Consider the following 57,671-nt stretch of genomic DNA (forward strand, 5'->3'; position numbering starts at 1 on the left):
AAAGCAAATCACTTCCTTTTTCCTCACTCGTACAACGGCACTCTTTCTCGTCTAATTCTGATAAAATGAGCTGATGATACATCATAAAGGATGGTTGCCACGGTCCATATAATGTAGGAACTCGAAATACACTATATTTTAAATTCCCTTTTTTCAATCCTTCTTCTACTTTCAAAAATAGGCGCTTATTTTCGGATTCACCTGTACTACTTACTTCAATAGAAGAAATTAAATTTAACTTCACTTTTTGTTCTTCACACATTCTTATAATTCGCTTTAAATATTGTAATATGACTCTTTCATTCCGAAATCCACATTGCTGATTTGGCTCATATAAGCAAAAGTAGACAGTATCGAATCTCTCTTCCTCTACCGATCTCCATCCATCTTCATCTCTTATCGAATAATACGTAAATAACGCATTTCGCCCAATTAACAATAACTTCTCTTCATTAATTTTGGTCATACTATCGAATTCATCAAAATCAAGACCATACACTTCTACTTCTTCTGCGATCATTTTATTCACAAGGTGATAACCTACAAACGTAAGTGCACCTATTATCAGCACGCGTTCCATACCACCAACCCTTTCCCTTTGAAACAAATAGCTCCTCATTTATGTATATGGGAGCTTCACAATTCTTCTTCATATTTTTTAAAGAAATCGGTCGTTTGCCTAACCATTTTATATTTCACATCTTGCAGATGGAATAAGACAGAAGTATCACATTGATTTAATTGCCTCATTTTCTCATATCTCCGCAACTGCTGTTTTCTTCCTCTTTTTTCTTGTGTTGATACGAAAATTTTAACAGGTACACAAGATGGAAGAAGCGTAAATGATTTCTTATTTATTTTTAAATCTAATTCTTCTTCTTTGGAATCATACGCCAAACTTAATTCCTTCACGAGTCTCTTGTAAAAAAACTTATGCTCTTTCTCAAAACCCACATATTCTGGTAAATCTAAACACGGATTTAACATAACAACAGAACGAATACATTCAGGATATTTGTTCATCATTTCAAGTGCCACAAGCGCTCCCATACCATCTGCCATAATGTGCATCTTCGCATTTAACGTCTCTTTTCTCAAAACAACATCATATAAACGTTTTGCCAGACGAACAGATTGATCGTTCCCCCAATGTCTTCCGTATAAATTAGAGGAAAAGACCGTGTAGCCTTGCTCAATAAGACCATGTAAGAAATAAGATTTACCCGCATGTTGTGTCCATAAACTTGTACCATTCTCAATAAAGTAGTTATAATCACCGAGGAGCATAACAGAAAATCCATTTGGCTTCTCCGGTAAATAAATGACACATGGTTCTTTTTCTAAGTAAAAAAAACGTTCCGTAATACTCATTTTTCCCCCGCCTTATTTTCTAAACATATAAAACCACTCTTTTATAATGTATGAACGGAATGCAAATTTGCGTTGAAAAATCTACAAATATTTTTCTATATTCTTTTTTCAATTGTGTTACAATAAGGACAGATTGAACGAATAGAGGTGTAAAATATGCGTTTCATTTGGGCATTAATTTGGTCGTTCTTACTTGTACATATGATGAGCTACGTAATTGGCTCTATGACTGGCGGTACATACGACTTTAACCAAGCGTCTATTTTCTCAGTTGTTCTTGCTGTATTAGTACTCGCAATTTCAGCTGCAATTCCAAACGAGCCAGTAGAACAACACTAAAAAAAGAGTCCGGATTTTATCCGAACTCTTTTTTATTTTCATTTCACATGAACGACTAATTCGTTATTTTCTACATCAACAACTACGTGACTATTGTCTGTAATTGTTCCTGCAATTAATTCTCTTGCTAATTTCGTTTCCACTTGACGTTGTACGTATCGTTTTAATGGACGAGCTCCGTACATTGGATCGAAACCAGCTTCTACAACAAATTCTTTTGCTGCATCTGTTAATTCTACTGTAATGTGACGGTCAGCTAGACGGCCTTGTAGTTCTTTTACAATTTTATCAACAATGCCTTTAATTTCATTCGTTGTAAGAGGTTTGAATAAAATAATTTCATCAACACGGTTTAAAAATTCAGGGCGGAAATGTCCTCTTAATTGCCCCATTACAAGGTCTCTTGATTCCTCTTTGATCGAACCATCTTCTTCTAATCCCTCTAGTAAATGAGCAGATCCAATATTTGAAGTCATAATAATAACTGTGTTTTTAAAGTCTACTGTTCTTCCTTGTGAATCTGTAATGCGTCCATCATCTAACATTTGTAATAAAATGTTGAATACTTCTGGATGTGCTTTTTCGATTTCGTCTAACAAAATAACTGAATACGGTTTACGTCTTACCGCTTCTGTTAATTGACCGCCCTCTTCATATCCTACATATCCAGGAGGCGCACCAATTAAGCGTGACACAGCGTGTTTCTCCATATACTCAGACATGTCAATACGAATCATTTGCTCTTCACTATCGAATAAAGACTGCGCTAACGTTTTTGCAAGTTCTGTTTTACCAACACCCGTAGGGCCTAAGAAAATGAAGGAACCAATTGGACGATTCGGGTCTTTAATACCAGCGCGCGCACGAAGAACCGCGTCTGATACTAAGCTTACTGCTTCCTCTTGTCCGATGACACGCTCTGATAAGATTTGCTCTAAGCGTAGTAATTTCTCACGCTCGCCTTCAACAAGTTTAGCAACAGGAATACCAGTCCAGCGTGAAACAATATCTGCAATTTCTTCTTCACTTACTTCCTCACGTAATAAACGATTTTCTTGTTTATTATGCGCGCCCATTTCTTCCGCTTCTTTTAATTCTTTTTCGATTGCAGGAATTTTCCCGTGACGAAGTTCGGCTGCTTTATTTAAATCGTAATTACCTTCTGCTTCCTCTAATTCACGGCGCAGACGTTCTAAATGTTCACGTAAGTCACGAACTTTGTGAATGTCTTCTTTTTCTTTCTCCCATTTCGCTCTCATACCACTTGCAACTTCTTTTAAATCCGATAATTCACGTTGCAATGTTTTTAGACGCTCTTGGCTACCACGATCCGTTTCTTTTCCAAGAGCCGCTTCTTCAATTTCCAACTGCATAATACGACGCGTTACTTCATCTAATTCTGTCGGCATAGAATCGATTTCTGTACGAATTGTTGCGCACGCTTCATCAACAAGGTCAATCGCTTTATCCGGTAAGAAGCGATCTGAAATATATCGATCTGATAAAACTGACGCTGCTACAATCGCACGGTCATGAATATTTACACCGTGATAAATTTCAAAGCGTTCTTTTAATCCACGTAATATGGAAATCGTATCTTCAACAGTTGGTTCTTCTGCTAATACTTGTTGGAAACGTCTTTCTAGTGCTGGATCTTTTTCAATATATTTACGATATTCATCTAATGTTGTCGCCCCGATACAATGCAGTTCACCACGAGCAAGCATCGGTTTTAACATATTTCCTGCATCCATCGCACCTTCTGTTTTACCAGCTCCAACGATTGTATGAAGTTCATCAATGAATAATAAAATGCGGCCTTCACTCTTTTTAATTTCATTTAATACAGCTTGCAGACGCTCTTCGAACTCACCACGGAATTTCGCACCTGCTACGAGCGCACTCATATCTAATGCAAAAATCGTTCTATCTTTCAATCCTTCAGGTACATCCTTTTTCACAATACGCTGTGCTAATCCTTCAACGATTGCTGTTTTACCAACACCTGGCTCACCAATTAAAACAGGATTGTTTTTCGTTTTACGTGAAAGAATGCGGATAACGCGTCGAATTTCACTATCTCGGCCGATAACAGGATCAATTTTCCCGGCTCTCACTTCTGCCACTAAATCACGGCCATATTTTTCTAACGCTTCATAAGTTACTTCTGGATTTTGACTAGTCACTCTTTGATTCCCCCGAACTGTCATTAAAGACTGTAATAAGTTATCTTTCGTAATATGCAATCTTGCAAATAATTGATTTATATCGCCTTTTTCTTCGGAAAAAGCAAGCAATACATGTTCGACTGAAATGTAATCATCCTGTAGTTTTTCTGCTTCTTTCCCTGCTCTTACAAGCAATTGTTGCAGAGCGCTCGTTACATACAATTTTCCAACCTCTGCACCGCTCCCTGTTACAGAAGGTTTCTTTTTAATTAAGCTTTCAGCGCTTTGCTTTAATGCTTCTATATCAACATTCATTTTTTGAAATATACGTACTGCTAATCCATCTTGCTCTTCTAATAATGCAAGTAATAGATGAACAGTATCCACCTCTTGGTGATGATGAGATACCGCTAAAGATTGGGCACTCATAATCGCCTCTTGTGTTTTTGTTGTCATTTGATTTAAGTCCATCTTTACAGCCCTCCAAAAGTTTGACTTTCTTTGACCTTTGATTTGATTATACGCCAACTTACTTTTTTATACAATAATTTTGCCTATGTATTTTCAAACTTATTATTGGAAAAAGAAAAAGGAAGCATTCATTATATTGTTTTAAAAATACGGTAAATGAAATTATAATGTGTAACGACAAAAAAGCCGCAATAACGATTGCGGCTTCTGTTACGGTTTTCTTTTATATGTCCACTGACGGTTATGATTCGTATTATCTGGAAATTTTTCACCGGCAGTTAATTGTACCATTTGCGGATTTTTCACCATACTTCCCGTTTCACCAATTTCTACATAAATACCATCATTCGGCGCTTTTTGTCCAGAACGAAACCTGCGATTTTGTCCCATTTTCATTCTCCTTCCATGACGTCTTTGCCTCATTAGTATATCCATTTTAAAAGAAAGTTTTTCTGTCATGTTTAGGAAACAGTACTACATCTCGTCCTTGTACATATATATGAATGATACAAGCGTAAGCAGGGATTTCTTTCCTACTTGTAGAAAAAAAAGAAACCAACCTACTCTAGGCTAGTTTCAAAGGAGAGTCAAACATATACGAGAAGATTACATGTTCATTATATGCCTCATCACACGAGCAATGTAACCCTTTTCACAATTTGTACATAATGAAAGAAACATTGTTTGAACTTTCTAAAAAGATGTTGACTTTTCTTAATTTCCAACGATAAATAGTAGACACCGCAGCACTTTGAGACGTAAGATGGATATATAGTGAAATTTCCATCTATGGTGATTTCACCGAGTCTAACCTCTTATTTCTGCATATTAAAAACGGAAATACAGATAGATACAAAAAAATTATTATAAGAGGTGAAATTATGAACAAACAACATTTAATCGCATTAGACTTAGACGGTACTTTATTAACAGACAACAAAATAATTTCCACTCGAACGAAACATACAATTGCAAAAGCAAAGGAACAGGGACATATTGTTGTTATTTCAACAGGACGTCCATTCCGTGCTAGTTATGATTACTATAAAGAACTTGCTCTTAACACACCTATCGTAAACTTTAACGGTGCTTACGTACATCATCCTCTTGATTCAAGCTGGGGAACACATCACTCTCCTCTTGAGCTAGCAACAGCGCAAGAAATTGTACGAGCTTGCTTTGATTTCGGCGTAAAAAATATATACGCGGAAGTAATGGACGATGTGTATGTTCGTGAAATTGATGAAGATAAAAAACATATTTTCGAATTCGGCTCTCCTAAGATTTTTACGGGAGACTTATTAAATATTTTAAACGATCATCCAACTTGCTTATTAATTGATGCACATGACGAGCATTCCACTGCAATTCGTCAACATTTAACGGATATGCACGCGGAAGTAATCGATCATAGAAAATGGGGCGCACCTTGGCCGATTATTGAGATTGTGAAAAGCGGATTAAATAAAGCGGTTGGATTACAAAAAATTTCTAGTCATTACAACATTCCACAAGAGCGAATTATCGCTTTCGGTGACGAAGATAATGATTTTGAAATGATTGAATTTGCTGGTCACGGCATCGCAATGGGGAATGCCATCCCTGAATTAAAATCACTCGCAAACCATACGACGTTAACGAACGAAGAAGATGGTATTGCTTTATATTTAGAAGAGGTTCTTGGGTTGTAATCTAAAAATTCCCTACTTATAGTTTCCTGCCAAATGTCCATACTATAAGTAGACGCAAGAGACATCGCGTCGATTGTTTTCAGCTAAATAAAGGGGGTTTTTCGAATGGGTAAAAAGAACAAATCAAAGCGTTTTATCCAACAAGGAGCCGATGCTGTTATGAAGCATGATGCAAGATTCCCGTACAGAGGTACATTAGCTGAGGCAGAAAAGGCAAGAAGTAACTCTTCTTTTGGAGGGGTTTAAATGGGGAACTTACTATTCCAACAAGCTAGAGATGCTGTTGAAAATGCCGTATCTTGTTCAAGCGGTACTGAGCAACAAGATCTCGTATATAGAGCAAAAAATGCTTTGCAATCCGCTTACGCAAACTCTTCAACTGCTGAAAAAGTTCAGCTCCGTGAAATGCAAGAGCAATTGCAAAACATTACGAATATACATTAAAAAAGAGGACCAACTTCGGTCCTCTTTAATCTTTCCGAAACAATCCGAACACCCCAACTGTTTGCAGTATATTTGTAAATGCACCTGGGTCCACTTGTTTAATAATCCTCTCCAATTCGTATAACTCGTAACGGGTAATAACCATCATTAACATTTCTTTATTTTCATTCGTATAAGCACCTGTTGCTGGTATCGTTGTAATTCCTCTTACTAATCGCGAGTGAATCGCCTTTCTTACGTCCGCCCCATTCTTCGTAACAATTAATGCTGTAATCTTTACATGACGAGTATGAATTGCATCAATAATTCTCGTTGATACATATAAAGTCACTAACGTATATAACGCTTTTTCCCATCCATATACATAGCCAGCAGCGATAATGATAATTGCATTAAAAAAGAAAAAGTATGTACCGACAGGCTTATCTTTTATTTTTGATAAAATCATGGCGATAATATCTAATCCACCTGTAGAAGCACCCCACTTTAAAGCAATCCCTACTCCAATTGCCGAAATAATCCCGCCAAAAATCGCATTTAATATGATATCATTCGAAACCGCTCTAACAGGGATGATTTCTAGAAACAAAGTCATAAATATAACACAAAGAAAACTAAAAAAGGTGAAGGCCTTTCCAACCTTTTTCCACGCTAAAATAACGACAGGAATATTAAATAAGCTAAACAATACTCCCGTAGATATGTGAATCGATAAAAAATCACCTAATATTTGTGATAATAATTGAGACAATCCAGCAAAGCCACTCGCATACACTTTCGCTGGCGTTAAAAATAAATTCATCCCAATCGCGTTTAATAAACCTGCGATGATTACAACGATTAACTTCTTTATAAGTTCAGTATAATTCAACTTCAAATCCATTTCGAATCCACCTTTACCCTTCATAAATGCACCGCTATACATAGTCTTTACGAAAAAGGAAATGATAAACGTACAACGTTTAGAAATGGAGTTGATACATATGCCACATACGAGTGATAACGACAAAAAAGCACGCGATAATAATGCAAAACGCACACAAAAAAATGAGCAAGAGCAAAAAAATATTCAGCAAGGTAAACGTGCATACTCTAAAAAGACCAATCACCTTTGATTCCATCGTACATCAACAATTATGTTGATGTACTTTTTTACATTTTAAAGGAAAAAAACATTAAAAATTCACTTCATGTTCACTTCTATATTCTACAATAGCGATAACATATTCGGATGAGGTGTTGGCATGAGAGGGAAACATATTTTCATTATTACTGCACTAATAAGTATATTGATGCTATCTGCTTGCGGACAAAAAAACGGATCAGCTACAGTCGCCACAGCAACAGACTCGACTGTTACGAAGGACGACTTCGAAAAACAATTGAAAGATCGTTACGGAAAAGACATGCTATACGAAATGATGGCACAAGACGTCATCACAAAAAAATATAAAGTACCTGATGAAGAGGTAAATAAAGAAGTAGAAAAAGTAAAAAAACAATATGGAGATCAATTCAAAAAAGTATTAGAAAATAATGGTTTAAAAGATGAAGAGGATTTTAAAAATCAAATTAAGTTCAAACTTGCTATGAATGAAGCGATTAAGAAAAGCATTACAGAGAAAGACGTAAAAGACCACTATAAGCCAGAAATTAAAGCGAGTCACATTTTAGTAAGTGACGAAAATGAAGCGAAAGAAATAAAGAGTAAACTAGATGCTGGTGCTTCATTTGAAGAATTAGCAAAACAAGAATCACAAGATCTACTATCAAAAGATAAAGGCGGAGACCTTGGATACTTCAATTCAGGTACAATGGCTCCTGAATTCGAAACGGCTGCCTACAAACTAAATGTTGGACAAATTAGCAATCCCGTAAAATCATCAAACGGTTATCACGTTATTAAATTAACTGATAAAAAAGATTTAAAACCTTACGATGAAGTAAAAAACTCTATTCGCAAAAACTTAGAGGAAGAACGTACTGCTGATCCTGTATTCAGCAAAAAATTGTTACAAGAGGAATTAAAAAAGGCAAATATTAAAATAAATGATAGTGATTTGAAAGATACATTTACTCTTGTTTCTCCGCAAGGAAATTAAAAAAGCACACCCTTATCTTTTTAGATAAGGGTGTGCTTTTTAATCTTCTATCTTATTTCTTAAAGTAAGTCCAACCTTCTTCTTGGTAAACCTTTTCTTCTTTCATCAACTTACCAAGTGCACGCTTAAATGCAGCTTTACTCATGTTAAAGCGTTCTTTAATATCTTCTGGATGGCTCTTATCCCAAAACGGCATTGCTCCGCCTCGTTCTTCCATATATGCATAAATTACTGCAGCATCGTCTTCCATTCCTTCTTCTTTACGAGGAAGAAGTGACATGTTAATTGTACCATCATCTTTCACGTCAATAATACGGCCCGTTACACGCTCACCGATGCGGACTTGTTCTTTTCTTTCTGTATGGTGTAAGAAAGCACGGAAATGCTCATCAGTTAGTATGAATGAACCAACTTGAAGCGAACGATATACACGTCCATTTACGTTTTTATTACGCATAGATGGCGTTGCATCTACGATAATTTCTTGCATATCACTGTCTCTTGCCGGAAGAGCAATTAAACGATCACGATTCGTTAATTTTAACGTACAATATAATTCGTCGCCTACTTCTGGCCATACCGGCATATAAATTGGGAACTCATCAGCTGGAATTAGTATATCTTTTGACACACCAATATCAACAAACACACCTAAACTAGGAATAACTTCTACAACCTTTACCCAGTTCCAATCATACGTTGTAATAATCGGTTCCTTCATTGTTGCTGAAATACGATTTTGGTGATCAAGGTATAAAAATACATCAATCGTATCGCCTTCTTCAATTTCTCCAGCTACTTCGTTTTTATGTAGGAAAATTTCTTCTTCTTCATTCCCAACCATATATCCGATTTCCGTTTCGCGTAAAACAGTTACCTGTTCAATCGATCCTATTTGCAAATACATATTTTTTAATTCCCTTCTATATATATAAAATTATCTTTTTTATCATTCCAAACAAAAGTTAATTATAACATGATTTTTCCTGTATTTGTCCAACTGCCCAAAATTCACTATAATAAAATGAGGTTCCATGAATATAAGTACGAAAACACTTAAGTCTAGACTCGTTTTCAGCTATACTTTAGTATGTACAGTACATAACAAGATTAGAAATTTATTTGGAGGTGCTAACTATGGCAAAAGATAGTTCTTTTGACATCGTTTCGAAAGTAGAATTACCTGAAGTAACAAACGCAATTAATATCGCATTAAAAGAAATCCAAAACCGATATGACTTTAAAGGAAGTAAAAGTGATATTAAATTAGAAAAAGAAGTACTAGTTTTAACTTCTGACGACGAGTTCAAATTAGACCAAGTAAAAGACGTTCTTATCTCTAAACTTGTAAAACGTAACGTTCCAATTAAGAACTTAGATTACGGAAAAGTTGAAGCTGCAACTGGCAACACTGTTCGCCAACGCGCAACACTTCAACAAGGTATCGATAAAGATAACGCGAAAAAAATTAACAATATCATTAAAGAAATGAAATTAAAAGTAAAAACACAAGTACAAGATGATCAAGTACGTGTTACAGCAAAAAGCCGTGATGACTTACAAGCAGTAATCGCAGCTGTTCGTAGCGCTGATTTACCAATCGACGTACAGTTCATTAACTACCGCTAAAAAGAAAACTCCTCTTAATTAGAGGAGTTTTCTTTTTTGTCTTGTAGAGACAATATTACGAGAACAAACTATAGAAAAAGGGTATGTGTGGTAAAAATCGCTAAGTAAATTGAAAATAAGGAAAAGACACCTTAAGACGTTTTCCCTTCGATTTGAATTACTTTTCTTAGTAACTACATCCTAGACCAAAGTCATCTTAAAAATCGCTGTAACTCATAATTCCTCTCCACGCCAAAACGTAACAATTTATGAGTATAAGAATATTTCCCAACCTTTAATGTAATGTAAAATTAATAAGGAACTTAAAAAATGTTAATTAAAAAAGAGTTAGAAGTGGTTATTATGAAGAAATTAATACTATGGTTTTTATTGGCCACATTCTCCCTAAATACTGTAGGATGTTCTAATAATGCGAATTCACTAACGGATAAGTCTAACTGTATCAACAAAGCTTGGTACAAAAAAACTATGTCATGTAATCATTTAAAAAAACATTAAATAGTTAATGATAAAGGTCATAAAAAAAAGACACTTCAAAGTACCTTCCTCCGACTTGAACCAATAATATTCGGATGGATTTAAAAAGAAGCATACATCGTTAATAAAGATGCAGACTTCAAAATAAAAAGTACACTAAGTAAACTCTTATTCAAAAATTTATATTAAACACTAATATTTTAGAAGAAAGTTTATAAGTTTAGAACCTACAGGGATTTTCCCTGTAGGTTTTATTATATTTCAAGTGATTTCCAAATGAATTATGAGTGACTTTTTTCAGTTTGGTTTTCAAAATATTTTTCTTTAACCATTTTTATCAGATTTTCTTTTTCTGTTAGTTCAAATATAAATAATGCTTTTTTCATGTTATTTGCAACATCTTCTTCATTAGGTTGTTTAAGTTTCAATAAATTCCAAGCTTTTCCATAGTATAATTCACCTAGTAAATATAAAGTATTTAGATTAATAGCTAGTTTGATACCCATATCATTGTATTTTACTGCCTCTTCATGTTGATTTGCATGACCTAAAATTTTTGCTAAATTAAAAATAATTTTCAATTTAATTTCTTTATCTCTAGGAAAATCTAACTTATTAAAATTAGTTAAACACCTTCTTAATATATTAATACTTTTTTCATATTCTTTATTTTCCCCATGGAATATAGCAATTGTCTGCATAATATCTATTTCTCTTTCTGATAAAAAATCTGAATTAGTTACAGTTAATTTTAATGCATTATTTAAAAAATCTAAAGCAGTTTTTATTGATTTATCCACCATAAATATAGCAATCGCTTCATGCCATATTAAAAATTGTTTATCTTCTGTTGATTGGAAGTTATTTTCGTTTTTCTCTTTTTTCACTATTTCATAAAGTTCTTTGTATTGTTTTTGCTTTAAGCAATCTTTTATTACGCATTTTACATTTTCTACATATTTTAGTTTTTTGTTTTGAGTTAATGCAAATATATTATTTGGGTCAATACCAAGTCTTTCTGATAATTGATATAACAATATACTAGATGGATAAATCACACCTTTTTCTATTTTGCTAATTTGACTTTGCGAACATATTCCATGACATAATTCGGATTGTGATATATTTTTTTTAATTCTAAGCTCTTTAATGGTAATACCCAAATCGTAAAACTCCATTTTCCCACCTACTATTTAGCACTGTATTAGTATAAGAGTATTCTCTAACTTTTAATGTAATGTAAAATTAATATAGTTGCAATTATTGATTTTTCAAAGATTCTTCCCTATCGGTGCTAACACAAAAAACAGGTTAGGAAGAAAATCCTCTTCCTAACCTGGCCCTCCTCTCACTAGGGACGTTTTCATTCTCACATCGTTTCTCTTAAGAAATTTCATATCAACAGAATAAACACTATCGCGCCACCGAACAAACTTACATATACAATAAGAAGACATGAACATAGAGCCAGCAACTTCTCATCTTATCTACGCTTCCTTTTAACTGCAATTAAAAACGCAATAAATAATACATTCACCCCAACGATTAAGGAGATAAATAACCAATTCACACCTGTTTCTCCGTTAACTTTATACACGTTTGATTCTTCACGCTTTAAAACGAGATAAAATTTCCCGTTTTCCTCTCTTATAATTTCATCCTGCAACAATCCTCTTAACTCTTGTTTTTCACCAATCGTACTTGCAGGTAAGGAGACTTTTTGTGTTTCTTTCGTATTATTAATTGCTACTAAAGTTACTTCATTTTTATATTTTCGTTTTAGTATGCTCATACCGCTCTTATCATACAGTAGCTCAAACGTACCGCGTCGTAAAGACGGTCTCACCTGTCTAAGTTCACCTAGTTTTGTTATGTGCTGCATAAATTTTTCGTCTGACTTAAAATCCATTAATCGTCTATTATCGGGTACACTTCCTCCATCTAATGCAATTTCAGTTCCGTAATAAAAATTCGGAATTCCAGGTGATGTTAACAAATAAGTAAGCGCCAGTTTTAAACGTGATGGCGGATAATACATATTTTCTTTTGCAATACGCGCATATCTTTTTGTTTCTTGATTATCTAAGAACGTAACAAATTCTCCTTCTTTTTTACTCACATCGTATAACGATTTCACCGATACATCTGCTTTAGAAAACGATTCTACTATTTTTTCGTTGTATTCGCTATCCTCCTTTGTCATAATACGAAAATCTTTCTTTATCACTTGCATATCTTTTTGCGCGTTATCCCAAAAGGAACGCGGCTTTTTTTCACTATGTATAACATAACTTCCGTCTAAATCAACTTCTTTTATCCACCATTTCATTGCGTCAATTACCTGTTGTTCGTTTTCTCCAAGCGGAAATTGAAATACAACTTTCATTCCTTTTGCATGAACTTCTTTTACAAGTTCTTTCACATCATTGTCTGTCCCGAAATGTTCATTTACCTTTTTAAAATTTCGCACGTCTAATCCATCGTACTTTCCACTTTCAAAAAGTGGCGAAAGCATAACGGTAGTAAAACCCATTTCTTTTATGTAATCCAACCTTTTTATAATTCCTCTTATATCCCCTCCTTGATACCCTTCTAATTTACCAACTTCTAACTGTTTGTCATTTTTCGGTTCTCCATTATTGAAGCGATCAATCATAATGGAGTATATAACTTCATCTCGCCACTCTCTTTTTTCGTCTGCAAAAGTATGTATTGGTACAAACAAAACAACAGCTAAGCAAAAACAAATGAATAGTTTCCTAGTCCGTATTTTTCCCACACGCATCCCCCAAGCTTTTTAATTGTAAGAATATTATACCAATTATCCGAATGAAACGCATATGTCGATTTTAATCCTCACAAAATAATTCATGTTAGATTTTATGACATCATGCATATAATTTTCTGAATTTTTAGTTGATTTTTAGTTTAATTTCGAATATGATATGAAACATAACAAATAGATGTTATTTTTTCTAACATTACAGGAGGAGAGATCATGGATATGGGAGATACAGTTTTTATGTTTGTGACGACAGTAATGGTCATGTTGATGACACCAGGATTGGCACTTTTTTATGGAGGTATGGTTCGCAGCAAAAATGTACTCAGCACAACGATGCATAGTTATAGCGCAATGGCTATCGTTTCGATTCAATGGATTGTTATCGGCTATTCTTTATCATTCGGACCAGATTGGCACGGGCTTATCGGTACACTTGATTGGTTCGGTCTAAACGGAGTTACCTACGCACCAAATCCAGACTACTCATCTACTATTCCTCACAATTTATTCATGATGTTTCAACTCATGTTCGCCATTTTAACTCCAGCTTTAATTTCAGGTGCATTCGCTGAAAGAATGCGATTTTCTGCCTTTCTTATTTTTATCCTTCTATGGACAACGATCGTTTACAATCCTGTCGCTCATTGGGTATGGGGCGTCGGCGGGTGGCTAAGGGAACTTGGTGCACTAGACTTCGCTGGCGGAAACGTCGTTCACATCACTTCCGGAGTTGCTGGTCTTGTATTAGCTATTTTCCTTGGAAAACGAAAAAACATAAATGGTTCTTCTCCTCACCATTTGCCATTTACAATGTTAGGCGCAGGCTTATTATGGTTTGGCTGGTTCGGTTTTAACGTCGGCAGCGCATTATCCTTAAACGACGTAGCTTTAACTGCATTTATTAATACAAATATAGCCGCTGCTGCCTCCGCTCTAACTTGGATGCTTTCTGAATGGTTCTTCCAATCAAAACCGACTGCGATGGGAGCTGCTTGCGGAGTTGTTTCTGGTCTAGTCGCTATTACACCAGCTTGCGGGTTCGTTACACCTTTCTCCGCTCTTCTTATCGGAGCAATTGGTGGTATATTATGCTTTGGCGCCGTTTTCTTCTTAAAAACAAAATTCGGGTATGACGATACACTTGATGCCTTTGGATGCCACGGTATCGGAGGAACTTGGGGCGGTATTGCAACAGGACTATTTGCAACTACTACCGTAAACGGGGATGGTGCGAACGGATTGTTTTACGGAAACGCCGCTTTACTGTTTAAACAACTTATAGCGATTGGCGCAACATATGCATTCACCATCATCATGACGTATGCCATTATTAAAGCGATTAACTTCTTCCTCCCTGTTCGCGTCGATGAACATGAAGAACACATGGGTCTTGATATTTCAATGCACGGCGAGAAGGCTTATGAACATGCAGAGCGAGCAAACTAAAAAAGAGACGCAATCTATTGATAGTAGATTGCATCTCTTTTTTGCGTACTAGGCAACATACCCCACCTAGTATAAATGTAAATATATCATCGGTTTTTTGGATATATCAACGATTTTTCAAATATATCGATTGTTTCTTTCAATATATCAACGGTTCGACACAACATATCGATTTACAAACAAATTCCGACATAATTTACAAGCAAAATACCCCACATAACGTTATAGAAAAAAGACGACCGAAACCCGGTCGTCTTTTCCTATTTATTTCGGAGCATTTCCTACATATTGCGTAATATCAACATTTAACGCCTGCGCTAAGCGCATACCGTATTCTTGATCTGCACGGAAGAAGTTACAAACAGCTAATAATTTTGTGCGTTCATTTACGTCTTTTAGATCATTTGTTAAGTTCGCAATTAAGTTATCTTGCTCTTCTTTAGAGAATGAACGGTAACGCTCACCTGCTTGTTTAAAGTCATTTGGTTTCTCGATTTTTTCACGAGATACATAGCCTTCTACTTTCATAGTTGAATCGCGGTAAGCTTTGTCTTCAACCGGATTCTCTGCATGACGGCTCGGTTCGTAGTTGATTGTAGATGGGTTTTGATTTACTTGCATCGCACCATCACGTTGTTGATTATGAACAGCTGCGTATGGGCAGTTTACAGGAATTTGTAAGTAATTTGCACCAAGACGATAACGCTGTGTATCTGGGTAAGAGAATAAACGACCTTGTAATAATTTATCTTCCGATGGCTCAATACCATTTACAGTTGCACTTGGAGAGAACGCTACTTGTTCTACTTCTGCAAAGAAATTTTTCGGATTACGATTTAACGTCATCGTCCCTACTTCCATTAATGGGAAGCGATCTTCTGGCCATACTTTCGTTGGATCTAATGGATCAAAGTCTAAAGAGTCCATTTCATCTAATTGCATAACTTGTACGTGTAAATCCCATTTCGGGTGATTTCCTTTTTCGATTGCGTCGAACAAGTCACGAGTTGCATGATTGAAGTCTTTCCCTTGTACTTCTTGCACTTCTTTCGCATTTAAGTTACGTACACCTTGCTGTGGTTTCCAGTGGTATTTAATATAAACAATTTTACCTTCTTCATTAATCCATTTAAATGAATGGACGCCGAAACCTTCCATTTCACGATAACTTGCTGGTGTACCGTAATCAGAAAATACCCATGTCATCATGTGTGTAGATTCTGGAGTTAACGTCATGAAATCCCAGTAACGATCTGGCGTTTGAATATTCGTATCAGGTGCTGGTTTTAAAGAATGTACCATATCAGGGAATTTAATTGCATCACGAATGAAGAAAACCGGTAAATGATTACCTACGATATCGTAGTTTCCTTCTTCTGTATAAAATTTAACAGCGAACCCACGTGGGTCACGTGCTGTTTCAGGAGAACCTTGACCATGAATAACCGTTGAAAAACGAACAAATACAGGCGTTTCAGTTCCTTCATTTTGTAAAAATGCCGCTTTCGTATATTGCTTCATACTATTTTTCGTTACGAATACACCGTGAGCACCTGCACCACGTGCATGCACAACACGCTCCGGAATACGTTCACGATCAAAGTGCGCAAGTTTTTCTACTAAATGATAGTCTTCTAATAATACTGGTCCACGACGACCAGCTGTACGAGAATTTTGGTTATCTCCAACTGGAGCACCTTGGTTTGTTGTTAAGCGATTATTTGGATTCATCTAGGGGGATCCTCCTCTTTCTTTCATAGTAATTATTATTTATTTAAAATTATTATAAACTAATTATTATTCAAAACTAAACCTTTGTCAACTATTTCCTTCACTTTTTTTGAAACAATTCCAGCCAAACAGTCGATAAATACAGATTGTGCATTCGGCATACTTGGTCTAAAATATTTGGCATTTAATTCATCAGTTACAACTTTACATTCATAATCGTTGTCATATAAAACTTCTAAATGCTCCGCTACAAAACCAACTGGGCAATATACGAAAGATTCGTACCCATGCTCTGCATATAAATCTTTCGTTAAATCTTGCACATCTGGACCAATCCATGGATCAGGAGTATTCCCAGCACTTTGCCAACCGATTGTATAGTTTTGAATATTTGCAGCTTCTGCAATTAAATCTGCTGTATACTTTAGTTGTTCTACATATGGGTCTCCTGCTGCAATAATCTTTTCTGGCAAACTATGCGCTGAGAAAATTACGACTGCTTTCTCTTTATCATCAATTTCTGTAAACGTTTCTTTTATTTGGTCTGCCCAATACGAAATAAATTTCGGTTCATCATACCATTGTTCAATTGGTTCAATAACAGGACCACCGATTTCTTTTGAAAGACGAATAGCACGATTATTATACGCTTTAATGCTAAATGTAGAATAGTGCGGTGCTAATACGATACTAATCGCCTGCTCAATTCCATCTCGCTTCATTTCCTCTACAGCATCTTCTATAAATGGCGCAGTATGTTTTAAACCTAAGTAACAAGTAAATTCATACTCTGTAAATATGTTATTCATTGAATCTGTTAATTTATGCGCCTGCTCTTTCGTAATTTTTGCAAGCGGCGAAATTCCACCAATCGCTTTATAGCGCTCAATTAAATCTTCAAGCGCTTCCTCTGACGGCTTACGCCCGTGACGGATATGTGTATAATATGCCTCTACATCGTCTAATGATTCCGGTGTTCCATACGCCATTACGAGTAAACCTATTTTTTTCTTTGTCATCTATATAACACCTCAATTTTATAAATGAGAATCCTTTTCAGAACGTTTGTTTCCAATTATAACAAGCAATAATAAGTACGTCAAAATAATAATTCTAATTAAGTATTATTTATAAGGTGATTTTGAATTTTATATGACAATTTCTTTAATAAAAAGCGACTTACATAATTGTAAGCCGCTTTTCCCTTATTCCTTAATATTTACCCCATATTCTTTAAACCAAACGTGAATTTGTGCTAAATGAGCTAAAAGCTGTGGCCCAGTCATCAATTGACCAAACCATGGTGTTTGAAATGCACTGCCACCAGACTGAATTAATCCGTTCAACTGCCCTTTATCAAACAATTCGTGTAAAATTGAACCTTTATCCGTTAATAGATTTTGAAGCCATACTGTTACTGCTTTTGTATAGTGTGGATTGTGCGTTTTCGGATAAGGACTCTTCTTTCTATATAAGATGTCATGTGGAAGTACATCTTCTAACGCTTTACGTAATAGACCTTTTTCGCGGTTTTTATACATTTTCATTTCCCAAGGAATATTCCACGCATATTCGACAAGGCGATGATCTGCAAATGGAACACGTACTTCTAAACTTGCCCCCATACTCATGCGGTCTTTTCTGTCTAATAATGTTGTCATAAACCATACCATATTTAAATAAAATAATTGGCGTCTTTTTGCTTCTAGCGGACTTTCTCCCTCTAAAATAGGAACTTCTTGAATCGACTCTTCATAGCGCCTTTGTACATATTGTTGTAAATTTAATTTATTTCTCCATTCTTTCTTTAGCAGTTGTTCACGTGCTTCTGTAGAGCGCATCCACGGAAAGGCACTCGATTGTAAATCATCTTCTCTATAAAACCACGGATATCCACCAAATATTTCATCTGCACATTCCCCAGATAAACCGACGACAAAATCTTGTTTAATTTCACGACAAAACCATAATAATGACGAATCGATATCTGCCATACCAGGCAAATCACGAACGAGTACTGCTTCAGTTAAATACTCTGCTAATTTTTCATTCGAAATGACGCAGCGATGATGGGTTGTTTGAAATGTCTCAGTCATTAAATTAATAAACGGAGCATCTGAATTTGGCTGGAACGCATTCGCTTTAAAGTATTTGTCATTATCTTCGTAATCAATAGAATACGTGTGTAATTGCCCTTTTCCTGATCTCTCGTATTCTTTCGCTGCGATAGCTGTAATAGCGCTCGAATCTACACCACCTGATAAAAAAGTACATAGTGGTACATCAGAAACAAGCTGTCTTGTAATGGCATCTTGTAATAAAAAGCGCGTTTTCTCTACTGTTTCTTCAAAAGAGTCTTCATGTTTTTTACTTTCTACATTCCAATATCTCCATATACATAAACCGTTCTTTGAAAATGTCATCGCATGACCTGGACGTAATTCTTTTATACCAGCATAAATACCATGGCCAGGCGTTCTTGACGGTCCGAGGCCGAATATTTCGGATAACCCTTCTAACGTTACTTCCGCCTTCACATCTGGATGAGCCAGTATCGCTTTTAACTCTGAACCAAATAGTAATCGCCCACTATCATATTTATAAAATAGCGGTTTTACACCTAGTCGATCTCGCGCAATAAATACTTGTTCTTTCTGTTCATCCCATACAGCAAACGCATATATACCGTTTAAATGATCGACACATTCTTCTTTCCATTCAATATAAGAAGCTAATAATACTTCTGTATCAGAATGACCTTTAAACGTATACCCTCTTCTTAATAATTCCTTTCGAATGTCTTCTGTGTTATAAAGTTCACCGTTATAGCAAATGGCGTAATTCGTTTCATCTTTTAAACAAGTCATCGGTTGTTTCCCGCCCTCAGGGTCCACAACGATTAAACGTTTATGCCCAAATGCGACATTGCCTTTAATCCAAACTTTATTATCATCCGGACCACGTTTCGCTAACGTCTCAGCCATCTTCGTAACGACATCTCTTTCTCCTTCTAATGAGCGTTTATAATCCACCCATCCTGTAATCCCGCACATATAAATCATCCTTCCATCTTATTTCTTTTCTTGAACGTGCAGTAATCCCCACCCTAAGAGTGCGGATCAAAAAATGGAAAACTTGACGATAACCTACTATCCACATATGGAATAGCATTCTCACTCAGTAAAACGTGTTTTATTGTATGCCCACCTATGTCTAGATGTGTCTAGTTATAAAGAATGCACGAACTGTCTATAACAGGAATAACTACTTTTTATAAAGGAGAAATCATGTATGATACAACGTAACCATATTTTATATAACCAGCCCCGCGCTCATACAGTCGGTAATGTAGAATATATAAACAATGAATGGGTATTCTTTGATGATGAAAATGATGAAGCATTTTTATTAGAAGATATTGCCGAAGATGGTTTTGAGATTTTATATAACAACAACTGGCTACCAGCTCGTTTCTATGAACAAGATATATTACAAATCGCCAACGAACAGCACCACCTGCAAAACGGGGAAATGATACGTATTCGAAAAAAATTACTTCTTAGCTATAATGAATGGCTCGAGGAATTACCTGACTCTGTCTTCACATTATTAACCGAATCATTGCAATCACTTCACTACTCTTTATATGATTGCATGTATTGTCATAATTATTTATCTTTCTTACCGAAAGAGGAGTCACGCGAAGGAGTAAATATTCTTTTGTTTGATAACGAAGAGATGATCTGTACACTACAGCATCATTTCGTCCGTCACACTACATCCAATAAAAACATGTTCCGTTTTACGAAAGTAAATGGAGAAGAGTTACATATCGATGCGACATAAAAAGTAAAAACCACCTTAGCTCCCAAGTCTTTGAGATTATAAGGTGGTTTTATTTTCTTTATTAGAATACTTGCCAACCAATCGGTAATTTCAGTCCAAGGTAAAATACTGCTACTAATGCAACAATAAATAGCCCCCAAACTGCCCCTGTTGCTTTGTTCTTGCTCATTTTCACAAGAACCATTTCCATTCCACCGATAACTAAAATACCAGCTATCATTTTTAAACCATACCACATGTGCATGTTACTTGTTGCAGTCTTCATAATCCCCATGTACAACATGAAACCTGTCACAATAATGATAATGTACATAAGACGAAGCCCCATATGTACACCTTTACCTTTTCTTCCTGCTGAATAAAGTGAATACGCAACGAAGAATAAAATTAAACCTAATGCCCATGCTGTAATATGCATATGTACCATCGTATCCCTTACCTCCTCTTTTCACACTTTTTCACTCTATATGATAACATGTTCATTTATTTTCAGGAAATGTTTCGCTTTTTTACATTTAAATGCTATAATATTTAGAGTATTTACAAACTTCTTGTAATAACAAAAGGGGGAACAATCATGATTCAAACTAAGGATATTATCGAACTTACAGACACATATGGAGCAAATAACTATCACCCACTTCCAATCGTTATTTCTAAAGCAGAAGGTGTTTGGGTAGAAGATCCTGAAGGAAACCGCTATATGGACTTATTAAGTGCATATTCTGCAGTAAACCAAGGTCATCGTCACCCGAAAATTATTAACGCTTTAATTGAACAAGCTAATCGTGTTACGTTAACTTCTCGTGCTTTCCATAGCGATCAATTAGGTCCTTGGTACGAAAAAGTTGCGAAACTAACTAATAAAGAAATGGTACTTCCAATGAATACAGGTGCTGAAGCTGTTGAAACTGCAATTAAAACAGTTCGTCGCTGGGCTTATGATGTGAAGAAAGTAGAAGCAAACCGTGCTGAAATCATCGTTTGTGAAGATAACTTCCACGGACGTACAATGGGTTCTGTTTCTATGTCTTCAAATGAAGAGTACAAGCGTGGATTCGGTCCAATGCTTCCTGGCATCGTTGTAATTCCTTACGGTGATTTAGAAGCATTAAAAGCCGCAATTACACCAAACACAGCAGCATTCATTTTAGAGCCAATTCAAGGTGAAGCAGGAATTAACATCCCACCAGCTGGTTACTTAAAAGAAGCTCTTGAAGTATGTAAAAAAGAAAACGTTTTATTCGTAGCAGATGAAATCCAAACAGGCTTAGGCCGTACTGGTAAAGTATTCGCTTGTGACTGGGACGATGTAACTCCTGACATGTACATACTTGGTAAAGCCCTTGGTGGCGGTGTGTTCCCGATCTCTTGCGTTGCAGCAAACCGCGACATTTTAGGTGTATTTGAGCCAGGTTCTCATGGTTCTACATTCGGCGGTAACCCACTTGCATGTGCTGTTTCTATCGCAGCTCTTGAAGTGTTAGAAGAAGAAAAATTAACAGAGCGTTCTCTTCAATTAGGAGAAAAATTAGTTGGGCAATTAAAAGAAATTGATAACCCAATGATCACTGAAGTTCGCGGTAAAGGTTTATTCATCGGTATCGAATTAAACGAGCCAGCTCGCCCTTACTGTGAACAACTAAAAGCAGCTGGTCTACTATGTAAAGAAACACACGAAAACGTAATTCGTATCGCACCACCTCTAGTAATCTCTGAAGAAGATTTAGAGTGGGCATTCCAAAAAATTAAAGCTGTATTATCGTAATAATAGAGAGGTTGCCCAACATGTTGGGACAACCTCTTTCTTTTTAGATTCAATTATATTAAGCTAAAATTGTAATTTTCTGTATTTTAAATTCATAAAGGAGGTGCGATATGCTACTAAGATACGGTAAACATATTAACTATTTAGCTACAGCGTTTATTTTAGTTACATTCTTTAGTTTCCTACTTTCCACAACATGGCTTCATTACTCAACTCCTACTACACTCACACTACTGAAAGCATCATTTTGGACTGCTGTTATTCTTACTATTATTGGATTTGGACGAGAAAAAAGCGCACTTGCGGTTATATTATTTGGCATTTGTACACTTGCATTAATTGGTCTTTACACTTTTGCCGTTATCGATTATCTCTATAATCCGAGACCATAGAAAAAAGCTATCTTTATACAAGATAGCTCTTTTCTCATTTCACTACATTTCGCAAAGTACCAATTCTTTCCACTGTAATGACCACTTCATCACCAGCATGTAAAAACTTCGGTGGTGTAAAACCTTTTCCGACACCAGCCGGCGTTCCTGTTGCGATAATATCGCCTGGTTCTAAAGTCATTCCTTTGCTTATCGTTGAAATAATTTCTTCTATTGAAAAAATCATTTTATTTGTGTTGGAAGTTTGCCTTACTTCTCCATTTACTACCGTTTCAATGTGTAATGCATTCGGCGTTTCAACCACCGATTTATGAATTAAATACGGTCCCATCGGACAAAATGTATCGAAGCTTTTCCCAAGGAAAAACTGTTTATGTTTTCTTTGAATATCTCGAGCTGTTACATCATTTATAATCGTATAACCAAAAACATGCTCAAGCGCTTTTTCTTCTTTAATTTGCTTCCCTCGCTTACCAATAATGATAGCTAGTTCTCCTTCGTAATCTAGTTCGTCCGTTGCGTGAGGGTGACCATTAATTTGCTCATTTATGCCAATAACTGTTGTTGGTGCTTTCGTAAAGATCATTATATTTTCTGGAATAGACTCTACTCCGCCCATTTCTACCGCATGCTCACGATAGTTTTTTCCAACGCACAAAATATTCTTTCTTGGCCTTGGAATCGGCGCTAATATTTTCACCTCTGTTAACGGATAATACGCCGCTTCCCCGTTCTCTTTTGCCCAATTTACAATTTCACATACTTTCTCAAAGCATTCAGTCCCTCTTTCAATACACTCTAACATTGTAATAGGGATTGTAACCTTTTCCCCTTTTTGTCTTTGCGCTTCTCTTAAGTGTAATACCTTTTCTTCTTCTTCATCCACAATACCTACAAATACCTTTTCTTCTTTCTTCGCCGTTACAAAACGCAATATTTCCACTCTCCATCCTAAAACTCATACCTTTTAATTGTATTCGCATCCGCAAGAAAAAAACCTTCTCATGCACGCTAATTTTTACAATATTCTTCTCGCACTTATTCGTTACTTATTCATTATTTAGCATAAAATGTAGAAATTTTACTTTTTTTAGCGAAGGTATTTCTTTTTTATGGAGTTTTTGTATAATATGTACTACATATATACTAAAAATTTCATTTAGAGATGGAGCCGATTTCAATGTTTGAGCAAGCTATTGAAAAAAAACGTGAAAAAATGATCTATTTTGCTGAACGCTATGGAATGACTTCTCAAAGAACAGTGGATTGTAGCCAAGAACTGGACAGGCTCTTAAATGTAATTTGTCATGTACATACGGATTTACACCCTACTCAAACGTTCAACACACACACGCAATAACGCGTGTGTTTCTTTTATTTCAAAAAAACACACATTTTATTGGAAACGCCCATACAATAGTAGAAAAGAAAATTTTAAAAACGAAGGGTGTTTTGTATGCCAGCTATGGTCGGACATATTCGTATCGTCAATATTGGATCAAGTGGTATTTTTCATATTGGAGATGTATTTGCGATTAGGCCTATTAGTTACTCACGTGCTTTCGCCGGGGCCGGCTCTTTCAACGTTGGAGATAATGTTTCTGTCTACAATTATCAAAGTGCAACGACTGTCAACGATTCAGATGTAATCGATCAAGCGATAATTGGCTCAACTTAAAGGAGGCAATTGCATTGAATTTTTATGTAAACCAAAGTATCATCATCAACAGTATTAAAATTGATAGTATTACAACCTCTTCTGTGTTCCAAATTGGTACTGCCGGAAGTATTAAAGCCCTATCTAAATTTTCAAATACGGGCGGATTTACGGAGCCGCTTCGCCCATTACAGGCAAAAGGACAAATTATTTCTATCAAACCATCAACTAGTTCTTCTTAAGACATCCTTGTCATAAATATATAGCAGGAATATTTTTACCCTCCCTATTGAAAAGGAGGTTTCACAAATGAATCAAGATATATATACTTACTTACACCAACTTCAACAAGCTCTTCAAACACAACAAGCAGCCATCCTAAATTTAGAAGAACAAGTGCGCCAACTCCAAGAAGAGCTTAACGAATTAAAAAATCGCCCCTCCTCTTCTGTAGGAAAAGTGGAATACAAATTCGATCAATTAAAAGTCGAAAATTTAAATGGTACTTTAAATATTGGTTTAAACCCATTTTCAGCAAAAGGACAACAAATTGAAGATTTTCAAGTGGATACAGAAACATTGAAGGTAAACCCTGAAACCGAAACAAACCCAGACTTTTATCAAGGTATCCTCCAAGAAATGCATCGATACTTAGATGAAGAAGCATATAATCGTATTCTCCATTTTGAACAAGAAGAGAGAACACCGCTTGATGAAATGTATCGACAAATGATGGTAGATGACATAAAAAAACAGATGGAGCATCGACTCCCTTATTATTTATCACAAGCGCAATCATATGAAGGTATTTCAACAGATCCAGATTATTTACGAGATATCATTATTCAGGCAATGAAACAAGATATTGACAAAGCCTTTCTCTCCTTTATTCAGCACATACCGGGAAATTTCCGAAAGGAGTAAGTATGTATGAACCTTAACGTTGTAAACCGTGAGTTAAAAGTCGGACAGATTAAAATGAACGGTGTATCGTCGTCCGCACTCTTTTTAATTGGAGATGCAAATCTCCTCATTCTATCTTCTATTCTCGATACACCATTTGAAACAGTTACAGAGGGTCCATTTGTACCATTAGTAACAGATGTCCCTCCTACTCCAGGTTAAGGAGACTGAGAAATTATGTTGCATCATGTGTCCATTGTCCAAAATGTTTCTATTATTTCTTTAGGGATTACTGCCGTATTGCAAGTTGGAGATGCAAACCAAATGGAATTAAAAAGTAGAGCTCTTGCCGTCCACCGTGAAATTCCTTGTTATATAAAGGGAGAAGGTCGTTTTGATGCTTTTGAAATCTTTACAGATGAACACATTACAATTCCAAAACGAACGACAGATGTAAATTTAAATATTGTAAATGAATGCCCTTTTATTGAAGTTAATAACGTTGAATTACGGACACTTTTAAATTCTGGTTGCTTTCAAATTGGAAATGTTGATTATGTTTTTAATAACTCTCGTATTATGCAAATCCGCCAATATATTACAGATGAACCTTCCGCACAATAATTCATATAGTAATTAAAAAGCTTAGTAAAGTAGGTGGATGGTATGCCTTCGGTTGTAGGAAATCTCGTCGTTCAAAACAGTAACGGCTCTTTCAACTTAGGAGATTTTTATAACGTATCTCCGAAAGAAAACACGAAAGCTTATAATGGATCCGGAGCTTCTAATGTTGGATTTGTCGTGAATACTTTTAACGGTGTTAGTGCAACAAATACGTTTGATTCTGATGTGGCGGATCAAGATCAGATTGGAACAGCGTAAAAAAAGTAGGAGATATTCTCCTACTTTTTTCTTTTATCTAATTCAAATTATTAAAATGAAATTTTAATCAGCAAGAGCTTTACTGTTCACAAATAGTGGTATAAACAAGTAAGGAGTGAAGAGGCACTATTTCATTTTATTTAAATGATAATCCGCTCTCCTCCAAAGCTTGTCTAAGCTTCGGCAAAGACGCAGGTCCCATACCATGCAGTTTTAAAATTTCTTTTTCACTATATTTTGAGAGTTCTTCTACAGTTTGAATTCCATGGTGTTCTAATGCCCTTCTTGCTGGTGCTGAAAGAAGAGAGAGAAAACCTTCTTTTGGTTTTCTCTCTTTCTCACAGGTTGGGCAAGTTGGACAATCGCTACTTTTATAATACTCGTGTCCCTGTTCACAAGTTCTTAACGTTTTTTCCGTTACCATTTTCAAGCCCCTCTATTCTTCAATATTTACAACGTGATTCCCATCAAAGAAATATAAACATTTCTCTTTGACAGGATGTTGTAAGCTTTTCTCGAGTGCTTTTGCATATAACGAAAGTTGCACTTTATATCGATCTTCTAAAATTGGTTTTGCTTGTTCGAATCCGCCTGGGAATTTCCCTTCAATCGTATCTGTTTTGAAGTCGATTAACGTAATGTCATCTTCCTCTTCGATCATGCAGTCGATAACCCCTTGGACAAGAATCGTTTCTTCACTCTTCCCTTGCCAATCTTGATATGCTTCTTCTGCTGCAAGCATCATCGTAAATGGTACTTCACGCTCTACACTTTTTGCCGCTAATACCCTTTTACCTAAGTCACTGTCAAAGAATGAAATTACTTTTTCAATTGCTATTTCTTCCGCCTGCTCGAATGTTAATAATTCCTTATTTACCATTCCTGCGATTTGTTCTTGTAGCGTTTCGGCCGTAATCGGTTTCTTCAAATCTACATGCTGCATAACGGCATGGACTGCTGTTCCACGCTCTGCGTACGTTAACCCTTTTTTCTCCATAAAGCGCGGACGTGTTTTAATTGGTGCACGTAGTTTTTTAATAAAGGCGTTATCGCTACCTTCTTCAGATTGATAATTTCTCTTTATTTCTGTAACAGATTGCTTCGCACGATGAGATGTCGCATCCTCATATCCGTACTTCCACATTAATCTGTCGTACACTTCTTCTTTCCGTTCACTTTGCAGGGGAACAGCCTTTTTCTCACGAAGCGCTTCTAACAATTCTTGTTTCTCTTCTTGAACTGGCTCTGGTGCAAGAAGCGTGTTACCGTCCACAACTTCTACTTTCCAGCTAGTGTCATACCCGTAAATTTCATCCGGAATGCTTCCTTGTCCTAATTCAAGAAGCATTTCACTATCACGGTGTCTATATAATGAAGGTGCAATCCAGTCTAAATAACAAGACGCCCCAGCACGTATGTGATCTGGTAATAACCATTCACTATGTTCCCTCGCATCAAGCCATTTTTCCATTTCCTTAGTTGCATCCTTAACTGTTCCGATTAAAATTAGCTTCTCTTTCGCACGCGTTAACGCTACGTATAATACGCGCATTTCTTCTGCAATTAATTCCATTTTCATTTTACGCTTAATCGCAAGCTGTGATAATGTCGTATATTTAATTCGTTTACGCGGATCGATAAATTGTGAACCGAAACCGAAATCTTTATGCAGTAAGAAACGCTTCATTAAGTCTTGTGTATTAAAACGACGACCGAGTCCGGCTACAAATACGACCGGGAACTCTAGCCCTTTACTTTTATGAATCGTCATAATGCGAACAACGTCTTCTTGTTCACCGAGGGCTCTCGCCGTACCCATATCATCACCGCGTTCTAAAATACGTTCAATAAAACGCAAGAAGCGGAATAACCCTCTAAATGATGTTGCTTCATATTGTCTTGCACGGTCATATAGCACGCGCAAGTTTGCCTGCCTTTGCTTTCCAGCTGGTAAACCGCCAACGAAGTCGTAATAACCTGTCTCACCGTACACTTTCCAAATTAAATCAGAAAGGGATTGTTGACGGGCAAATTCACGCCATCCTTGCAGTAAATTATAAAACCACTCTAATTTATCATGAAGTTCTTGCTCTTCTTCAAGCGGTGCTCCTTTTAAGAACGAGCTCATTACTTCATAAAATGACCCTTTCTTCCCATGAGCACGAAGCGTCGCAAGGTCTTCATCATTTAGTCCCACAATCGGTGAACGAAGTACAGCTGCAAGCGGAATATCTTGCATCGGATTATCAATAACGCGGAATACGTTCATCATAATATTTACTTCTGTCGCTTCAAAATAACCAGTCGCAAGGTCAGCATATACTGGAATTCCTTGCAATTTTAACTCTTCCATAATTTGCGGCGCCCACGGCATCGAGCGGAGTAAAATAACGAAATCACGGTATTGTACAGGGCGCATACTATCCGTTTTACGATCATACACTTCATAACCTGAATCAACCATCGCTTTAATACGCTGCGCCATAAGACGAGCTTCTAGCTGTGCTTTTTCGACTTCTGCACCTTCTTCTCCATCCATTACTTCTTCTTCCGTTTGCTGAATACATAGTAATTCTGCTGCTACATCTTCACCTTCTGGATAGGTAGCACCTAGCTTTAGTTCAGCGTCAGCATCGTAGTCAATTTCCCCAACTTCTTCGCCCATAATTTGTTTAAAAATAAAGTTCGTACCTGCTAGTACTTCATGACGACTACGGAAGTTTTTCGCTAAGTCAATCTTCATTCCGCCGCCCAATCCTTCTTGTGTGAAGCGTTTATATTTTCCTAAGAATAGTCCTGGCTCGGCTAGTCGGAAACGATAAATCGACTGCTTTACGTCACCAACCATGAACAAGTTTCCTTCACTCTCAGAATCTTTCGTTACGAATTTAATAATGGATTCCTGTACAAAGTTCGTGTCTTGATATTCATCGACTAATACTTCAGCAAATTTATTACGATATTGGAGCGCCACTGCTGACGGATTCATTTCACCATTTTCACTTTGTTCACTTAAAATTTGTAAACAGAAATGCTCTAAATCTGTAAAATCGACCATTCCTTTATCTCGCTTCATCGCTTGGAAACGCTCTGTAAATACTTTTACAAGTTGAACAAGCTTTTCTAATACTGGGTGCATATCTTGAAAATCTCGTAAGAAACTTTCCGGTTTGCGGCTAAATAACTCTTCCTGTAATTTCTTCACTTCATCTTTCGCTTTATTACGAAGAGAGTCTACTTGTTTTACAACATCTTCATTGTAATCACTTTTCTTAATACGCTTTAACGTTTGCCACGATACGTTTTGCATCGCTTCATACAATCTTGTCCACGACTCACGAGCAGCTGATGATAGCGTTCCAAGTAAAGCTACATCTGCTTGCAGGGTTTCAATGCGAGGCGCTGGACCGTCAGGAAGCATTGCGAGTTCAGTTGCCTTACGAATATGCTGTTCCGCTGTTTCAAGCTGGAATTTCACATCTTCTAATAAATAAGAAGCATATACTAAATCCTCAATTGTCTTTCCTTCTACGTCATATGCTTCTACTAATTTATCAAGCCATTTTTCCGGATTTGGATGCGCTCTTGATTCTGTATGAAGCGCTAAAATCATACGTTGTAAGTCATCATCACTACGGTCACTCGTATAACGATCAACGAGTTCAAAGAATATCGTATTATCTTCGATGCCATACTCTTCTTCTAATATGTCATCTAGCACTTCTTCTTTTAACAATTCATTTTCTGTTTGATTCGCAATACGGAAACGAGGATCAACATCAAGCATGTAGTAATATCCTCTAATTACTTGTAAACAGAATGAGTGAATTGTTGAAATGGAAGCTTTATTTAATAGGCTCAGCTGCTTTCTTACGTGTTGAGAGCCTGGTTCATCAATTAATACCTTTTCTAACGCTTCCCCGATTCGGTTTTTCATCTCTTGCGCTGCTGCATTCGTAAATGTTACAACGAGCAGGCGGTCGACATCGACTGGGTTCTCTTCATTAATAATCTTTTTAATAATACGTTCAACTAATACTGCTGTTTTACCTGATCCAGCTGCAGCCGCAACTAAAATATCACGTCCGTTCGCTACAACAGCTTTCCACTGGTCATCTGTCCATTGACTACCTTCTGGTTTTTTAGGCCAATTTTCTATCATTCTCCGCCAACCTCCTCTCTTATTTTCTCCATCGCTTCGCTATCTTTCATATCTTTTAACGATCGGAACTGATTATCTTCAAGTGACTCATCAAATTGACAAACAGATTTGAAGTTACAGAACGTACATGCTGCTTTATTTCCCATTTTATAAGGAGCAATATCGATAACACCTTCTGTAATATCTTTTCCAATATTTTCAAACGTATGGTGTACATATTTTTGCAGTACGTTAAACTCTTGCTCACTTGCAATACTTGAACGCGCACTAAAGCTACCGTCTTTTTTCAGGCCAGCAGAAATAATATCTGAGCTTCCTGTTGAAAGTTTGTTATCCATTAAACGAACAACGTCAGCATCTCCTAATACGAGTCCTTTCATTTTAAATTTCTTTAAAATTTCTTTTTCAATTTCAGCTTCAGATGCGTCACCTTTCATCTCAACGATTGGGTTATGAATATGGAAATACAATACACCAGCTGGTGATGCTGCGTGGCCTTTTTTCATCCACGTCTGTGCATTCGAAGTAACAACATCTAAATACGTTAACATTTGAAGTGCTAATCCGTAATACACTTCCGTTAAATCTAACGCTTTTGAACTTGATTTATAATCAATAATACGTAAGAACGTCCCGTTTTCATCTTCTGCCTTATCAACACGGTCAATACGACCGACTACTTCCATCTTTACACCATTTGGTAATGAGAATTCCATTGGCGGAAGTGACCCTGTACCACCCATACCGAACGGCACCTCTAAATCAACTGGTACGAATCCGCTCGACTTCGCATGTTCACGAAGAATGATTGACGTGCGGAAAATAATTTGTTGTAGTTTTTGTTTTAAATAGAAATGACGATTTGAACTTAATAAAATTTGTCGTTGTAATAACGGTGCAATTTCTTCTATTACTAAAACAGAAAGATGTTCACATTCTTTTATTGATAAATCCGCCCAAGTGCGGTTTTCACGCAATAACTTGTCCGCAATTTTCTTTAATGCCGCATGGAATAATTCGCCGATATCTGGCGCATCAAGTTTGAAAATATCACGCTCTCTAAGCGACAAACCATGCTGCGCGAAATGAGCGTATGCACAACGATTAAATAGTTCCATACGAGAGACGCTTCCTTTAATTGTATCTCCGTATAAATCTCTACTTACTGCTGTACTTAGTTTCTGCGCACGATTTCGGTAAAATAAACTTGATAGCACGCGACTACTTTTTTGTTTCCATTCATCTGACGTTACGTAGAAATTATATACATCCCACCAAAAATCTAAATTCCCTTCAAATCCGTATCGTTTCCACGTTTGTAGTTGCTGCATAACGTAAGATAACGTCACTTCTGGCGTTGCTACATATGAAATTTGTTCTGAGCGTGATAAGTCGTTTACATCATTCGTAATAAACGAATCTTTCACATTAGGGAACATTCTTTTTATTTTCTTAATAAAGCTAGACGCAAGTAACGTCTTTCCTTCTTCATCTGCAAGCGGGCATGAAATGTATAACTTCTCAGATGCTCTCGTTACCATTTGATACATAACGAACTGTTCTTCTAACAAAGTTTGTCTCGTCGTTGGCGCTAATTCAATCCCTGCTGCACCAAGAACTTCTCTTTCCTCATCAGAAAGCATACCTTCATCCATAGGTGCTGCTGGAATGACACCCTCATTTACACCTATAATAAACGTTGCTCTCACATCAGATAACCTGGAGTGATCAATATTAGCAATTAACACTTGGTCTAATGACGGCGGAATGTTAGCAAATTGAAGTGCCTCAAGACCTGTCGACATAACGTCAGTAAACATAGAAAGAGGCATTTTCTCTTCCCCAAGCATCTCTACAAATGTATCAAGAAGGCTCATTACTTCTTCCCATACTTGTTCATGATCTGTCGCAAATAAGAAATCTCCACTTTCTTCTGCACGTATACGTAATTCTTCTAGTTTCTTCGGAACATCCAGTTCTTCTAAAAACAAGTAAACTGCTTCACACATTTGCATAACTGTTCCTGCACGCTTTAACCTTTTTTGCATGCGAATAACAGGTGTTCTTACAACGTCACGTAGCCTATTTATTTTCTCTTCCATTTCACGTTCACTGTCTGTAATCATCCCGTTCGTATCATCAAGAGAACGATAACGGCGATACATCCATGGATCTTCAGCAGTCCATCTCTTTCCTTGTACACCGTACGCTAAACAGTAATTTTCAAATTCATCCATTTCTTCACGCATCGCTTCTTTTCTTACGTCTAATGGATATAAAAGCTCTGTTTTCACGCAACGGAACACCGCATCATAACGCCAATTCCCACTAATAATCTCGAGTGCAGAACGAATACATTCTACCAATGGGTGGTGTGACATCGGGCGCTTTTCATCGATGAAGTGCGGGATATTGTAATCTGTAAATAACGTTCGCATCACATCGTAATAACTTTCCCCATTACGAAGAAGCACTGCAATATCTCGGTAACGATATTTTTCGTCCGCAACAAGTTTACGAATTTCACGAGCAACACCTTCTACCTCCGCTCGTAAATTCGCAGCTGTACTAATCGTTACACTCGCTTCACCGTTAAATTTTTCATTCGGACGCGCTTCATAATGAGCTTCTAAATGCGCTAATGCTGGAGAATGAAAACGCGGCTGTTCCATAAGTGGAATTGTTTTTTCAATTTCTATTTTCTCTTCACGCGCTACTTGTTTTATTTTTTCATACGTTAACGTCGTTTCATAAAATAAATCGAGTTCATTTACTGGCTGTGCTAACGTTTTTTCATCTATCGTTAACGTGATCGTAACTTTCGCTCCGCAAATCATAAGCTGTCTTACAATCTCTAACTCTTGCGGGGAGAATGAATGAAATCCATCTATATAAATTTCCGCACCATTTACATATTCAGACTGCGGAAGCTTTTCCACTAGCAATTGCAGGTAGTCTTCTGAATCTAAGTATTTTCCAATTAAAGCACGTTCAAAATCATCGTATAGTAACTGTAAATCATACACTTTATTCGCTAGTAACTTTTGTTCGGCACTGCTACTATGCGCATCTAATTGTTGCCACATTTCATATACGTTAGATGGCGTTACATTGTAACGTTTAAACTCCGCGATCATACTGCCAAGATGTTCAAAGAAACCGTTTTGCTCCGCTGCTTTTTGGAACACCGATAATCCATCTTTACGAGACTCTACAATTTTACGGAGTAACATATGTACACCAGCTTCATCAATATGAAGACGACTCGCTCCGCCAACTTCTTGCAGCACCTTCCACGCTAATCGTGAAAAACTAAAAACTTGTGCCCGAATAGAACCTCTTACATCCTCACTTCCAATTAACGCCTGCTGCGTCTGGAATGTCATCTGTTCTGGCACAAGATATAATATTGTTTTCCCTCTCGGGCGCTGTTTTAACTCTTCTTGCACTTCGCGTAAACAAAGTGTACTTTTTCCACTTCCCGCTCTACCAATCACAAATCGAAGTGACATGTAACCCCACCTTTCACTTACATAACGAACGTTAGTTTGCTACTATAATTGTATTATAGTACACGAAAAAAGACAAACTGAGTTGTTTGTCTTTTCTATACTTCTACTTCATTATATCAACCTTTTGAAAAATTCGTTTGCACCTCTTGAATTGGCCAATATCGCAAATCAACTTTACCGACGACTGTATCAGCTTTTACAAAGCCAAAGTGTCTACTATCCCAGCTCCCGAGCCGGTTATCACCTACTACAAAAATAAACCCGGGTGGCACCAGCTTTTCTTTCGTTAACTCTTCTAATGTAAAGTCGCCTGTTAGTTGCCTTCCATTTATCTCTTTCTTATACTTCTCTAGATACGGCTCATCAATAAATTGTCCATTTATATATAACTTATCATGCTTATATTCAATATGATCTCCAGGTAAACCGATAATTCGCTTTACATAGTCCTCTTTTTTATTCGCATGAAACACCACAACGTCAAATCTGTTCAAGTCCCCAACTTGATAACTCACCTTATTTACAACGAGCATATTGCCATCTTGCAATGTCGGCATCATTGACTTCCCCTCTACAACATACGTTGAAAAGAAAAACGTTCGAAAAAATACAGCTAATAATACACCAATTAAAATTGTTCGTATCCACTCTATGCCTTCTTTTTTCAAAGTTTTCTTCATCTGCTTCTCCCCTTATCCTTTAATACTGAAGCTTTCCTTTACAAAGAAGACTATTCTTAATGTAGTTCTAATTTTACTTCAATTTTCTTACCGACATACCATAGAATAAAAATACCAATCGCTACAATGACTGATTTCACCGGATTATGAATAAATGACATTAAATCATGACCGATATACGTTAAAATAAAAATCATCACAAGTTTTCCGAATGCTAACGCTAGTCCAAACTGTTTTACACTAATTCGGGATAAACCAGCGACAACATTTATTAGCGCTGACGGTGTAAACGGAAAACAAAATATAACAAAAATCGGTGCGAATCCTTTCCTTTCAATCCACCCCATTGCTTTTCGTACTCTCTCATGCTTATTTACAAACGAAAAGAAACGGCTGCGGCCAAAATGGCGGATGATGAAAAAGACAAGTAATGCACCCATTACTGATCCAATCCATGAATAAAGAAAACCGAGCCAAAAGCCAAATGCAACAGCATTCGCCAGTACAAATACAATAAGCGGTAATGCTGGAATCAACGCCTCTATCATCGGTAAACCAATACCAAGAAGTGGTCCGAACGCTTTATAACTCTCAACAATATGATCCATATTTTCTGGTGAAAAATACTCTTTGATTGTCTGAAAATCCATTCTACACTTTACCCCTTTACTCTAAATACTATCCCTACTGTATCATTGCTTATATGAAAGAGGAAATGGTAGATACGACATATGGAGATGTATTTATTAAAGTTTCCATATCTTTCATAAGAATTCCTTCATTATTTAGCTATGATAATCTATCAATATTTGACAATATATTACATATTAATAACACCCTATCCAACAATATCCTTATATCTCTTCAAAAATAGTATATTACAAATAATTTATTTAAATATAAAAAAATAGTATTTTTTACATTTTTTATTAAAATAACAACGTAAATCTGTTATACTAAATATCGCAATATATTTATTTTATGTTTTTAGGAGGAAATACTTTGAAAGACACAGTAAAATTATTAAAATGGGTTACTGGTGCCTTAGAGGCTTTACTGGGAATACCTGTACTCGGAGGAACTATTGTTGTTTCTTTACTTTGGTTACCACTTCTTTTCATGCTAGTATTACATATCGTTACTTTAGTATTGGCTAAAAAAGTTAATATGAGTGCTAACGGTAATGTGCTAGGAATTGTAACTTCTTGCCTTGCATGGATTCCGTTTGTAGGAATGATTTTGCATATTTTATCAGCTATCTTCATTATGATGGATGCTGCCCGTAAGGAAGAAACTTATTAATATTTAAATAGCAAAAAAAGCTGTCCTAGAATGCCACTTAAGGCAACATTCTAGAGGCAGCTTTTTCTATATTACACTTCTTCTTCTCTAACAACATACACTTTCTCATAAGCTGGTCTTAATGTTGATTCTTCACTTTTATCAATTTCTTTAAAACACGGATTCCCTTGTTTTTTCCTACGATCTTCATATTCAGTACGTAATTTCGCTGTACGATTTTGTTGATTTTCAAAACTAGTTTTTGATATTTCTAATTTCACAGCAAAGCCATTTATAAATCTAATAATAAGATTTCCATCTTTTAATTCTTTATTACTTTCAATATAAAAATGAGACAACCAAGCGCACTCTTTTCTAGAGTAAGAATAGGTAGGAAAAAAATAAAGTTGATCTGTAGGACTAATCGCAATTGGTGCTTTATGTGTAATATGAGTTAACTCTTTCGTTCCTTCTTTTCTGCCTAAGAAACTCGAGCCATGCTTGCGGCAACTTCTTTCTATAATATCTAGAGGTTTTTGAAATACGAAAAAAGAATCATTCATTTCAACGACTCGCGTAACAATTTTCTTTTCACTTAGAATAACAGGAAGTAAGGCCATCGTATTTTTCGTTACAACATAATTTTCGACATAGCGTTCCACTTTACTTTCCATACTCCATTATCTCCTTTTTTCCATTTATATTAGCAGCTGCATATATAATTTTAGCATCTATGAAAAGGAAATAGCTTACAAGTTCCGCTTTTTTACAATTTTTTATCATTTATCAAACATTTGTTAAATGATAAAATAACAATATATTAATTATTTAATTTTAAAGCTATAAAAAACAGCACTTATACTACCTATAAATATTTATTATCCATTCCTCATTTCACATCATTACAACAACTAACTTTGCTATAATTAAAATATAAATCCAATATATGGAGGGCCACTATGGAAGAAAAAGAAATCCAACCATCGATTCAAATGAAAAATAGCAGCGTCATTATCGTGAAAAACTCAGCTAGTATTATATTCGGTTTATTTTTCATTCTTCTATTCTTTTCCAAACCATTTCGTAAATCAAAATGTCCAGAATGTAAAAAACGTGAGAAGAAAAAATTAGAGCAAGAACAATAAAAGGCCTTCCTTTATGGAATGCCTTTTTACATTTGTAGTATCATTTTATTTATTCTTCTTCACCCTAAAAAACAACTATATTTTCTTCCAAGATTCTCTACATCTTTTTTGATTTGTATATGATCCTTATATAAAACATGAGAAATAGTATTTGTACTTGTTACTCGCTTTTAATTTTTATTAAACACTTCAAATTTGTACATCTTTATCCATCACTAACAATTCGTTAATTAGTTAACTTTATAATATAAGTTTTGTATATAATTTCATTCAAAAACACAATATATATAAGTGGTCATTTTATAATTACATTGCTTTTTATCGAATTCCAAAAAGGAGCTGTATACTATGGATAAAGAAAACCTATTAAGCCAGCAGGTTAATAGCATCCCCTCAGATGCTCTGAATACCCCTAGTAAGGAACAAGAACAACTGTTAGAAACATCATCTCAAAACGTACAAAATTCCAACAACAATGCTAACAAAAAAGATGTTACTCAAGGTCTATCTGGAAAAGATTCCCCTATTTCAATGAAGAATACAAATTTATAGTTATTTACTATCATACGCAGTAACTGCTCTTGCTGAAATAATTCTTCTACAGAAACTAATACGCATTCCAGATAATTTTTTACCCATTGTAACATAGAAAAAGAGATTTAGATATAAAAACAGGCTCTAAAAAAACTTTCTCCACAACAAAAAAAGGATGGCATTAGCCATCCTTTTTTCCATCATCAACTATAAAATTATAGTTTGATTACGTTTTTAGCTTGAGGTCCACGGTTACCTTCTTCGATTTCGAAGCTAACTTTTTGGCCTTCTTCTAGAGATTTGAAACCTTCAGTTTCGATTGCAGAGAAATGTACGAATACATCGTTTTCGCCTGGAACTTCGATGAAACCGAAGCCTTTTTCGTTGTTAAACCATTTTACTTGTCCTGTTACTGCCATGATTATTTCCTCCTAAGAAAATACAAATTTTAATTTTTTTAGTCTTCCTGTCTAAAAAAAGAATCCACACATTATCAAATACGAAACATAAACTAGTTCTCACATACTTTTTCTCGTTCGTTTCCAGCACTTGATAACATATGGATTGCTTAATTTAACTATTCAACTGACATCATCATAGCATACTTAAAATGAAATGTACAATCTTTTTTGAAAATGGAATTTCTAATTTTTAGTATTTCTTATAAAATATAATTATCTCTATTCTAAATAAGGAGGAATTTATGACCAATAAAATTCCTAGAAAAACATTAAAAAGAATCGAAGAGGATATTGAAAATAATAATCTTGGAAAAGCAAGAGACAGATTGCACGGCCTCATCTTTACATACCCAAATGAATTACATCTTCGAAAACAACTCGGAGATATTTATTATAAATTACAATATCCAGAAATGGCTGGACGTTACTGGTATCTAGAGGAGCATAAAACAGATATTATGCATGAATCATGTTTATTATTTGAAAAATCAAGGGGAAATAGTCCTCATCATATTGCACGTGCTTTAAAGTTTAAAGGCGATTCTAACCATATAAAAGGTTTGCATAAAGATCAACCTTTATCTTCAGTACAGAAGAAAGTAGCAGAGGAGTTAATTTATGAGTATAAAGAAACATGGCAAGATAAGCTAGTTCCTTTTGGCTGTCTAGCATTCCTTGCTTGCCTTCTCTTTTCTGCCATTATTGGTCTATTTACTATTTGGAATTGGATTTTTTAATCACAGGGGGAATTTTCACATGTCAAACTACGCTAAAGAAGAAAGGCTAACAGGGGGAAACGTCTCAAACGTATATCGTTCTGAAAATACTGTTCGGCGAGAGTTAAAGCCGAGCAGTGAAAAGATTCATAAGCTATTGCAACATTTAGAAAACAAAGGATTTCATTATGCTCCAAAGTTTTTAGGTGTAGATGAAAAAGATAGAGAGATTTTATCCTTTATTGAAGGAGAAGCTGGCAATTATCCTTTAAAAGAATATATGCGATCTAATGATGTATTAAAAGAAATCGCAATGATGCTTCGCCTTTACCATGATGCTGTAAGTGATTTTCCGTTATTAAATGATTGGAAACCGATGGGTCACACTCCAAATAACATTGAGGTTTTATGTCACAATGATTTTGCCATATATAACATTATTTTTAATAATGAGAAGCCAGTAGGGATTATTGATTTCGATGTTGCTGCTCCTGGTCCAAGACTATGGGATATCGCTTATACACTCTATACTTGTGTGCCTTTAAGTAGAGTGTATTATACAGAATCCGGTGAAGCCGTTCATTATGACTCATCGCAACATGCAGATCGCATTAAAGAGAGAATGAATTTGTTCGTTCAGTCCTATGATAAAAATATGGATGAAGATTACTTAGGAATGGTGTTGCTTCGATTAGAAGGATTATGTACATATATGAAACGAAAAGCGCAAGAAGGCGACTTGAATTTCCAAAGAATGATTGATGAAGGACATCTAGAGCATTATGAGAAAGATATGAAGTTTATTCGTGATCATAGGGCTGAGTGGAGTTGATTTAGTAATAAAGAAAAGGAAGTATCGTTTTTTTCCGACAACTCAATCTCTCTTTTCGAATCGTTTAGAAAATAACAAGGGGCACCCTTCAAAAAGGTGCCCCTTCCTTTTATTTCGTAAACTGTGCTTCTTCCGTAGATCCTTTTAACGCTGTCGTTGATGAAGTTCCGCCTGTAATCACTTGTGCAACTTCATCAAAGTAACCTGTTCCTACTTCGCGTTGATGACGTGTTGCAGAGTAGCCATGTTTTTCAGCTGCGAATTCTGCTTGTTGTAGTTCAGAGTATGCTGCCATGCCGCGCTCTTTATAGCCACGTGCTAGTTCAAACATACCGTAATTTAATGAATGGAATCCAGCAAGTGTTACAAATTGGAACTTGTAACCGTAAGATGCGATTTCCTTTTGGAAGCTTGCAATTGTTTTTTCATCTAGTTTTTGTTTCCAGTTGAATGAAGGTGAACAGTTATATGCAAGTAGCTTTCCTGGATGCTCCTTATGAATTGCGTCCGCAAATCGTTTTGCATCTTCTAAATTTGGTTCCGACGTTTCACACCAAACGAGGTCTGCATACGGTGCATACGCTAAACCGCGCGCAATTGCTTGATCAAGACCTGCATTTGTACGGTAAAATCCTTCTGGTGTTCTTTCTCCTGTAATAAATGCTTTATCAACAGGATCGATATCGCTCGTAATTAAATCAGCTGCATCCGCATCTGTTCTTGCAACGATAATTGTCGGCACTCCCATTACATCTGCTGCAAGACGTGCAGAAATTAAATTGCGTACTGCTGTTTGCGTTGGTAGTAGTACTTTTCCGCCTAAATGGCCACATTTTTTCTCTGAAGATAATTGATCTTCAAAATGCACACCTGATGCACCTGCTTCAATCATACCTTTCATCAGTTCAAATACGTTTAATTGTCCGCCAAATCCAGCTTCTGCATCTGCTACAATCGGTACGAAATAGTCTGTATCATCGCTTCCTTCCATATGCTGAATTTGATCCGCACGTTGAAGCGTTTGATTAATTCGTTTCACTACAGCAGGTACGCTGTTCGCTGGATATAAACTTTGGTCTGGATACATATGTCCAGAAAGGTTTGCATCAGCTGCTACTTGCCAACCACTTAAGTAAATCGCTTTTAACCCAGCTTTTACTTGTTGCATCGCTTGGTTTCCTGTTAATGCGCCAAGTGCGTTAATATAGTCTTCTGTATGAAGCGATGTCCAAAGCTTCTCAGCACCGCGACGCGCTAACGTATGTTCAATATCAATTGACCCGCGCAGGCGAATTACATCTTCTGCCGAATATGGACGTGTGATCCCTTTCCAACGCTCATCTAATTCCCAGCTTTCTTGTAACTTCTCGATTCTTTCGTTTTTCATTTGTTCCATCCCCTTTTCATTTTTTATAAAATTTCATAACCCGGTAATGTTAAAAATGGTACGAATTCATCATTTCGAACGAGATTTGTAAACAAAGTTGTCGCCTCTTGGAATCTCCCTTTCTTAAAGGCTTCCTTACCAATCTCTCTTTCTATTTTTGCTAATTCTTCTTCTTTTAGCTCTTCCATTAATTCAAGCGTAATATTACGACCATCATTTAGTTTTCCACCTTCATGACGAATCCATTGCCATACTTGTGCTCTTGAAATTTCAGCAGTTGCCGCATCTTCCATTAAGTTATAAATGGGTGCTGCTCCCCGTCCGCTTAACCAAGATGCAATATATTGAATACCTACACTAATATTCATGCGAAGGCCCCCTTCTGTAATCGTTCCCACCGGTACCTCTAGTAAATCGTTTTCTGTTACACATATTTCTTCACGTTTTCTAAAAATTTGATTCGGTGTTTTCATAATGTGATTAAATACTTCCATTGCAACCGGTACAAGTCCAGGGTGGGCAACCCAAGTCCCGTCATGACCGTCTAAAGCTTCGCGCTCCTTATCAGCACGCACTTTTTCAAAAGCTGCTTCATTTGCTTCTGGATTATTTTTAATCGGAATTTGTGCCGCCATTCCTCCAATTGCTGGTGCATTACGGCGGTGACATGTTTGAATTACTTTCAAAGAATAGGAACGCATAAATGGTGCCGTCATCGTGACTTGTGCTCTATCTGGTAGTAAGAATTTATTATGATTACGGAAACTCTTTAAAAAGCTAAAAATATAATCCCATCTTCCGCAGTTTAAGCCAGCAGAATGATCTTTTAGCTCATACAAAATTTCATCCATTTCAAACGAAGCGTGAATCGTTTCCAGTAACACAGTTGCTTTAATCGTTCCATTTGGAATGCCGATATATTTTTGAGCAAATACGAATACATCATTCCATAATCTCGCTTCTAAATAACTTTCCATTTTCGGTAAGTAAAAGTATGGGCCGCTCCCTTTTGCTAAAAGAGCTTTCGCATTATGGAAAAAGTACAAGCCGAAGTCTACTAAGCTACCCGACATATTTTTCCCATCAACTTGCATATGCTTTTCCTCTAAATGCCATCCTCTTGGACGTACAATGAGTACAGCTGTTTTCTCATTTAATCTATATTCTTTCCCTTTATCATTTTCATGTGAAATCGTTCCCTTTACTGCATCTCGTAAATTGATTTGGCCTTCCACTGCATTTTCCCAAGTTGGTGAATTCGAATCTTCAAAATCCGCCATAAAAAGATGCGCTCCTGAATTTAAAGCGTTAATGACCATCTTTCTATCTACCGGTCCAGTAATCTCTACACGGCGATCCTCTAAGTCTTTTGGCAGCTTGGCAATTGTCCAATCCGCTTCACGTATGTGTTTTGTTTCTTCTAGAAACTTCGGAAACTCCCCTGCATCAATTCTCTTTTGTTTTTCTACACGTTTTTGTAAAAGTTCTATGCGGCGCTCATTAAAATTCTCATGTAGTTCCTTCAAAAAACTAAGCACCTCAGGTGTCAATATTTCGTTGTACGCTGGTAACATTTCTCCAACGAGTGTAACCCGTGAAGTTTGCGTCGACATATTAGCATCCCCTTCTTAAACTGTTTTATAACAGATTTGATTTTATGTTTTATATTATATAACAAATCTTCAGAAAAGGAAGTTTTTTTTGAAAATTCACTTCATTTTTTTTCAAAACGCCATTCTTTCGCGCTTTATTTCATACAAAAAAAGGCCGCTGTTATACAACAACGACCTTTTTGTATTATTTTTAAATTTCACTTTGACTAGTTAAACTTTATTACTGCCCTTGTTCCATATCATGCAATATTGCTCTATGTAAAAACTGTGCGTATTGTTCTCTCGTTACCTTCATAGACGGACCGAATTTACCTTCTCCGATTCCCATTGTAATACCATTTGTTTGTATTGCACTAATTGCATTGGTTGCCCATGAATTTGCTGAAACATCATTAAAGTTATGAGATCCCTTCGCCTGTAAGTCAAAAGCATTCGTAAGAACTTGTGCCATTTCCGCACGCGTTAACGTCGCCTTCGGTCTAAAGTTTCCATTCTCGTCTCCCTGGAAAATTCCGATTTCCGTTAAAGCCAATATCTCCTCGATAAAGCTTGTTGAATTTTCATCGATATCTCCATATGGGTTTTCATATTCATCTTGTTCTTCCATATCAAACACACGGTAAATTAAAGCTGCAACTTGCTCACGTGTTACATTATCCCCAAAACCAAATATTCCATCGCCATATCCCAAAATAATTTCTTGTTCCGCTAATTCATGAATTGCCTCATATGCCCAATGTCCTTTTGGTACATCTTTAAATACAATTGTATTTGTTTTTTGCAACGGTGCACTTTCCGCTTTTACACTGTTACTCTCTGCTGAGAATAACACCCCACCCATAATTGTTAATGCTGTAGCTGTTTTTAATAATTTTTTGCTCATCAAATTATCTCCCCAATATGTATATGTTTTTTTAAAAATATACAGAATAAATGGTATAGTGACAATATATTTTCCGACACATTTCGTGACGGTTTTGTGAATCATATTACACATCATGTCTTTTTCATCGGATTGATTATAAAGCTTGTGTATAACCATAAAAATACATAAATACGAATAATAATTCTTTTTTAAACAAACAAAAAAGCACAAATATTTCTATTTGTGCTTTCATATTTCACTCTACTTCCAATCCTCTTTCAAATGATAATTAATAATCGCATTATTAATAAACTGAGCATATTGTTCTCTAGGTACAGGGCGATTTAATTCATACATGCCATTCCCAGTTCCTCTCACAACATTATTAGATTGTAACGCACTAATTGCATCTTCTGCCCAGTGGCCTTTTGGAATATCTTTAAATGTATGTTTTTGTTTCGTTTCAAAATTAAATGCTCGTTTTAAAATGACAGCCATTTCCGCTCTAGAGATTGGTGCTTTCGGCCTAAAATCCCCTTGGCCATCCCCTGTAAAAACACCACGTTTTGTTAACGCCAAAATTTCCTTTTTAAAAGTTGTTGTACTATCAGAAACATCTTTATATGGATTCGCTACTGGCCCTTCTTCTTTTATCTCAAGTGTTCTGTAAATAGTCCCAGCTACTTGTTCACGTGTTATAAGATCGCCAACACCATACTTCCCGTTTCCATACCCTAATATAATTTTATGATACGCTAAATCCATAATAGCATCATATGCCCAAAATCCGTATGGAACATCTTCAAACACAATCATTTGTGGATACTCTTCCGCTTTTACAGGCGTCACATTCGTCCCTGCAAATATACCTCCTGCCATTGTCGCAATCATCATTACACCCAATATTTTTTTCTTCATTGTCCTCTCTCCCTATTTCATTCAAATAAAATGAATTTCATTGTTTCAGGAGTACTCTTTTTTGGTGAATGTAAGATAAAATGCAAATCTTCTAGAAGAAATATTTCCACTACCTTTCTGCTTTATGCCTCCTTCTTTCTTTTTCAAAAAGGAAGTTGTCACATCTAAGGTGTTATATACTAAAACATTCTACAATTTCTTTATAAACTCCTTTTCACTTTACAACTTCCCTTTATTGGCGCGTAAAGGAGATACCTAATGACGGTTACTATATTCATGATTTATATTTCAGAGGTAGCATTCCCCTTCACTGATAACTCGCCTTCTCTTCCCTTGCGAAAAGTTAGTGCCATCCCTACAAATATAAGGATAATCCCTATTACTTGCATCTAAATCCGGTCTAATAGTTTGGCAACAGCAGGATCTAAAAACACTAATACAGAAATAATTCTCGTCGATAAATCTCTTAAACTGTCAAAAAATAAGTAATATACAAATCTAGTATGTATAAGTCCTGTAGCTGTAATCATCGCCTTGAAAATGCCGGAAATCTACGAATAGTAGTAATAAAAAAAGCATCCTTTTTTATTAAAAGAGGATGCTTTTTTTATATTTATTAACACTCAAATATGCTACTACTTTTGAAGAGTAAATTGGGCAACTATTTGTTTTAATTTTCCTGCTGCGTTATGCATATGTTCAATTGAAACTGAAATCTCTTGAACAGATTTTTCTTGCTGTTGAATAGACTCTTTTACCCTATCAGTTCGGTCAGATGATCTTTGGGAAATTTGAGCCATGTCTTCTGCAGAAGCCGAGATTTCCTCACTACTCGCTGCAATTTCATCTGTTGACATAGATACCGTTTGAATTTGCTCAGATACTTGCTGTACTTTTTCTGTAATTGTTCCAAATACTTTTTCTGTGTGTATTACTACTTGTGTACCTGCCTGTACCTCATTATCTACTTTCCCCATCATATGTACCGTATGGTTCGTTGTTCCCATAACTTGAGTAATAAGATTCTCAATTTGTTTTGCAGAATCACTAGATTGTTCTGCTAATTTCCGCACTTCATCTGCCACAATTGCAAATCCTCTACCACTTTCTCCAGCACGTGCAGCCTCAATTGCGGCGTTTAATGCTAATAAGTTAATCTGAGAGGTAATACCTTGCATAACATCTATGATTTTAACAATTTCTTCTGATTGTTCTTTCATAGTCTCAACTTGTTTAACACCACTATGTACCGAATTTTGGATTGTATCCATCTGTTGAATCATTTGTTTCATTAATTTGTTACCACTCTCTGCATCTAACGCTGATTGAGCAGACAATTTATTTACTGAGGATGATGTATCGACTATACTCTGCATTCCTTGTGTCAACTCTTCCATTGCACCCGCAGTTTGTTCCATTGCTTGCATTTGACTCTCTGCACCATTTGCAACTTCTTCAATATCCATAGTGATTTTCTTCGCTGCACTACTAGATACTTCTGATGCAGATGCTACTCCGTCTGCATGTTGGAATAAAAGCTGAATATTATTCTCTACTTCTTGCATATTTGTTCTTAGCCCTGCAATCATCTCGTTAAAATTACTTACTAATACACCTAATTCATCCTTAGCAGTATAATCACCATGTACAGTTAAATCTCCTTCTTTCGCTCTTTCCATCATACGACTAACCGTTTGTAAAGGTGCAACTATAAGCTTACTAATAATATAACTTACTATACATATAACGATTGTAGTAACTACTACAAGAATGATAAAGGTAATAACGGATCGATCAATCATTTTTTGAGAATCTTTAAACACTTGATCAGCTAAGTTTGAAACATACGATTCTAGATCCACTGCATAACCAGCCAACTCTATTCCCTTCGGTTTTAATTCCTTCTGAAATTCATTTACCATTTGTGGCTCGTTTGTTGCCTTCGCCTTTTCAAACAATTTTTTATATGTATCTTTATAACTTGGCAAAGATTTCTTCATCTTCTGAAACAGTTCATCCTCTTGCTTACTTAAATTAAAACCATCATCATATTCTTTTAATAAAGAATCATATTTTTTAAGATCTTTTTCAATATTATCAATTATTCCCTCTTTATTTGCCACTTCATTTTGTGATGCCGTAATTAATTCTAATAAATTATATTCTAATGAATTTTGTGTGCGAAGCATTCCTTCTAATAAAATTGCTGAATATTGATAATCATCTACTACAACCTCTGTATCGTGCTTAATCTTGTTAATAGAATTAATTGCCACACTGCTCATGATTATCATACCTAAAACTGCTAATGAAATAAGCGCTAATAATTTATATTTCACTTTTAAATTTTGTAAAAAATACATTTTTTCACCTTTATTCCTTTATATATAGATTTTTAGAATTTTATAGCTTATTATTTACAAAATCGCAATAAAAAGCAATGATAAATATTCCCAATATGAAACTTATATCTCTATAAAAAAAAGTAGCATAATAGCTACTCCTTTTTTCTTTGTTTCTCATATTGTTCAAACGCATGAATTCTTTCAAAAATTGGTGGGTGCGTGTATAAGAAAAATTTCACTAACGCAGGCGGATTTACTTGGCTTAAACTTGTTTTTGATAAATATTGAAAAGTTTTCACACCAGATTTCCCATCTTTCGTCATATTTAAAGCATATTGATCTGCCGCTCTTTCTTCTATACGTGAAACATAGTTTGTTGCTGGTTGTGCTGCAAAAGAGAGTACAGAAGAAATTAAGAAAAATAAAGGTAAAATGGAGAAACACGCTACTTTTGAAATTTGCAATGTATCTCCCCATTTGCGAATACACATATTTATAATACGACTAATTAAAAACATACCTATAAACGATAGCAATACATAACTTGCAACGCCAAAATATATATGCTTCATAACATAATGCCCCATTTCATGGGCCATGATAAATAAAATCTCTTTATCTTTTAACTGCTTAAGCGTTGTATCCCACATTACAATACGGGCGTTAGGGCCAATTCCTGTTACGTAAGCATTTAATGCATTCGTTTTTTCTGACATATTTACTTCATATACGTGCTTAGCAGGAATGTCCGCTTTGTCTGCTATCGCTAAAATTTTCGTTTCTAATTCTTTATTTTTCAGCGTCGAAAAGTCGTTATACAGTGGGTCAATAACGACAGGCTGTATGAATGTTAAAAAGATTGTAAATGGAACAGAGAGCGCCCACCCTGCTAGCCACCATCTCTTCGGAAATTTACGGATAAGCCATAATAGAACGGTCACTACAATTAACATAGTCGCATAACTTTCCCAAAAACCGATAACATGATCTTTTATCCAGCTTTGTGTACTTTGCGTTGAAATGCCGTAATCAACGGACACTTTGCGGCCAATCCATTGCATCGGTAAGGCAAGCACTGTTGTCAGTAATGATAAATAAAAGAAATAAATCGCAACTTGCAAAACACTTATTTTAGTCGTTTCCTTCGACCATTTCTCAAACTTTCTTGAAATACCTAGCACAAGTACAAACAATAAAATAATCCACTCAAGAGGCGTCGCTAAAAAGTATAGTAAATTTTTCACGCGCGAATAATCTTGGCTTAGCGTAAGCTCTCTCGCACTCATAAACGTTTCTGGATCTGCACTTGTTCCTTTATACATGTCCGGAATAAGTTCATGATTCCATCCAAATAAATACCAATATATAAGTAACGCAAATCCAACGTACAAAAAAAGCGACCAACCAATAACCTTCCTCACGCTATTCCCTCCTCTATGCTGCCTGTCTATTATTATTGTAAGTTCGTACACGCTAAATTAGAACAAGCTTATTATGTGAATTGCTCTGGATCTTTTTATTTACATAAAAAAACTCTTCTACATAAGAAGAGTTTTCCCTATCTTTAAACACTTTCTTCGTTTCATAATCTGGAATAAAGCTCGCACTTACAAACCGACACGTACCCTACTTGCTTTTTAGATAACATAAAAAGCCTCTTTAAGGAAGTACATCTATTAATAAATTAAAATCTTGTAAAGAGAAAGAACTATATTTCATAATACCTTGTACAGCTAAAAGTAAAACAAGACCGATCACACACATATAATTAACGCTTTCTTCATTCTTTTTTTCAGTAACCACTCCACCACTTATACATAAAATCCCTAGCAAATGAAGCGCTAAATACATGAAAAAGTAAGCTTCCTCCCAGCGCAAAATAACATTCACTGTCGTTATTAACACTAGACTAAGTAAAATCAAATAAAAAAACTTATTTGATGATATCGTTTCATTCATATAATTTTATACATCCCTTTCAAATTTTGAATTAATGATGTTTCAAAGCTATAAAGTAAATGATTGTTTTCATACCATAAAACAAAAGGAAAGCCACCATTACTTTCTCGAATACTTTATGAATCCACATATACTTCTCTTCATTCTTTTTGAAGATGCGCTTCATCATTTCTTCTACAATTAGACCAAATATTAGTAAAACCCCGAACACAATAAGAAGAGAAATAATATTTTCTTTTAAATGAGTACTAGAAAATAAGTAATACTCTGGAAACACAATCGTATCTACTACAGGTTGAAGCCAATGACAAACGCTTTTATCACACATATCTGTAATAGACGTAGAATCTATAATGTCTTTTAATATTTTTTCAACCGTCTTCTTCATCTTATTTACTCCCGACTACATCTGAAAAGCTCTTTTCCTGCTCTGCATATATAACTGGCACTTCTTTACTCCAATATTTGCGATTAACAAATAAAAAGATAAGTACTAAGTTTAATCCTGTTATAAAAATAATAAGTCCAGGAAAGAATGTCGTATAACTTGAGAAATCGGCAAAACTAATAATTTTTTCTCTACTTATTAGAAAAGACGCACCTATTACAAATGCATTGTTTAACATATGTATTGCAATTGGCATGAGTAAACTTTTCGTACGAATATATACGATTGACAATACGATGCTGAATATGGCTGCACCGAGGAAATCAACATGTAACAACGCAAACAATATTGCTACAACGATGGTCGCTATGCTCGTTCCCCATTTTGTTGCAAAACGTTGAAGTAAAAATCCGCGAAAAACAAACTCCCCGATAATTGGTGCGATGAATACGACCCTAATGACTTGATATACATATCCCCCAGTACTATCTATAATCGGTTCATGCAATGCATTCATAATAAAGTCCGGTGTAATCCATGCAAAACTATACATATACAAAATAAGATACCCGTAACTAAACATGCACAACATAACCGTAATGTATAAAACTTGCACCAAGTTAAATGTTTCATTTTTATTAACAAACAATGAAAATGAAATGCGATGCTTTCTATACTCATAAAAAATCCATATGATCGGAAGGATATAGAATATAAGGATATTTATAAAAGAAGAATTTTGTATATGAAATATACTTGTTAGCAAATCGCCACTACTTCTCGCTATTAAAATTAATAGTGCAAATACAATTAAAAAATATCTAGCTCGCATCACTTGAAACGGATTCACACTCATCTCCTCCCCTATGTTACTTTTATCATATCATTTGATTCTTAATTTTTTGCGAAAGAAAACCTTAAAATTTCCTTAAAAATTCCATAAGTTACAAAATGATGATATGATATTCGAGAAAATTAGGAGGGATTTTTATGTACCGAGCAAATATTTTACTTGTTGATGATGAAACAGCAATTTTACAATTACTAACTACCATTCTTGAAAAAGAAGGTTTTTCTCATATTACAACTGCAACATCAGCTGAAATAGCTTTATCTCTAACTAAGCAAAACAATTACGATTTAATTATTTTAGATGTAATGCTTCCTGGACGATCCGGTTTTGATATTTGTCCAATCATTCGCCAACAAACAGATTGTCCAATTTTCTTCCTATCAGCAAAAGCATCTGATTTAGATAAAATATCCGGATTTTCATACGGTGCGGATGATTATATTACGAAGCCCTTTAATCCATTAGAAGTAGTAGCACGTATGAAAGCACAGCTTCGGAGACATATGAAACAAACCGTACCACACGAACAAAAATCACACTCGATTTCATTTGGCAGATTTGAAATTGATCAGCACTCTGCAGAACTGACAGTGGATGGGCACATTGTCGAATGTTCCGCTCAACTCTTTCAACTACTACTCTTCTTTTGCGAGAATCCGAACTACGTATTTTCGAAAGAGGAAATATACGAAAAAGTTTGGGGAGCACCTGCCTATAATGGCGATGACAACACTGTTATGGTCCACATTCGAAAACTACGTGAAAAAATTGAACATGATCCAAGTAAACCAGAATATATAAAAACCGTTCGCGGGCTTGGTTATAAGTTCGTTACAAAGTAGGGTGACGCTATGAATTTTAATAAACGACTTATTATTCAATTTATCATGCAACACGTTTTTGTTTTAGTTACATTACTTATCGCTGTAGTTGCTGCTTTTACTTATTTAATTTTTCTTCTTACTAGTACTTTATACGAACCTAATATTCCAGATTCTGATAGTTTTACAATTTCAAGATACATCTCTTCAGAAGATGGGCATATTTCGTTACAATCTGAAGTGCAAGATTTAATAAAGGAGAAAAATGATTGGCTCCAAGTTGTAGATGAGAACGGAAAAATCCTCTACCACTTTAATACACCAAATGATGTTCCGAATGCTTATACGAAGACATCTTTAGTCGCATATATACAACATCATATCGAAAGTAATTATAAATTTACATATTGGGAAATTGAATTAGAAGAAAAGAAAGTACTTGTTATTTATGGTGGTATGTTAAAAAGCAATGCGTTACTGACAGCAATTCAAAAGGATCACCCCTCTTTAACGATGGATTCGTTCACATTAACAGATCAAGAAAAACAGTTACTGTCTAAAGAAAAAGCAGCACTTCAAATATTTAATCAAAATGGCGAAGAGGTTTTTGCCTATCCAGCTGGAAAGAAAAAAACATTTTCAGCCATACAAATCGCCCTTAATGAAAAAGAACCGTGGAATCATAAAGAAAACACGTCTAGCTTTTACGATGCAAATAGTGGCAACCTTCTCGTTGTGACTGCGAAAAATGATCACTACTATCCAGATGACGAAATTGAAGATGTATTTACTAAGAAGTTTCTCATCGGATGCGGATTAATCCTTCTTATCGTATTTGTTTATTTAGTCATTCTTTCTATTTGGTACGGTAATAAATTCGGGAAACCGTTATTACATGCGATGCGCTGGCTTAAAAATATCGCTGGCGGAAAGTATGAAGAACCTATTAGTAAAAAAGGAAAACCTGTCAGGTTCCGGCGATCTGGTAAAGAAAAATGGTCATTCCGTTTGTTTAGAGATGTAACAAGTTCACTAGAACACCTTTCTATTACACTCAAAAAAAATGATGCGATGAGGCAAGTACTTCAGCAAACACGAGAAGAATGGATTACCGGTCTAACACACGACTTAAAAACACCACTTAGCTCTATATATGGCTACGCATTATTACTCGAATCGAATCAATATAACTGGACTGATTGTGATATTCAACAATTTGGTAGTGTTATGAAAGAGAAATCTCAATATATGACGACATTAATTGATGATTTAAGCTTAACGTATCAATTAAAAAATAACAGCCTTCCTGCCCAACACGTAAACGTTGAAATCAATCAATTCGTTCAAAAAGTGTTATTGCAATTTATTAACAATCCAACACTCCAAAATCAAAATATTGAATTCGTACCGAGCTCAAATAAAATTCAATATTTCATTGAAGAAAAATGGTTCCAGCGTATTATCGAAAACTTACTCGTAAATGCTGTAAAACATAATAACGAAACAACTACTGTCATCGTAAAATTATCACAAAACGCTAATTCCTTTACACTCTCCATTTCAGATGATGGAAAAGGAATGGATGAAAAAACGAAAGAACTTCTATTTGAACGATATTACCGCGGAACAAACACAGAAGAAAGCAACATCGGAACTGGACTTGGCCTAGCCATTACAAAACAGCTCGTTCATGCTCATAACGGGACAATTTCCGTTGATAGTGCACTCGGAAATGGAACGACGATTATTCTTGTATTTCCGTTTCGTTCGTAGGAAAGATGCTATGTGGCGTCTTTTTTTCTTTTCTGGGAGAATTTTGCGGTAATTGAAATTATGTGAATCGTTTTTTCGAGACAAAGTAAAAATAAAACTATTAACAAATACATTTCTAAACTGTTATACTATAAATAGAAGTATAAACTAACTAAGTTTTGCATAAAATGAAGTAGACGAGGTGCTTCCAACACCCCGTCACTGCAACTAATTACCGCAAGGTGGAAGGTTGCAACTAAAGCTTATTTGCGCTTAGAAGACTTCCCACGCTTCGCAGGCAGACGGGTGGTCTTCTTTTTGCGCTTTTTTGCCGTTAATTTTTTAAATCCAAAAACTATACCTTCTCTAGCTATAGTTTTTGTAATTTCCAACAAAATTTGCAAAAGAAATTCCATACGATTACACCTCCTTTCTTCACAAAATGAAGAAAGGGCATAACCTTCCACCCGCAATATTTAATTGCTATTTTATTTTACCATTTTCATATGTATTACAGATAAAACAATACAAATTTAACAATCCACTTATAAAGTGAAACTTTAATCAGTGGAGGTTTTGTTCATCCCCCACTGATTATTAGCCCTCACCAATCGCGCTGCCCGGCAAATAGCGGGATAAAAATAACCCTTCATAACTCACTATGAAAGGTCACTCCATATTTCAGCTATTTCCCTACTAACACAAACACATTCTCATCAGGTGCTTCCATTACTGCAACATGTCCTGATTCTGTTGGAAATGGTTCGCGAATCCATTTTACATCTTTATTATCTTTTAAACTTTCATACGTTTGTTGTACATCTTCTACTAATACTTCGACTTCCGTAAAATTAATATCCGGATGATTGCTTATTACTAACTCTGAACTTTTCTCATCTGGAAACTTCAATCCTATTAACGTCCAAATAACCCCTTCTTCTAGTTCTCTTTCTATCATCCAGTTTTGCTTCATTCCCATTTCTTTATAGAAAGAAACTGATCTTTCTATATCTTTCGTATGTATAGATACACATTCTAGTTTTTTGAACATTTTCCCATTTCCCCCTTTATGAAAAAGCGAACCATCTCCCAACGATTCGCTCTTACCCTATTATTTTTTCTTCACCGGTATCCAAAGCTCTACTTGTGCAAACTCACTCTTATCTTCGTGGCAACGCTCATCGTACAGTTCAAACTCCGTAACACCGCAATGTTCATATCCTGAATGCGGGAACCATTCTGAGAATACTGCATTCCAAGTTTGGTGAATAGACGATACCATTTCTTCATGAGGAACTTTCGGCGTTGTAAATACTGCATATGTTGCTGCCGGGAAAGTACGCTTCGCAATTTCATTTGGTACATTTTCAAAGTCTGTAACTTCCATTCCGATAATGTAAGTGAAGTCTCCTGTTTCTAAATTAAAATCAGTACATAATCCAAGCTCTACCCATTGACTCGTATCTTTACGATTCGGAATCGTCGTTCCAAGATCTTTTTGTAAATATTCTTGCCAAAATACTGGAATGTCTTGATGGTTTTTCCCTTCTTTACTTGTCGTCTTCAATTCATAACCCGCCACTAAAAATTCTGGTTTATTTACAATACGATATTCCATTTGTATGCCCCCTAAATACGGATTTAATTTTCTTTGCTTTACATTCACTCTGTAATACATCGGTGTTTCGATTTCTTGTTTTCGATATTCACTCGGTGTCATTTGAAATAATTTTTTAAAGGCTCTCGTGAACGTTTCGTGAGATTGAAAGCCATGTTCAAACGCGATATCAATAACTTTTTCATCCGTATGAGAAAGTTGATAAGCTGCCCGGGCTAACCTCCGCTTTCGAACATACTCCATTACTGTATCACCTACTAATGCCTGAAATACACGATGAAAATGCGACTCAGAAAAACCTGCAATACGTGCTAAATTACGCAGCGTCTGTTTTTCCATTACATCTTCCTCAATATAATCAATTGACCTTTGAATTTGTGTTTCATAGCTTTCCATCTCTGTTCACCCGCCTTATATGTATTATGATAAAAGAGAACGCAATCCAATTCTTGACGTTTTTTACTATAATTCCATAAAAAATTGTAACTTTTTTATATGTATTTCGTTGTTATATATGAAGGGAGGGAAATGTAGTGAAACGCAAACAATCATTAGAAGAAATTTACTCAGAGCATATGCAAGATTTATTTCGCTATCTTCTCTCCCTAACCGGAGATTCCCACTATGCGGAAGATCTCATGCAAGAAACATTTTACCGAATGCTCGTCCATATTGACTATTATAAAGGAGAAGAAATTAGGCCGTGGTTATTTACAATTGCCTACAATGCCTTTATCGATTGGTATCGTAAAGAAAAGAAATATAAAACAACAGAAGTTGCAGAATTCCATTTACCAAACGTGCCAAGTACAGAACATGCATATTTCGTAAAACATGAGATTGCTAGTTGGTTAGACAGTTTATCTTCTCTTCCGCTCGAAAGACGAAATGCCCTGCTACTACGAGATTACTATGGATTCTCCTATAAGGAAATAGCAGAAATGACTGGTCTCTCATTAGCGAAAGTGAAAATTGAATTACACAGGGGACGAAAAGAAATGAAAAGCATAAAGGAGTGATACGGATGGGGTGTACAGAATTTAAAAAACTATGGAAGAAGTATGAAAATGGAACGCTCACGCATGATGAACAAGAACTGTTAGAAAGTCATATTGAGTCATGTGAAGAGTGTGAAGCTTACTTAGATGAGCTGTTAACAAAAACAGAACCAATTAAGAAAAAGTTACCTCCAAAAGATCTTAAAGTTCCTTTTTGGAGGATTAAGTGGAAACATCGTTTACAAACATTTGGTTTTATATTATCAATTTGCATCGTTATCTATATAATCGGCGGGGTATTATCAGCCTTTTATTTTCAAGCTAATAATGATAAAAGGCTAGAAGAAATTAGAGAGGTTCCTTCGCTTGCACTTGAAGCAACGATCCCAAATAGCCGTGTTATGGGGGGCGGAACAAGTGTAGAAGCTTTTTTCCGTACGAATAGCCAATTTGATTTAGTACGAACCGTCGGTAAAAAAGAAATGCCCCTCGGTACAATAGAAACAAAAAGCTTCTTATCATCTGTAGATGTTACGAAGCGAACTTGGATGAATCCGTTCTATCAACCAAAACTCTTCTTTGTTCATCCAAAAACAGAGCAGGGTGATTATTTAAAGGATTCATCAAAAAAAGTATGGGATACACTTGCAAAAGTACATGATGGAACCGTTGCAGAAGTAGCAATTTCTTTTGATAAATCTTACACTTTAAAAGAATTAGAACCGCTTTTATATAGCATATTCGAGGCACAAGAACTCCCTCCAACTCCTTTATGGTACGCTTTAGATACAGGACAAGAAAGAAAAAATGTAGATGACTATATCCTACATGGCGGAGAAGCTATAGGGTTTCCAGAACATGTAAGATTCCTCGATAATGAAACTGACGGGCAGAAAACGCAAGAAGACAAAGTAACCGAAATGATGCGCGTCCTTTCTATCCATAAAAAAACGGTAAGCAAAATAGCAGCGCTTTCTGAGAAAGAATTAAACTTAGATAAACGTTATCAATATGTAAAGGATAACGGTGTAAAAGTATACGGAATTGTTATTACTGGCCCGTCGAAAGAGTTATTAAAATTACAAAACTCCCCGCACGTACGTTATGCGACTCTTGGAGATATTGAGATTTGGAATTGGTTTGATAATTAATAAAAAAGAAGTAGCGCTCTAAAAACGATGCGCTACTTCTTTTTTAATTCGAAATCACTTTCACATACATCCCTCTCACCGCTTTTTCATAAGCGATATCACTCATCTGTCTTATTTTTTCTGATACAACAGATGACTGAACAATTTTCCCTTCACGAAGTAACGGCGGATCAATAAGACGCATTTTATTTTTCTGATGTAAATCATAATCGTTTCTATCTTCTTTTCCTTTTATATTTGGATGAATTTTGCTTAATAAAGCTTCTACTTCGGGGTCATTACATTGCTGCAATTTCGAAATAAGCTCCTCATCTTCAAGAAGAAAATCATCTGCATGAATAATTCTTTTATGAAGAGCTACCTTTAACGTTTTCGCTAACATATCATTTCCGTAAATATTCATTGGTTCCATAAAGAAATCGATTACTTCTTTGTAATACGTTTCTGTAAACCATTCCGCTATTTCAATATTTTGAAGAACCATTTTCCCCTCTACTTCGATGACATCCTCTAAAAAACTATGAACTTCTTCTAAAGAAATATACCCATATGTATACATATCTCGTAACGTATAATCCACTCGATCTGCGCATAATTCGGGCGCTGACCTTTCCAGTAACGTCCACTTCGAATCATCTAATAAAATATCTTCATAGTTATAACCATGCCTCACAAGGATCGCTGGAATTTCTGAGTTTTTCACAACAGAACTAAATATCTCTTCATGATAACTTTCATCTTCATTATCAAAAACGTAATCAATCACGTGGGAAAAAGCAGTATGTGATACGTCATGTAGTAAACCAGCAATCTGTTCTTCTACTGAACCACCTAGTTTTTTCACCAATAACATAACACCCACTGAATGCTCAAAACGAGTTACATTCCATTTCTCGTTCATTAAGTAACTTGCGCCTGCTTGATGAATTCCCTTTAGTCTTTGCATAGGCTTACTTAAAATTAATTCTTCTAGCACTGCATCCACTTCAAATTCTCCGTATAGTACATCTGATATGATCACTTACAATCCCCCTTTTCAAGCAAAGTCTTTTTATATTATCTCTTTTTTGAAGAAGCGTAAATATACTATTCTGTAATTTGAATATAAACGTTCTGTTTTTATAAAAAACAGGTCCTCTTGTTCTTATCAAATTTAATCAAAAAAAGAAAATATTTCCACGACCCCTCTTTTTTTGTTTTAATAGATTTATAAATACATATTTACTAAAGAAAAAAGCAGCGAATGAAGTCAATTAGAAACTGACTTACAATTATAATATGAAAGGTCGGATAACTATGGACAGTTATTTTCCAAAAGCGGGGAAGTTAATTGGCGGTATCATTATGCTTATTATTTTGCTTTCATCTTTTTGGCTTATATGGATTGGAGAAACGAACATTCGTTACAGTGGAGATCATAAGGGCACGATGCCCTTTTGGTACAAGTGGCTCCCTGTTATTGTCGGTATACTCCTTGTCCGTTTCCTACCATTTCATCATAAAAACTATAATCCCCTTCAACAATTTGAACCAAGGCGCATCATAATTCAAACTGCTATCTTCTTCTTAAGTGGCTCC

61 protein-coding genes and 1 pseudogene (2 of these 62 cut by a window edge) are annotated in these 57,671 nt (G+C 35.7%); 28 read left to right on the forward strand and 34 right to left on the reverse strand.

Translation table 11 applies throughout. From position 1 onward, the window contains the following. Together BUA87_RS11620 and BUA87_RS11625 are read right to left on the reverse strand one after the other, a co-directional pair. On the reverse strand, window positions 1-607 hold the 5' portion of the coding sequence (locus BUA87_RS11620; RefSeq protein ID WP_000487723.1) for an NAD-dependent epimerase/dehydratase family protein. 266 nt of this gene lie to the left of the window's left edge; the window shows 607 of its 873 coding nt (coding positions 1-607); the start codon lies at window positions 605-607; its stop codon lies beyond the left edge, outside the window. A 29-nt stretch (window positions 608-636) separates the two neighbouring features. Then, window positions 637-1,371, reverse strand: coding sequence for a lipase family protein (locus tag BUA87_RS11625; RefSeq protein WP_000028690.1), 735 nt, complete (start codon window positions 1,369-1,371; stop codon window positions 637-639). Window positions 1,372-1,527: 156 nt separating this feature from the next. Between BUA87_RS11625 and BUA87_RS11630 the strand changes: the two genes are divergently transcribed. Next, window positions 1,528-1,710, forward strand: a complete 183-nt coding sequence (locus BUA87_RS11630; protein WP_001211116.1) for a YjzD family protein — start codon at window positions 1,528-1,530, stop codon at window positions 1,708-1,710. Window positions 1,711-1,748: 38 nt separating this feature from the next. Here BUA87_RS11630 and clpB read toward each other — a convergent pair whose 3' ends face one another. Both clpB and BUA87_RS11640 read right to left on the reverse strand, forming a co-directional pair. Next, window positions 1,749-4,349, reverse strand: coding sequence for an ATP-dependent chaperone ClpB (clpB, locus tag BUA87_RS11635; RefSeq protein ID WP_072939718.1), 2,601 nt, complete (start codon window positions 4,347-4,349; stop codon window positions 1,749-1,751). 210 nt (window positions 4,350-4,559) lie between these two features. Further along, window positions 4,560-4,739 (reverse strand): YjzC family protein, encoded by a 180-nt coding sequence (locus tag BUA87_RS11640; protein WP_000531422.1) that lies wholly within the window; start codon window positions 4,737-4,739, stop codon window positions 4,560-4,562. A gap of 491 nt (window positions 4,740-5,230) precedes the next feature. On the opposite strand from BUA87_RS11640, the gene BUA87_RS11645 reads away from it, so the two are divergent. The 3 genes from BUA87_RS11645 (at window position 5,231) to BUA87_RS11655 (ending at window position 6,484) form a co-directional block, all read left to right on the forward strand. After that, the gene (locus BUA87_RS11645; RefSeq protein ID WP_001041231.1) at window positions 5,231-6,040 is read left to right on the forward strand and encodes a Cof-type HAD-IIB family hydrolase; all 810 of its coding nucleotides are present in this window, start codon (window positions 5,231-5,233) and stop codon (window positions 6,038-6,040) included. Window positions 6,041-6,145: 105 nt separating this feature from the next. Continuing rightward, window positions 6,146-6,286, forward strand: coding sequence for a hypothetical protein (locus BUA87_RS11650; protein WP_000516816.1), 141 nt, complete (start codon window positions 6,146-6,148; stop codon window positions 6,284-6,286). Next, a complete protein-coding gene (locus BUA87_RS11655) occupies window positions 6,287-6,484 on the forward strand; it encodes a DUF3813 domain-containing protein (RefSeq protein WP_000527406.1) in 198 nt (65 codons plus the stop codon). A 25-nt stretch (window positions 6,485-6,509) separates the two neighbouring features. On the opposite strand, the gene BUA87_RS11660 is transcribed toward BUA87_RS11655, so the two are convergent. After that, on the reverse strand, window positions 6,510-7,367 hold the full coding sequence (locus BUA87_RS11660; RefSeq protein ID WP_000364431.1) for a YitT family protein: 858 nt from the start codon (window positions 7,365-7,367) through the stop codon (window positions 6,510-6,512). Window positions 7,368-7,467: 100 nt separating this feature from the next. Here BUA87_RS11660 and BUA87_RS11665 point away from each other — a divergent pair, with 100 nt between their 5' ends. Together BUA87_RS11665 and prsA are read left to right on the forward strand one after the other, a co-directional pair. Continuing rightward, window positions 7,468-7,599 (forward strand): DUF3941 domain-containing protein, encoded by a 132-nt coding sequence (locus BUA87_RS11665; RefSeq protein WP_016113760.1) that lies wholly within the window; start codon window positions 7,468-7,470, stop codon window positions 7,597-7,599. A gap of 129 nt (window positions 7,600-7,728) precedes the next feature. After that, on the forward strand, window positions 7,729-8,586 hold the full coding sequence (gene prsA, locus BUA87_RS11670; RefSeq protein WP_001214222.1) for a peptidylprolyl isomerase PrsA: 858 nt from the start codon (window positions 7,729-7,731) through the stop codon (window positions 8,584-8,586). A 52-nt stretch (window positions 8,587-8,638) separates the two neighbouring features. Here the strand turns inward: prsA and BUA87_RS11675 are convergent, their stop codons facing one another. After that, the gene (locus BUA87_RS11675) at window positions 8,639-9,493 is read right to left on the reverse strand and encodes a CvfB family protein (RefSeq protein WP_072939721.1); all 855 of its coding nucleotides are present in this window, start codon (window positions 9,491-9,493) and stop codon (window positions 8,639-8,641) included. A 230-nt stretch (window positions 9,494-9,723) separates the two neighbouring features. On the opposite strand from BUA87_RS11675, the gene BUA87_RS11680 reads away from it, so the two are divergent. Further along, window positions 9,724-10,215, forward strand: a complete 492-nt coding sequence (locus tag BUA87_RS11680; protein ID WP_001040146.1) for a YajQ family cyclic di-GMP-binding protein — start codon at window positions 9,724-9,726, stop codon at window positions 10,213-10,215. A 758-nt stretch (window positions 10,216-10,973) separates the two neighbouring features. Here BUA87_RS11680 and BUA87_RS11690 read toward each other — a convergent pair. Together BUA87_RS11690 and BUA87_RS11695 are read right to left on the reverse strand one after the other, a co-directional pair. Beyond that, complete coding sequence (locus BUA87_RS11690; RefSeq protein ID WP_000397889.1) at window positions 10,974-11,870, reverse strand: helix-turn-helix domain-containing protein; 897 nt, start codon at window positions 11,868-11,870, stop codon at window positions 10,974-10,976. A gap of 305 nt (window positions 11,871-12,175) precedes the next feature. Further along, complete coding sequence (locus BUA87_RS11695; RefSeq protein ID WP_050457818.1) at window positions 12,176-13,477, reverse strand: alpha-amylase family glycosyl hydrolase; 1,302 nt, start codon at window positions 13,475-13,477, stop codon at window positions 12,176-12,178. 213 nt (window positions 13,478-13,690) lie between these two features. Between BUA87_RS11695 and BUA87_RS11705 the strand changes: the two genes are divergently transcribed. Continuing rightward, complete coding sequence (locus BUA87_RS11705; protein WP_000367134.1) at window positions 13,691-14,923, forward strand: ammonium transporter; 1,233 nt, start codon at window positions 13,691-13,693, stop codon at window positions 14,921-14,923. Window positions 14,924-15,187: 264 nt separating this feature from the next. Here the strand turns inward: BUA87_RS11705 and katB are convergent, their stop codons facing one another. From katB to asnB, 3 genes are all read right to left on the reverse strand, one after another. Continuing rightward, entirely contained in the window at window positions 15,188-16,654 is a 1,467-nt protein-coding gene (gene katB, locus BUA87_RS11710) for a catalase KatB (protein WP_001069184.1), read from the reverse strand. 59 nt (window positions 16,655-16,713) lie between these two features. After that, entirely contained in the window at window positions 16,714-17,673 is a 960-nt protein-coding gene (gene hemH / locus BUA87_RS11715) for a ferrochelatase (RefSeq protein WP_072939724.1), read from the reverse strand. A 186-nt stretch (window positions 17,674-17,859) separates the two neighbouring features. Further along, on the reverse strand, window positions 17,860-19,707 hold the full coding sequence (asnB, locus tag BUA87_RS11720; protein ID WP_072939726.1) for an asparagine synthase (glutamine-hydrolyzing): 1,848 nt from the start codon (window positions 19,705-19,707) through the stop codon (window positions 17,860-17,862). Window positions 19,708-19,945: 238 nt separating this feature from the next. Between asnB and BUA87_RS11725 the strand changes: the two genes are divergently transcribed. Then, complete coding sequence (locus BUA87_RS11725) at window positions 19,946-20,500, forward strand: DUF2777 domain-containing protein (protein WP_000616066.1); 555 nt, start codon at window positions 19,946-19,948, stop codon at window positions 20,498-20,500. Window positions 20,501-20,561: 61 nt separating this feature from the next. Here BUA87_RS11725 and BUA87_RS11730 read toward each other — a convergent pair whose 3' ends face one another. Then, on the reverse strand, window positions 20,562-20,927 hold the full coding sequence (locus BUA87_RS11730; protein ID WP_000233490.1) for a YisL family protein: 366 nt from the start codon (window positions 20,925-20,927) through the stop codon (window positions 20,562-20,564). Window positions 20,928-21,077: 150 nt separating this feature from the next. Between BUA87_RS11730 and rocD the strand changes: the two genes are divergently transcribed. Next, complete coding sequence (rocD, locus tag BUA87_RS11735) at window positions 21,078-22,268, forward strand: ornithine aminotransferase (protein ID WP_072939729.1); 1,191 nt, start codon at window positions 21,078-21,080, stop codon at window positions 22,266-22,268. Between the two features lie 110 nt (window positions 22,269-22,378). Further along, window positions 22,379-22,660: a hypothetical protein gene (locus tag BUA87_RS11740; protein WP_000926859.1), complete on the forward strand. Its 282-nt coding sequence runs from the start codon at window positions 22,379-22,381 to the stop codon at window positions 22,658-22,660. A 34-nt stretch (window positions 22,661-22,694) separates the two neighbouring features. Here the strand turns inward: BUA87_RS11740 and BUA87_RS11745 are convergent, their stop codons facing one another. Then, complete coding sequence (locus tag BUA87_RS11745; RefSeq protein WP_001213069.1) at window positions 22,695-23,594, reverse strand: fumarylacetoacetate hydrolase family protein; 900 nt, start codon at window positions 23,592-23,594, stop codon at window positions 22,695-22,697. Window positions 23,595-23,840: 246 nt separating this feature from the next. Here BUA87_RS11745 and BUA87_RS11750 point away from each other — a divergent pair, with 246 nt between their 5' ends. From BUA87_RS11750 to gerPF, 7 genes are all read left to right on the forward strand, one after another. Beyond that, on the forward strand, window positions 23,841-24,020 hold the full coding sequence (locus tag BUA87_RS11750; protein WP_000462857.1) for an aspartyl-phosphate phosphatase Spo0E family protein: 180 nt from the start codon (window positions 23,841-23,843) through the stop codon (window positions 24,018-24,020). 96 nt (window positions 24,021-24,116) lie between these two features. After that, the gene (gerPA, locus tag BUA87_RS11755; protein ID WP_001111187.1) at window positions 24,117-24,338 is read left to right on the forward strand and encodes a spore germination protein GerPA; all 222 of its coding nucleotides are present in this window, start codon (window positions 24,117-24,119) and stop codon (window positions 24,336-24,338) included. 14 nt (window positions 24,339-24,352) lie between these two features. Beyond that, window positions 24,353-24,559 (forward strand): spore germination protein GerPB, encoded by a 207-nt coding sequence (gerPB, locus tag BUA87_RS11760; RefSeq protein ID WP_001012508.1) that lies wholly within the window; start codon window positions 24,353-24,355, stop codon window positions 24,557-24,559. A 67-nt stretch (window positions 24,560-24,626) separates the two neighbouring features. Then, window positions 24,627-25,241, forward strand: a complete 615-nt coding sequence (gerPC, locus tag BUA87_RS11765; protein ID WP_001070763.1) for a spore germination protein GerPC — start codon at window positions 24,627-24,629, stop codon at window positions 25,239-25,241. 6 nt (window positions 25,242-25,247) lie between these two features. Further along, the gene (gene gerPD / locus BUA87_RS11770; protein WP_001052807.1) at window positions 25,248-25,442 is read left to right on the forward strand and encodes a spore germination protein GerPD; all 195 of its coding nucleotides are present in this window, start codon (window positions 25,248-25,250) and stop codon (window positions 25,440-25,442) included. Between the two features lie 15 nt (window positions 25,443-25,457). Beyond that, window positions 25,458-25,844 carry a spore germination protein GerPE gene (locus BUA87_RS11775; protein WP_016513142.1) on the forward strand — a complete coding sequence of 129 codons (387 nt, stop codon included), beginning with the start codon at window positions 25,458-25,460 and terminating at the stop codon, window positions 25,842-25,844. A 42-nt stretch (window positions 25,845-25,886) separates the two neighbouring features. Continuing rightward, window positions 25,887-26,102 carry a spore germination protein GerPF gene (gene gerPF / locus BUA87_RS11780; RefSeq protein WP_001141566.1) on the forward strand — a complete coding sequence of 72 codons (216 nt, stop codon included), beginning with the start codon at window positions 25,887-25,889 and terminating at the stop codon, window positions 26,100-26,102. 136 nt (window positions 26,103-26,238) lie between these two features. On the opposite strand, the gene BUA87_RS11785 is transcribed toward gerPF, so the two are convergent. The 5 genes from BUA87_RS11785 to BUA87_RS11805 form a co-directional block, all read right to left on the reverse strand. After that, entirely contained in the window at window positions 26,239-26,526 is a 288-nt protein-coding gene (locus tag BUA87_RS11785; RefSeq protein WP_072939731.1) for an RNA polymerase alpha subunit C-terminal domain-containing protein, read from the reverse strand. 12 nt (window positions 26,527-26,538) lie between these two features. Then, window positions 26,539-30,264, reverse strand: coding sequence for a helicase-exonuclease AddAB subunit AddA (gene addA / locus BUA87_RS11790; protein ID WP_072939733.1), 3,726 nt, complete (start codon window positions 30,262-30,264; stop codon window positions 26,539-26,541). Next, window positions 30,261-33,776: a helicase-exonuclease AddAB subunit AddB gene (gene addB, locus BUA87_RS11795; RefSeq protein ID WP_072939736.1), complete on the reverse strand. Its 3,516-nt coding sequence runs from the start codon at window positions 33,774-33,776 to the stop codon at window positions 30,261-30,263. The genes addA and addB overlap by 4 nt, the downstream gene beginning before the upstream one ends. A 116-nt stretch (window positions 33,777-33,892) precedes the next feature. Then, window positions 33,893-34,456: a signal peptidase I gene (lepB, locus tag BUA87_RS11800; RefSeq protein WP_000751897.1), complete on the reverse strand. Its 564-nt coding sequence runs from the start codon at window positions 34,454-34,456 to the stop codon at window positions 33,893-33,895. Between the two features lie 56 nt (window positions 34,457-34,512). Next, complete coding sequence (locus tag BUA87_RS11805; protein ID WP_071714132.1) at window positions 34,513-35,106, reverse strand: TVP38/TMEM64 family protein; 594 nt, start codon at window positions 35,104-35,106, stop codon at window positions 34,513-34,515. A gap of 352 nt (window positions 35,107-35,458) precedes the next feature. Between BUA87_RS11805 and BUA87_RS11810 the strand changes: the two genes are divergently transcribed. Then, entirely contained in the window at window positions 35,459-35,758 is a 300-nt protein-coding gene (locus BUA87_RS11810; protein WP_080476084.1) for a hypothetical protein, read from the forward strand. 71 nt (window positions 35,759-35,829) lie between these two features. On the opposite strand, the gene BUA87_RS11815 is transcribed toward BUA87_RS11810, so the two are convergent. After that, window positions 35,830-36,411, reverse strand: a complete 582-nt coding sequence (locus BUA87_RS11815; RefSeq protein ID WP_071714131.1) for a competence protein ComK — start codon at window positions 36,409-36,411, stop codon at window positions 35,830-35,832. A 285-nt stretch (window positions 36,412-36,696) separates the two neighbouring features. Between BUA87_RS11815 and BUA87_RS11820 the strand changes: the two genes are divergently transcribed. After that, complete coding sequence (locus BUA87_RS11820; protein WP_000391377.1) at window positions 36,697-36,882, forward strand: hypothetical protein; 186 nt, start codon at window positions 36,697-36,699, stop codon at window positions 36,880-36,882. A 348-nt stretch (window positions 36,883-37,230) separates the two neighbouring features. Continuing rightward, complete coding sequence (locus tag BUA87_RS11825) at window positions 37,231-37,434, forward strand: hypothetical protein (protein ID WP_000356913.1); 204 nt, start codon at window positions 37,231-37,233, stop codon at window positions 37,432-37,434. A gap of 197 nt (window positions 37,435-37,631) precedes the next feature. On the opposite strand, the gene cspA is transcribed toward BUA87_RS11825, so the two are convergent. Beyond that, window positions 37,632-37,835, reverse strand: coding sequence for an RNA chaperone/antiterminator CspA (gene cspA, locus BUA87_RS11830; RefSeq protein ID WP_000301522.1), 204 nt, complete (start codon window positions 37,833-37,835; stop codon window positions 37,632-37,634). Window positions 37,836-38,119: 284 nt separating this feature from the next. On the opposite strand from cspA, the gene BUA87_RS11835 reads away from it, so the two are divergent. Next, window positions 38,120-38,614, forward strand: coding sequence for a DUF6584 family protein (locus BUA87_RS11835; protein ID WP_000182394.1), 495 nt, complete (start codon window positions 38,120-38,122; stop codon window positions 38,612-38,614). 19 nt (window positions 38,615-38,633) lie between these two features. After that, window positions 38,634-39,425: a phosphotransferase gene (locus BUA87_RS11840; RefSeq protein WP_071714130.1), complete on the forward strand. Its 792-nt coding sequence runs from the start codon at window positions 38,634-38,636 to the stop codon at window positions 39,423-39,425. Between the two features lie 109 nt (window positions 39,426-39,534). Here the strand turns inward: BUA87_RS11840 and aceA are convergent, their stop codons facing one another. The 10 genes and pseudogenes from aceA to BUA87_RS11890 all read right to left on the reverse strand — a co-directional run bounded on the left by aceA (window position 39,535) and on the right by BUA87_RS11890 (window position 49,750). Continuing rightward, the gene (gene aceA / locus BUA87_RS11845) at window positions 39,535-40,812 is read right to left on the reverse strand and encodes an isocitrate lyase (RefSeq protein WP_000787346.1); all 1,278 of its coding nucleotides are present in this window, start codon (window positions 40,810-40,812) and stop codon (window positions 39,535-39,537) included. Window positions 40,813-40,835: 23 nt separating this feature from the next. Beyond that, window positions 40,836-42,425: a malate synthase A gene (gene aceB, locus BUA87_RS11850; RefSeq protein ID WP_071714129.1), complete on the reverse strand. Its 1,590-nt coding sequence runs from the start codon at window positions 42,423-42,425 to the stop codon at window positions 40,836-40,838. Between the two features lie 220 nt (window positions 42,426-42,645). Beyond that, window positions 42,646-43,413 carry an S-layer homology domain-containing protein gene (locus tag BUA87_RS11855; protein WP_072939738.1) on the reverse strand — a complete coding sequence of 256 codons (768 nt, stop codon included), beginning with the start codon at window positions 43,411-43,413 and terminating at the stop codon, window positions 42,646-42,648. Window positions 43,414-43,551: 138 nt separating this feature from the next. Next, the gene (locus tag BUA87_RS11860; RefSeq protein WP_016082513.1) at window positions 43,552-44,208 is read right to left on the reverse strand and encodes an S-layer homology domain-containing protein; all 657 of its coding nucleotides are present in this window, start codon (window positions 44,206-44,208) and stop codon (window positions 43,552-43,554) included. Between the two features lie 281 nt (window positions 44,209-44,489). Continuing rightward, window positions 44,490-44,781, reverse strand: a pseudogene (locus BUA87_RS31800) (EamA family transporter); the annotation flags it as partial. Window positions 44,782-44,843: 62 nt separating this feature from the next. Next, a complete protein-coding gene (locus BUA87_RS11870) occupies window positions 44,844-46,571 on the reverse strand; it encodes a methyl-accepting chemotaxis protein (protein ID WP_065228452.1) in 1,728 nt (575 codons plus the stop codon). A 134-nt stretch (window positions 46,572-46,705) separates the two neighbouring features. Beyond that, window positions 46,706-47,974, reverse strand: a complete 1,269-nt coding sequence (locus BUA87_RS11875) for a M48 family metallopeptidase (RefSeq protein ID WP_043936613.1) — start codon at window positions 47,972-47,974, stop codon at window positions 46,706-46,708. Window positions 47,975-48,212: 238 nt separating this feature from the next. Further along, window positions 48,213-48,512: a DUF2101 family protein gene (locus BUA87_RS11880; protein ID WP_016082517.1), complete on the reverse strand. Its 300-nt coding sequence runs from the start codon at window positions 48,510-48,512 to the stop codon at window positions 48,213-48,215. 31 nt (window positions 48,513-48,543) lie between these two features. Then, window positions 48,544-48,900 (reverse strand): hypothetical protein, encoded by a 357-nt coding sequence (locus BUA87_RS11885; protein ID WP_072939741.1) that lies wholly within the window; start codon window positions 48,898-48,900, stop codon window positions 48,544-48,546. Window position 48,901: 1 nt separating this feature from the next. Next, window positions 48,902-49,750: a CPBP family intramembrane glutamic endopeptidase gene (locus BUA87_RS11890; protein WP_072939743.1), complete on the reverse strand. Its 849-nt coding sequence runs from the start codon at window positions 49,748-49,750 to the stop codon at window positions 48,902-48,904. Window positions 49,751-49,890: 140 nt separating this feature from the next. On the opposite strand from BUA87_RS11890, the gene BUA87_RS11895 reads away from it, so the two are divergent. Together BUA87_RS11895 and BUA87_RS11900 are read left to right on the forward strand one after the other, a co-directional pair. Beyond that, a complete protein-coding gene (locus tag BUA87_RS11895; RefSeq protein ID WP_072939745.1) occupies window positions 49,891-50,595 on the forward strand; it encodes a response regulator transcription factor in 705 nt (234 codons plus the stop codon). Between the two features lie 9 nt (window positions 50,596-50,604). Further along, complete coding sequence (locus BUA87_RS11900; protein WP_072939748.1) at window positions 50,605-52,347, forward strand: sensor histidine kinase; 1,743 nt, start codon at window positions 50,605-50,607, stop codon at window positions 52,345-52,347. A 242-nt stretch (window positions 52,348-52,589) separates the two neighbouring features. Here the strand turns inward: BUA87_RS11900 and BUA87_RS31310 are convergent, their stop codons facing one another. The 3 genes from BUA87_RS31310 to BUA87_RS11910 form a co-directional block, all read right to left on the reverse strand. Further along, the gene (locus tag BUA87_RS31310; protein WP_000394943.1) at window positions 52,590-52,742 is read right to left on the reverse strand and encodes a hypothetical protein; all 153 of its coding nucleotides are present in this window, start codon (window positions 52,740-52,742) and stop codon (window positions 52,590-52,592) included. Between the two features lie 269 nt (window positions 52,743-53,011). Then, entirely contained in the window at window positions 53,012-53,377 is a 366-nt protein-coding gene (locus BUA87_RS11905; RefSeq protein WP_000473644.1) for a VOC family protein, read from the reverse strand. A 60-nt stretch (window positions 53,378-53,437) separates the two neighbouring features. After that, the gene (locus BUA87_RS11910) at window positions 53,438-54,340 is read right to left on the reverse strand and encodes an AraC family transcriptional regulator (protein WP_000446842.1); all 903 of its coding nucleotides are present in this window, start codon (window positions 54,338-54,340) and stop codon (window positions 53,438-53,440) included. A 137-nt stretch (window positions 54,341-54,477) separates the two neighbouring features. Between BUA87_RS11910 and BUA87_RS11915 the strand changes: the two genes are divergently transcribed. After that, window positions 54,478-54,963 carry an RNA polymerase sigma factor gene (locus tag BUA87_RS11915; RefSeq protein WP_000824004.1) on the forward strand — a complete coding sequence of 162 codons (486 nt, stop codon included), beginning with the start codon at window positions 54,478-54,480 and terminating at the stop codon, window positions 54,961-54,963. Between the two features lie 5 nt (window positions 54,964-54,968). Then, window positions 54,969-56,093 (forward strand): anti-sigma factor, encoded by a 1,125-nt coding sequence (locus tag BUA87_RS11920; protein WP_000501938.1) that lies wholly within the window; start codon window positions 54,969-54,971, stop codon window positions 56,091-56,093. A 43-nt stretch (window positions 56,094-56,136) separates the two neighbouring features. Here the strand turns inward: BUA87_RS11920 and BUA87_RS11925 are convergent, their stop codons facing one another. Further along, window positions 56,137-57,114: an HD domain-containing protein gene (locus tag BUA87_RS11925; RefSeq protein WP_000587038.1), complete on the reverse strand. Its 978-nt coding sequence runs from the start codon at window positions 57,112-57,114 to the stop codon at window positions 56,137-56,139. 275 nt (window positions 57,115-57,389) lie between these two features. On the opposite strand from BUA87_RS11925, the gene BUA87_RS11930 reads away from it, so the two are divergent. Beyond that, window positions 57,390-57,671: the beginning of a CPBP family intramembrane glutamic endopeptidase gene (locus BUA87_RS11930; RefSeq protein ID WP_072939751.1), read on the forward strand. It continues 609 nt past the right edge of the window; only the first 282 of its 891 coding nucleotides appear in the window; the start codon lies at window positions 57,390-57,392; its stop codon lies off the right edge, out of view.

The organism is Bacillus sp. bc15, assembly GCF_900142585.1.
Taxonomy (GTDB): domain Bacteria; phylum Bacillota; class Bacilli; order Bacillales; family Bacillaceae_G; genus Bacillus_A; species Bacillus_A cereus.

Bases quoted from the DNA above. Each gene is read 5' to 3' on its own strand.
- BUA87_RS11625 (WP_000028690.1), bottom strand. From the start codon at position 1,371: ATGAGTATTACGGAACGTTTTTTTTACTTAGAAAAAGAACCATGTGTC.
- BUA87_RS11630 (WP_001211116.1), top strand. From the start codon at position 1,528: ATGCGTTTCATTTGGGCATTAATTTGGTCGTTCTTACTTGTACATATG.
- clpB (WP_072939718.1), bottom strand. From the start codon at position 4,349: ATGGACTTAAATCAAATGACAACAAAAACACAAGAGGCGATTATGAGT.
- BUA87_RS11640 (WP_000531422.1), bottom strand. From the start codon at position 4,739: ATGGGACAAAATCGCAGGTTTCGTTCTGGACAAAAAGCGCCGAATGAT.
- BUA87_RS11645 (WP_001041231.1), top strand. From the start codon at position 5,231: ATGAACAAACAACATTTAATCGCATTAGACTTAGACGGTACTTTATTA.
- BUA87_RS11650 (WP_000516816.1), top strand. From the start codon at position 6,146: ATGGGTAAAAAGAACAAATCAAAGCGTTTTATCCAACAAGGAGCCGAT.
- BUA87_RS11655 (WP_000527406.1), top strand. From the start codon at position 6,287: ATGGGGAACTTACTATTCCAACAAGCTAGAGATGCTGTTGAAAATGCC.
- BUA87_RS11660 (WP_000364431.1), bottom strand. From the start codon at position 7,367: ATGGATTTGAAGTTGAATTATACTGAACTTATAAAGAAGTTAATCGTT.
- BUA87_RS11665 (WP_016113760.1), top strand. From the start codon at position 7,468: ATGCCACATACGAGTGATAACGACAAAAAAGCACGCGATAATAATGCA.
- prsA (WP_001214222.1), top strand. From the start codon at position 7,729: ATGAGAGGGAAACATATTTTCATTATTACTGCACTAATAAGTATATTG.
- BUA87_RS11675 (WP_072939721.1), bottom strand. From the start codon at position 9,493: ATGTATTTGCAAATAGGATCGATTGAACAGGTAACTGTTTTACGCGAA.
- BUA87_RS11680 (WP_001040146.1), top strand. From the start codon at position 9,724: ATGGCAAAAGATAGTTCTTTTGACATCGTTTCGAAAGTAGAATTACCT.
- BUA87_RS11690 (WP_000397889.1), bottom strand. From the start codon at position 11,870: ATGGAGTTTTACGATTTGGGTATTACCATTAAAGAGCTTAGAATTAAA.
- BUA87_RS11695 (WP_050457818.1), bottom strand. From the start codon at position 13,477: ATGCGTGTGGGAAAAATACGGACTAGGAAACTATTCATTTGTTTTTGC.
- BUA87_RS11705 (WP_000367134.1), top strand. From the start codon at position 13,691: ATGGATATGGGAGATACAGTTTTTATGTTTGTGACGACAGTAATGGTC.
- katB (WP_001069184.1), bottom strand. From the start codon at position 16,654: ATGAATCCAAATAATCGCTTAACAACAAACCAAGGTGCTCCAGTTGGA.
- hemH (WP_072939724.1), bottom strand. From the start codon at position 17,673: ATGACAAAGAAAAAAATAGGTTTACTCGTAATGGCGTATGGAACACCG.
- asnB (WP_072939726.1), bottom strand. From the start codon at position 19,707: ATGTGCGGGATTACAGGATGGGTGGATTATAAACGCTCATTAGAAGGA.
- BUA87_RS11725 (WP_000616066.1), top strand. From the start codon at position 19,946: ATGATACAACGTAACCATATTTTATATAACCAGCCCCGCGCTCATACA.
- BUA87_RS11730 (WP_000233490.1), bottom strand. From the start codon at position 20,927: ATGGTACATATGCATATTACAGCATGGGCATTAGGTTTAATTTTATTC.
- rocD (WP_072939729.1), top strand. From the start codon at position 21,078: ATGATTCAAACTAAGGATATTATCGAACTTACAGACACATATGGAGCA.
- BUA87_RS11740 (WP_000926859.1), top strand. From the start codon at position 22,379: ATGCTACTAAGATACGGTAAACATATTAACTATTTAGCTACAGCGTTT.
- BUA87_RS11750 (WP_000462857.1), top strand. From the start codon at position 23,841: ATGTTTGAGCAAGCTATTGAAAAAAAACGTGAAAAAATGATCTATTTT.
- gerPA (WP_001111187.1), top strand. From the start codon at position 24,117: ATGCCAGCTATGGTCGGACATATTCGTATCGTCAATATTGGATCAAGT.
- gerPC (WP_001070763.1), top strand. From the start codon at position 24,627: ATGAATCAAGATATATATACTTACTTACACCAACTTCAACAAGCTCTT.
- gerPD (WP_001052807.1), top strand. From the start codon at position 25,248: ATGAACCTTAACGTTGTAAACCGTGAGTTAAAAGTCGGACAGATTAAA.
- BUA87_RS11775 (WP_016513142.1), top strand. From the start codon at position 25,458: ATGTTGCATCATGTGTCCATTGTCCAAAATGTTTCTATTATTTCTTTA.
- gerPF (WP_001141566.1), top strand. From the start codon at position 25,887: ATGCCTTCGGTTGTAGGAAATCTCGTCGTTCAAAACAGTAACGGCTCT.
- BUA87_RS11785 (WP_072939731.1), bottom strand. From the start codon at position 26,526: ATGGTAACGGAAAAAACGTTAAGAACTTGTGAACAGGGACACGAGTAT.
- addA (WP_072939733.1), bottom strand. From the start codon at position 30,264: ATGATAGAAAATTGGCCTAAAAAACCAGAAGGTAGTCAATGGACAGAT.
- addB (WP_072939736.1), bottom strand. From the start codon at position 33,776: ATGTCACTTCGATTTGTGATTGGTAGAGCGGGAAGTGGAAAAAGTACA.
- lepB (WP_000751897.1), bottom strand. From the start codon at position 34,456: ATGAAGAAAACTTTGAAAAAAGAAGGCATAGAGTGGATACGAACAATT.
- BUA87_RS11805 (WP_071714132.1), bottom strand. From the start codon at position 35,106: ATGGATTTTCAGACAATCAAAGAGTATTTTTCACCAGAAAATATGGAT.
- BUA87_RS11815 (WP_071714131.1), bottom strand. From the start codon at position 36,411: ATGGAAAGTAAAGTGGAACGCTATGTCGAAAATTATGTTGTAACGAAA.
- BUA87_RS11820 (WP_000391377.1), top strand. From the start codon at position 36,697: ATGGAAGAAAAAGAAATCCAACCATCGATTCAAATGAAAAATAGCAGC.
- BUA87_RS11825 (WP_000356913.1), top strand. From the start codon at position 37,231: ATGGATAAAGAAAACCTATTAAGCCAGCAGGTTAATAGCATCCCCTCA.
- cspA (WP_000301522.1), bottom strand. From the start codon at position 37,835: ATGGCAGTAACAGGACAAGTAAAATGGTTTAACAACGAAAAAGGCTTC.
- BUA87_RS11835 (WP_000182394.1), top strand. From the start codon at position 38,120: ATGACCAATAAAATTCCTAGAAAAACATTAAAAAGAATCGAAGAGGAT.
- BUA87_RS11840 (WP_071714130.1), top strand. From the start codon at position 38,634: ATGTCAAACTACGCTAAAGAAGAAAGGCTAACAGGGGGAAACGTCTCA.
- aceA (WP_000787346.1), bottom strand. From the start codon at position 40,812: ATGAAAAACGAAAGAATCGAGAAGTTACAAGAAAGCTGGGAATTAGAT.
- aceB (WP_071714129.1), bottom strand. From the start codon at position 42,425: ATGTCGACGCAAACTTCACGGGTTACACTCGTTGGAGAAATGTTACCA.
- BUA87_RS11855 (WP_072939738.1), bottom strand. From the start codon at position 43,413: ATGATTCACAAAACCGTCACGAAATGTGTCGGAAAATATATTGTCACT.
- BUA87_RS11860 (WP_016082513.1), bottom strand. From the start codon at position 44,208: ATGAAGAAAAAAATATTGGGTGTAATGATGATTGCGACAATGGCAGGA.
- BUA87_RS11870 (WP_065228452.1), bottom strand. From the start codon at position 46,571: ATGTATTTTTTACAAAATTTAAAAGTGAAATATAAATTATTAGCGCTT.
- BUA87_RS11880 (WP_016082517.1), bottom strand. From the start codon at position 48,512: ATGAATGAAACGATATCATCAAATAAGTTTTTTTATTTGATTTTACTT.
- BUA87_RS11885 (WP_072939741.1), bottom strand. From the start codon at position 48,900: ATGAAGAAGACGGTTGAAAAAATATTAAAAGACATTATAGATTCTACG.
- BUA87_RS11895 (WP_072939745.1), top strand. From the start codon at position 49,891: ATGTACCGAGCAAATATTTTACTTGTTGATGATGAAACAGCAATTTTA.
- BUA87_RS11900 (WP_072939748.1), top strand. From the start codon at position 50,605: ATGAATTTTAATAAACGACTTATTATTCAATTTATCATGCAACACGTT.
- BUA87_RS31310 (WP_000394943.1), bottom strand. From the start codon at position 52,742: ATGGAATTTCTTTTGCAAATTTTGTTGGAAATTACAAAAACTATAGCT.
- BUA87_RS11905 (WP_000473644.1), bottom strand. From the start codon at position 53,377: ATGTTCAAAAAACTAGAATGTGTATCTATACATACGAAAGATATAGAA.
- BUA87_RS11910 (WP_000446842.1), bottom strand. From the start codon at position 54,340: ATGGAAAGCTATGAAACACAAATTCAAAGGTCAATTGATTATATTGAG.
- BUA87_RS11920 (WP_000501938.1), top strand. From the start codon at position 54,969: ATGGGGTGTACAGAATTTAAAAAACTATGGAAGAAGTATGAAAATGGA.